At 40.2% G+C, this 43,488-nt stretch carries 44 protein-coding genes and 1 tRNA gene; 36 read left to right on the top strand and 9 right to left on the bottom strand.

From position 1 onward, the window contains the following. The first annotated feature begins 163 nt into the window (after nt 1-163). From H5079_RS15765 to H5079_RS15775, 3 genes are all read left to right on the top strand, one after another. On the top strand, nt 164-484 hold the full coding sequence (locus H5079_RS15765) for an HI1450 family dsDNA-mimic protein (protein ID WP_011327414.1): 321 nt from the start codon (nt 164-166) through the stop codon (nt 482-484). Nucleotides 485-563: 79 nt separating this feature from the next. Beyond that, nucleotides 564-1,346, top strand: a complete 783-nt coding sequence (locus H5079_RS15770; RefSeq protein WP_086995029.1) for a DUF481 domain-containing protein — start codon at nt 564-566, stop codon at nt 1,344-1,346. A gap of 45 nt (nt 1,347-1,391) precedes the next feature. Continuing rightward, nucleotides 1,392-1,868 (top strand): hypothetical protein, encoded by a 477-nt coding sequence (locus H5079_RS15775; protein WP_086995032.1) that lies wholly within the window; start codon nt 1,392-1,394, stop codon nt 1,866-1,868. A gap of 67 nt (nt 1,869-1,935) precedes the next feature. Here H5079_RS15775 and H5079_RS15780 read toward each other — a convergent pair whose 3' ends face one another. Next, complete coding sequence (locus H5079_RS15780) at nt 1,936-2,421, bottom strand: peptidylprolyl isomerase (protein ID WP_011327417.1); 486 nt, start codon at nt 2,419-2,421, stop codon at nt 1,936-1,938. Nucleotides 2,422-2,433: 12 nt separating this feature from the next. Then, nucleotides 2,434-3,345 carry a tRNA-modifying protein YgfZ gene (ygfZ, locus tag H5079_RS15785; RefSeq protein ID WP_182684463.1) on the bottom strand — a complete coding sequence of 304 codons (912 nt, stop codon included), beginning with the start codon at nt 3,343-3,345 and terminating at the stop codon, nt 2,434-2,436. Nucleotides 3,346-3,509: 164 nt separating this feature from the next. Here ygfZ and H5079_RS15790 point away from each other — a divergent pair, with 164 nt between their 5' ends. Next, entirely contained in the window at nt 3,510-3,761 is a 252-nt protein-coding gene (locus H5079_RS15790; protein WP_011327419.1) for a succinate dehydrogenase assembly factor 2, read from the top strand. Between the two features lie 40 nt (nt 3,762-3,801). Then, on the top strand, nt 3,802-4,170 hold the full coding sequence (locus tag H5079_RS15795) for a hypothetical protein (RefSeq protein WP_041454661.1): 369 nt from the start codon (nt 3,802-3,804) through the stop codon (nt 4,168-4,170). Here H5079_RS15795 and nadB read toward each other — a convergent pair. Next, nucleotides 4,148-5,755, bottom strand: a complete 1,608-nt coding sequence (gene nadB, locus H5079_RS15800; RefSeq protein ID WP_011327421.1) for an L-aspartate oxidase — start codon at nt 5,753-5,755, stop codon at nt 4,148-4,150. The two genes, H5079_RS15795 and nadB, sit on opposite strands and share 23 nt — an antisense overlap. Before the next feature lie 244 nt (nt 5,756-5,999). Between nadB and rpoE the strand changes: the two genes are divergently transcribed. From rpoE to pdxJ, 10 genes are all read left to right on the top strand, one after another. Beyond that, nucleotides 6,000-6,581 carry an RNA polymerase sigma factor RpoE gene (rpoE, locus tag H5079_RS15805; RefSeq protein WP_011327422.1) on the top strand — a complete coding sequence of 194 codons (582 nt, stop codon included), beginning with the start codon at nt 6,000-6,002 and terminating at the stop codon, nt 6,579-6,581. Nucleotide 6,582: 1 nt separating this feature from the next. Then, complete coding sequence (locus H5079_RS15810) at nt 6,583-7,200, top strand: sigma-E factor negative regulatory protein (protein ID WP_011327423.1); 618 nt, start codon at nt 6,583-6,585, stop codon at nt 7,198-7,200. A 4-nt stretch (nt 7,201-7,204) separates the two neighbouring features. After that, nucleotides 7,205-8,158, top strand: coding sequence for a MucB/RseB C-terminal domain-containing protein (locus H5079_RS15815; RefSeq protein WP_011327424.1), 954 nt, complete (start codon nt 7,205-7,207; stop codon nt 8,156-8,158). A 20-nt stretch (nt 8,159-8,178) separates the two neighbouring features. Beyond that, on the top strand, nt 8,179-8,628 hold the full coding sequence (locus H5079_RS15820; RefSeq protein WP_011327425.1) for a SoxR reducing system RseC family protein: 450 nt from the start codon (nt 8,179-8,181) through the stop codon (nt 8,626-8,628). 122 nt (nt 8,629-8,750) lie between these two features. Continuing rightward, complete coding sequence (gene lepA / locus H5079_RS15825) at nt 8,751-10,541, top strand: translation elongation factor 4 (protein WP_182684465.1); 1,791 nt, start codon at nt 8,751-8,753, stop codon at nt 10,539-10,541. A gap of 16 nt (nt 10,542-10,557) precedes the next feature. Further along, nucleotides 10,558-11,493, top strand: a complete 936-nt coding sequence (lepB, locus tag H5079_RS15830) for a signal peptidase I (RefSeq protein ID WP_058372740.1) — start codon at nt 10,558-10,560, stop codon at nt 11,491-11,493. Between the two features lie 2 nt (nt 11,494-11,495). Then, nucleotides 11,496-12,173 (top strand): ribonuclease III, encoded by a 678-nt coding sequence (gene rnc / locus H5079_RS15835; RefSeq protein WP_041454353.1) that lies wholly within the window; start codon nt 11,496-11,498, stop codon nt 12,171-12,173. Further along, on the top strand, nt 12,163-13,095 hold the full coding sequence (gene era, locus H5079_RS15840) for a GTPase Era (protein ID WP_182684467.1): 933 nt from the start codon (nt 12,163-12,165) through the stop codon (nt 13,093-13,095). The genes rnc and era overlap by 11 nt, the downstream gene beginning before the upstream one ends. A gap of 22 nt (nt 13,096-13,117) precedes the next feature. Further along, the gene (recO, locus tag H5079_RS15845) at nt 13,118-13,810 is read left to right on the top strand and encodes a DNA repair protein RecO (protein ID WP_011327430.1); all 693 of its coding nucleotides are present in this window, start codon (nt 13,118-13,120) and stop codon (nt 13,808-13,810) included. 22 nt (nt 13,811-13,832) lie between these two features. Beyond that, nucleotides 13,833-14,564 (top strand): pyridoxine 5'-phosphate synthase, encoded by a 732-nt coding sequence (pdxJ, locus tag H5079_RS15850; RefSeq protein WP_011327431.1) that lies wholly within the window; start codon nt 13,833-13,835, stop codon nt 14,562-14,564. A 135-nt stretch (nt 14,565-14,699) separates the two neighbouring features. On the opposite strand, the gene H5079_RS15855 is transcribed toward pdxJ, so the two are convergent. Together H5079_RS15855 and barA are read right to left on the bottom strand one after the other, a co-directional pair. Continuing rightward, nucleotides 14,700-15,068: a VOC family protein gene (locus H5079_RS15855; protein WP_182684469.1), complete on the bottom strand. Its 369-nt coding sequence runs from the start codon at nt 15,066-15,068 to the stop codon at nt 14,700-14,702. Between the two features lie 62 nt (nt 15,069-15,130). Then, a complete protein-coding gene (gene barA, locus H5079_RS15860; protein ID WP_182684470.1) occupies nt 15,131-17,887 on the bottom strand; it encodes a two-component sensor histidine kinase BarA in 2,757 nt (918 codons plus the stop codon). Nucleotides 17,888-17,989: 102 nt separating this feature from the next. Here barA and rlmD point away from each other — a divergent pair, with 102 nt between their 5' ends. The 5 genes from rlmD to eno all read left to right on the top strand — a co-directional run bounded on the left by rlmD (nt 17,990) and on the right by eno (nt 25,483). Further along, nucleotides 17,990-19,315 carry a 23S rRNA (uracil(1939)-C(5))-methyltransferase RlmD gene (rlmD, locus tag H5079_RS15865; protein ID WP_011327434.1) on the top strand — a complete coding sequence of 442 codons (1,326 nt, stop codon included), beginning with the start codon at nt 17,990-17,992 and terminating at the stop codon, nt 19,313-19,315. Nucleotides 19,316-19,323: 8 nt separating this feature from the next. Then, nucleotides 19,324-21,480: a GTP diphosphokinase gene (relA, locus tag H5079_RS15870; RefSeq protein ID WP_182684471.1), complete on the top strand. Its 2,157-nt coding sequence runs from the start codon at nt 19,324-19,326 to the stop codon at nt 21,478-21,480. A 2-nt stretch (nt 21,481-21,482) separates the two neighbouring features. Beyond that, on the top strand, nt 21,483-22,280 hold the full coding sequence (gene mazG, locus H5079_RS15875) for a nucleoside triphosphate pyrophosphohydrolase (protein WP_089367850.1): 798 nt from the start codon (nt 21,483-21,485) through the stop codon (nt 22,278-22,280). Nucleotides 22,281-22,440: 160 nt separating this feature from the next. Next, nucleotides 22,441-24,075 (top strand): CTP synthase, encoded by a 1,635-nt coding sequence (locus H5079_RS15880; protein ID WP_011327437.1) that lies wholly within the window; start codon nt 22,441-22,443, stop codon nt 24,073-24,075. Between the two features lie 109 nt (nt 24,076-24,184). Next, nucleotides 24,185-25,483, top strand: coding sequence for a phosphopyruvate hydratase (eno, locus tag H5079_RS15885; RefSeq protein WP_058372749.1), 1,299 nt, complete (start codon nt 24,185-24,187; stop codon nt 25,481-25,483). A gap of 410 nt (nt 25,484-25,893) precedes the next feature. Here eno and mutH read toward each other — a convergent pair whose 3' ends face one another. Next, complete coding sequence (gene mutH / locus H5079_RS15890) at nt 25,894-26,565, bottom strand: DNA mismatch repair endonuclease MutH (RefSeq protein ID WP_182684472.1); 672 nt, start codon at nt 26,563-26,565, stop codon at nt 25,894-25,896. Between the two features lie 426 nt (nt 26,566-26,991). On the opposite strand from mutH, the gene rppH reads away from it, so the two are divergent. From rppH to H5079_RS15960, 14 genes are all read left to right on the top strand, one after another. After that, the gene (gene rppH, locus H5079_RS15895; RefSeq protein WP_008111786.1) at nt 26,992-27,510 is read left to right on the top strand and encodes an RNA pyrophosphohydrolase; all 519 of its coding nucleotides are present in this window, start codon (nt 26,992-26,994) and stop codon (nt 27,508-27,510) included. 28 nt (nt 27,511-27,538) lie between these two features. Beyond that, nucleotides 27,539-29,803, top strand: a complete 2,265-nt coding sequence (gene ptsP / locus H5079_RS15900) for a phosphoenolpyruvate--protein phosphotransferase (RefSeq protein WP_058372750.1) — start codon at nt 27,539-27,541, stop codon at nt 29,801-29,803. A 67-nt stretch (nt 29,804-29,870) separates the two neighbouring features. Further along, complete coding sequence (locus H5079_RS15905; protein WP_089367853.1) at nt 29,871-30,680, top strand: sulfite exporter TauE/SafE family protein; 810 nt, start codon at nt 29,871-29,873, stop codon at nt 30,678-30,680. Between the two features lie 12 nt (nt 30,681-30,692). Then, nucleotides 30,693-31,496, top strand: coding sequence for a prolipoprotein diacylglyceryl transferase (lgt, locus tag H5079_RS15910; protein WP_089367854.1), 804 nt, complete (start codon nt 30,693-30,695; stop codon nt 31,494-31,496). 10 nt (nt 31,497-31,506) lie between these two features. Then, entirely contained in the window at nt 31,507-32,358 is an 852-nt protein-coding gene (locus H5079_RS15915; protein WP_011327444.1) for a thymidylate synthase, read from the top strand. A gap of 23 nt (nt 32,359-32,381) precedes the next feature. Further along, nucleotides 32,382-33,260: a UTP--glucose-1-phosphate uridylyltransferase GalU gene (gene galU, locus H5079_RS15920; RefSeq protein ID WP_182684473.1), complete on the top strand. Its 879-nt coding sequence runs from the start codon at nt 32,382-32,384 to the stop codon at nt 33,258-33,260. 319 nt (nt 33,261-33,579) lie between these two features. Further along, a complete protein-coding gene (locus H5079_RS15925; protein WP_089367856.1) occupies nt 33,580-34,257 on the top strand; it encodes an SPOR domain-containing protein in 678 nt (225 codons plus the stop codon). A 125-nt stretch (nt 34,258-34,382) separates the two neighbouring features. Then, nucleotides 34,383-34,571, top strand: coding sequence for a hypothetical protein (locus H5079_RS15930; RefSeq protein ID WP_182684474.1), 189 nt, complete (start codon nt 34,383-34,385; stop codon nt 34,569-34,571). 75 nt (nt 34,572-34,646) lie between these two features. After that, the gene (locus tag H5079_RS15935; protein WP_182684475.1) at nt 34,647-34,994 is read left to right on the top strand and encodes an SPOR domain-containing protein; all 348 of its coding nucleotides are present in this window, start codon (nt 34,647-34,649) and stop codon (nt 34,992-34,994) included. Nucleotides 34,995-35,173: 179 nt separating this feature from the next. Continuing rightward, nucleotides 35,174-35,827 (top strand): SPOR domain-containing protein, encoded by a 654-nt coding sequence (locus H5079_RS15940; protein WP_182684476.1) that lies wholly within the window; start codon nt 35,174-35,176, stop codon nt 35,825-35,827. A 51-nt stretch (nt 35,828-35,878) separates the two neighbouring features. Then, on the top strand, nt 35,879-36,472 hold the full coding sequence (gene lptE, locus H5079_RS15945) for an LPS assembly lipoprotein LptE (RefSeq protein ID WP_089367860.1): 594 nt from the start codon (nt 35,879-35,881) through the stop codon (nt 36,470-36,472). A gap of 13 nt (nt 36,473-36,485) precedes the next feature. After that, a complete protein-coding gene (locus H5079_RS15950) occupies nt 36,486-37,178 on the top strand; it encodes a FlgO family outer membrane protein (protein WP_011327450.1) in 693 nt (230 codons plus the stop codon). An 11-nt stretch (nt 37,179-37,189) separates the two neighbouring features. Beyond that, a complete protein-coding gene (locus H5079_RS15955) occupies nt 37,190-37,849 on the top strand; it encodes a FlgO family outer membrane protein (protein ID WP_182684477.1) in 660 nt (219 codons plus the stop codon). Between the two features lie 58 nt (nt 37,850-37,907). After that, nucleotides 37,908-37,982, top strand: a tRNA-Arg gene (locus H5079_RS15960). A gap of 441 nt (nt 37,983-38,423) precedes the next feature. On the opposite strand, the gene H5079_RS15965 is transcribed toward H5079_RS15960, so the two are convergent. Together H5079_RS15965 and H5079_RS15970 are read right to left on the bottom strand one after the other, a co-directional pair. Then, nucleotides 38,424-39,872 carry a dihydrolipoyl dehydrogenase gene (locus H5079_RS15965; protein WP_182684478.1) on the bottom strand — a complete coding sequence of 483 codons (1,449 nt, stop codon included), beginning with the start codon at nt 39,870-39,872 and terminating at the stop codon, nt 38,424-38,426. Nucleotides 39,873-39,942: 70 nt separating this feature from the next. Then, the gene (locus tag H5079_RS15970) at nt 39,943-40,671 is read right to left on the bottom strand and encodes a glutathione peroxidase (protein WP_179807089.1); all 729 of its coding nucleotides are present in this window, start codon (nt 40,669-40,671) and stop codon (nt 39,943-39,945) included. Between the two features lie 113 nt (nt 40,672-40,784). Here H5079_RS15970 and H5079_RS15975 point away from each other — a divergent pair, with 113 nt between their 5' ends. Further along, the gene (locus H5079_RS15975) at nt 40,785-41,687 is read left to right on the top strand and encodes a LysR substrate-binding domain-containing protein (protein WP_041454354.1); all 903 of its coding nucleotides are present in this window, start codon (nt 40,785-40,787) and stop codon (nt 41,685-41,687) included. On the opposite strand, the gene H5079_RS15980 is transcribed toward H5079_RS15975, so the two are convergent. Continuing rightward, entirely contained in the window at nt 41,684-42,877 is a 1,194-nt protein-coding gene (locus H5079_RS15980) for a flagellar assembly protein FlgT (RefSeq protein ID WP_182684479.1), read from the bottom strand. The genes H5079_RS15975 and H5079_RS15980 overlap by 4 nt on opposite strands. A gap of 155 nt (nt 42,878-43,032) precedes the next feature. Here H5079_RS15980 and H5079_RS15985 point away from each other — a divergent pair. Then, nucleotides 43,033-43,488 (top strand): LPP20 family lipoprotein (locus H5079_RS15985; protein ID WP_011327456.1); only part of this gene is annotated, 456 nt, incomplete at its 3' end.

Below are 43,488 nucleotides of genomic sequence, written 5' to 3' on the forward strand. Positions count from 1 at the left end.
AAATAAAATGAATTTATTACTCAGCGGCAGGTCTCAATTGATTGATTTTACTTATAACAATTAAGAGACTGAAGAAAGTCAGTTTTTTCAGCGTTTTTTTCTCAAAACAACGATAACTTTTGGTATTATGATCATACTTTAAAAGCTCAAAGGTTAACTACTCATGTCAGGCCCGCGTTTATACACAGAAGAAGAAGCAACTCATCAAGCGTACGATATTTTTTTAGAATTGGCACCAAGCAACCTGAATGAGCAAGACGTTGAGACTTTTAATCAATACAGAGAAGAACTTGGTTTTATTGAAGAGGGCGAGCCCGATGAGCAATGGCAGGATTTTGTTGCTCTAGAAGTTGAAGCTGATCATTTTTTGCAGGTGTTAGTAGGCTTAGAATTTGAAAATGACGATGTATTATTCGCTAAAATTTTAATTAGCCGTGATAAAGACGCGCCTTTTTGTCACATTTTATGGAAAGAGACTGAGTAACTCAGTTTTAGTTAAAGTTGTTTTATGATCACCTACAAGAGAGAGTGTTTTGCGTAAGTTTTTATTCTTAATTTTTTTAATGGTTTGCCGCCCAAGTTGGGCTGTCGATCCTTTTGAAGATTTTCATGAATACGGACAACTCTCGGATGAAGAAATTCATGATTTACATAAAGGCGAAATGCTTTACGGCGACACCGAATTTGGTTTTATATTAAGTAAAGGCAATACTAATTCGACCAGTTTTAAACTCAAAGGTAACCTTTATCAAGATTTTGAAAGCTGGCGTAATCAATTTAAAATAGATTCCTTATACAAACGCGATCATAACGATGACACCGGAAAGTCTGATGTGACCGCTAACCGGGTGTTTATATCAGCGCAAGGTAACTACAAAGTAGGCGTTAAGAATTCCTCATTTTTTATTTATGGCGATTACGAAGAAGATAAATTTAGCGGTCTAGCGTTTAAAAGTACAGTAGCAACAGGTTATGGTGCGCGCGTTTACCAAGGCGTTAAAAATAAAGTTGATATTGATATAGGACCTGGTTTGTATCGCTCTGTGGCTGAGGAGCAGTCTGATGTTAGCGAAGATGATAAAAACAAAGTAGGTTATTTAGTGCGCTTTGCTATGCAATGGGAGCGGTTGGTTTCTGAGCGAACGCGCTTTAACCAAGATGTAAGTATAGAGCAGTCTTTGTCGGGGCTTAATTCACGATTAAAATCAGAAACAGCCTTGATCAGCCAAGTAATTGGTGGGGTATCACTTAAGTTTGCTTATATGTATCGTTATAATTCCAAACCTGAAGAAAATAAGCTCAAGTTTGACTCAGAGCTCAGCGCAACATTAGTTTATAGCTTTTAAGTTGTTTTATTTTTAATCGTATCGTTATTTAATTTTGAGAGTGTTATGTATCAGCATAAGCAGTATGCGCTATTTATATTTTTTGTATTAGCCTGGATTGGTGGCTTTGTAGCCCTTGCCTGGAATTTAATTGGGGCTGATGGCCCACTTATGGTGTTTGCCGGTATTTTAGTGCTGGTGGGTTTTTTGTTTCATGGCTTAACCGTAAAAGTAAATGACACTCATATTAGTTGGGCATTTGGTCCAGGTGTTGCTGGGCAAAGTATTGCACTTGCAGATATTGCAGAAGCTAAAGCGGTGCAAAACTCGTATCGTCATGGGATTGGTATTCGTATTACCCACGATGGCTGGATATATACAGTGTCTGGTTTTAGTGCTATTCAACTTACCCTTAAAGATGGCACTTTATACAGAGTGGGTACTAATGATCAGCAAGGCTTACTCACAGCGCTTGAAGGTAAAATAGCACCTGCAGAAACACTTAAAGCAGCTACCGATGATGCTAAACCTGCTGCGGTTTAAATGTAATTAAATTGAGTTTAGTAACAAAAAAAGCGCCTTAGGCGCTTTTTTATTTGCTTAGGGCATTTTAGTGGTCGTGACCACAACCGCCTTCACCATGTACATGACCATGGCTTAGTTCTTCTTCGGTTGCATCGCGTACTTCTAAAATTTCTACATTAAAGTTAAGCGTAATACCAGCCAGTGGGTTATTACCATCTACAATAACTTCTTCGTCTTGAATGTCGATGATCATGACTGATTGATCGCCATCATCGGTTGATGCACGAAACTGCATACCCACTTCAATTTCCATGCCTTCAAACATTTCTTTAGGCACAGCTTGCATTAAGTTGTCACTACGTTCGCCGTAACCTTCATCAGGTTCAACTTTTACGCTTAACGTGTCGCCAGCTTGTTTGCCTTGCAGAGCATTTTCTAGGCCTGAAATTAGATAGCCGGTGCCAATAATAAAAATTAGTGGTTCGCCATCGAACGAGTTATCAATGGTATTGCCGTCATTATCTAATACCGAATAATGCATTTTTACCACTTTGTTTGCTGCAACGATCATAGTCAGTCCTATTTATTCATCTTCAAGAGAGTAGGGTAGAGGAAGAATGTTTAGCTCTACCGAAGGAGTGTGTTTTGCACGAAGTACCTGAGTAACATCAGTATCGTTTGGCAACACTACAAGGCCAGTAAGTGTTTTACTTTGTTCATTAAAGCTCTGGCTGATAAGTTTACCAGCGCGGCGCCAGTTTTCGCCTAGTTGTCTTTCTAGATCCAACTCAGTAAGTAACCCATCGCTTTGCCCTGAAACGATATACATAGCACGCTTATTTTTACCTAAGTATTTCATTCGCGCTACGGTTTCTTGCCCTGCGTAACAGCCTTTTTTAAAGCTAATGCCACCTATTGCTTGCAAGTTAACCATTTGCGGCACGTATTCACCAATCGCTTGCTCATTAAGCTGTGGCTCGCCGGCTAAAATAGCAGCTTGTTGCCATAGCATATCGTTATCAAGCGTTACTACGTTATCAGGCAAGTTAAATTGCTCATCTACCATTAGTAAAAGTCGATTGCCGGTAAGCTTAAGAGCTTTACCATGGCTAAAATCGCATGCAGTGTCTTGCGCCGCAAATTCGATATTAAGTTGTGTGAGTAACTCAGTAAAGTCGTCGCTAATTAAGCCAATTAATCGCTGTGGTGCTACGTTAATATCTACTTTAGCAAATACCGCATATTTTTTTAACTCGGCTAAAGAGCACTCTACTTCAGCCTTAGAGCCAATTAAATAGTAATGATCTTGATGAGAAAATAATTTAAACACGCCCCATAACTTACCTTTGGCGCTACAGTGCCCGGCCCAAAGATAATTGTTGTTGGTTAGCTTGTTGATATCCTGAGTGATTTGTCCGTGAAGATAAGATAATTTATCTGCGCCAGAGAAGCTAATAAGCTGATGAGATAAAGCACATGCATGAACAATCGACATAAACACCTTCTTTGACTATTTAATGAGGTAACATAATAACGTAGATACAACCTTGGGTACAGCAGCTAACTCTGTACGGGTTTTTATTATTTTAATAAGTGATTAAGAGCTGCTAAATTAATTGGTATTTGTTAAACTCAGGTCAATTAAATATGAGGTTTAAAATGACTGAAATTCATAGTAAAGCACGTATCCGTTGGGCTTGTCGCCGTGGCATGCTAGAGCTAGATGTATTGTTTATGCCCTTTGTAGAGGATGCTTTTGATTCACTTAGCGTTGAACAGCAAGCTATTTTTCAGCGTTTACTTACCGAAGAAGATCCTGACTTATTTGCTTGGTTTATGGGCCATAAAGAATGTAAAGATGAGCAGCTCAACAGCATGGTGCAACTTATTTTAGACCGAGTTCGTGTATAGGTTTACAGTTACAGCAAACAAAACAGACCATAAACCTATTGTGGTCTTTTTTTGTGTTTTAACATTATTGCTGTGCTTATTTTTAAGTTCACTTGAGGCAATCATTTTTTGCATAGTTGTTAACTTTGTAGCGGCCATACTTGTATGGCTAAAAATGCAGGCAGTACAGCCACTTGAAGGCGTTATTATTTTAGCCCCAAAGCAGTTTAGGTTTGAAAATAGCACACGGTTAATTCAAGGCGAAATAAGTGCTAAAAGCCGCTTAATTGGCAACAGTGTTTGGCTTTATATTAAGGGTTTTAATAACAACTATTGGCTGATTATTACAGCCAATAGTGTTGATGTACAAAGCTATGCGCGCCTAAAACGCGCCACACTTAATGCAATTAACGCTGTGGAGTTAAAATAGTAGGTGTTGGATTAGCGTTTTGCTCTGGGTAGTCAATAGTGTAGTGCAGGCCACGGCTTTCTTTACGCTCAAGTGCACTGCGAATAATTAGTTCGGCAACTTGTACCAAATTACGCAGCTCTAACAAGTTATTACTAACTCTAAAGTTAGCGTAATAGTCATGTATTTCCTGCTGTAACAACTCAACTCTATGTAGTGCACGCTCTAAGCGTTTAGTTGAGCGCACAATACCCACGTAGTCCCACATAAACAACCTTAGTTCATGCCAGTTGTGAGTAATCACTATTTCTTCATCTGAATTAGCTACGCGGCTTTCATCCCAGTGCGGCAGATTAATGGGCTCTGGTGCATGTTCAATTTTGCTTAAAATGTCTTTTGCAGCCGCATGGGCAAACACAATACACTCTAGTAATGAGTTACTCGCCATACGATTAGCACCATGTAAGCCGGTATAAGCAACTTCACCTACTGCATATAAGTTATCTAAATCGGTTTTACCATTAAAGTCAGTCATTACTCCACCACAGGTATAATGCGCTGCAGGTACAACAGGAATAGGATCTTTGGTAATATCGAGCCCGACACTTAGACACTTTGCATATATAGTGGGGAAGTGCTCAATAATAAAATCTTTATCTTTGTGACTAATGTCTAAAAATACGCAATTGGCACCCAAACGTTTCATTTCAAAGTCGATAGCGCGAGCAACAATATCGCGAGGAGCAAGCTCTTCACGCTCATCAAACTCGTGCATAAATCGGCTGCCGTCGGGGCGTCTTAAATAAGCGCCTTCACCACGCATTGCTTCGGTAATTAAAAAGTTTTGTAATTCAGGGTGGTACAAACTGGTTGGATGAAACTGGTTAAATTCCATGTTCGCCACTCTACAACCCGCACGCCATGCCATAGCAATACCATCACCACTGGAAACATCAGGGTTTGAAGTATACAAATACACTTTACTAGCACCACCTGTAGCTAAAGCAACAAATTTAGCCGCAATTGTTTCTACTTTTTTTGCGTTTTTATTCCATACATACATGCCATTTATATGCGAGCTGGCTTTATTGCCGCTTTTATCTGTAATTAAATCAATGGCGTTGTAATGCTCTAACAGGGTGATGTTTTTGTGGGCTTGAACTTGGCTGATTAATGTAGTTTGTACGGCTTTACCAGTAGCGTCGGCGGCGTGTAAAATACGTCGGTGGCTGTGGCCGCCTTCACGCGTTAAATGAAAACGCTCTTTACCATGGCTATCCAGCTCTATATCAAACGGTACGCCTTGATTAATTAACCATTGCAAACAATCGTGGGCATTACTAGCGGTATAGTGCACTGCTTCTTTGTCGCATAAGCCACCGCCCGCATCGAGCGTGTCTTGCACATGTGATTCTATACTGTCATGTTTCTTATCAAATACCGCGGCTATACCACCTTGGGCATAGAGTGTGGAGCCTTCAGTGAGTGCTCCCTTACTGATTACGGTAACGTTACAATAGTTAGCTAAAGATAAGGCAAGTGATAAGCCCGCTGCGCCGCTACCGATAATAGCGACATCTGCAATGTGATGTTTATTTTGGTTCATGTCAGAGGTACTTTGCGGTTACAATGCCCATATAGAGCAATGTTTGTTTTCAATAGTGGTAGTTGTATCATATTTGCCATCATACCAAGTAGTAATTTTGGCTCTAACTACGGTTATTTACGACTATTTAATAAAAAAACAATATAAAGCAGAACTTTTTATTCATGTAAGAGTCAGAGTATCTGTGAACAATGGCGACACTATGAATGATAAGCAAAAATTAGACACAGGAGTACCGGCTCGAATGAGCGAGCAGGATCAAGATTTAGCGCTAGTAAAAAGGGTTCAGCAAGGAGATAAAAACGCCTTCAACCTATTAGTAAAGAAGTATCAAAACAAAATTGCCGGTTTGATCTCACGTTATGTGTCAAATCAGGGTGATATTGCAGATGTAGCACAAGAAGCGTTTATAAAAGCTTATCGTGCGCTTCCTAACTTCAGGGGCGATAGTGCCTTTTATACTTGGTTGTACCGTATTGCAGTAAATTGTGCTAAAAATTATTTAGTAGCTCAGGGACGTAAACCGCCAGCAAGTGATATAGACGCACAAGATGCCGAATTTTATGACTGCGCGGACTCAATGCGTTCTAACGCATCTCCTGAAAATTTACTGCTGAGCGAAGAAGTACGCGCTGTTATTTTTAATACGATTGATAGTTTGCCTGAAGATCTTAAAACCGCAATCACCCTCAGAGAAATTGAAGGGATGAGCTATGAAGAAATAGCTGTGGTAATGGATTGCCCAGTCGGGACGGTACGTTCGCGTATATTTCGTGCCCGTGAAGCAATTGATAACAAATTAAACCCATTAATAGGCGAGTCTTAGTATGATAAAAGCACACGTTAACAGGTTAGATGACGAATCGTTATCTGCATTACTTGACGGCGAGCAACAACTAGCAGATGCAAAAATTGCAGAGCAAGACGTTGCTACCTTTGGCCGTTATGCGTTAATTGGTGATGCAATGCGAGCTCAAAAAGATCACAGCGATATTCATATTGATATTAGCAAGCGTGTTGCGTTAGCACTCGAAAGCGAACCAGTATATGCAGATTTCAGTCAGTCTAAAGCGCAATCTGCGCCGCAAAGTGATACTATAAACGACAATAAAGTTGTGGCATTTAATTGGCGCAAGCCAGTGGCACAACTTGCGATTGCAGCAAGTGTTGCTATGTTTGCTATTGTAGGCGTAAATATGTTGCCACAGGGCGATGGCGCGCAACAAAGCGAAATTCCATTGCTGCAAACAACACCTTTTACAGGTACTGCATCACCAGTGAGTTATTCATCGGAGCCCGCGCTTAAAAACGCAGAAAATGGTTTGCGTGAATTGCAGCAGCAACGTATTGGCGCACTTGTTTTAGAGCATCAACGCCAAGCTCGTGTTGCACATTCATTAGAGGCTGCGCAAACGGATGCAAAAAAACCAGAGGAAAACAACTAATTAAATGAAAGTAATTACTTTTATTCTGTCGCTGGCAATCAGCTTTAATACCTTTGCCAGCGACACCAATCCTGCCAAAGATTTACTGCTTAAAATGGCTAATGCCGTTCATACCCGTAACTTTGACGCCTCGTTTGTGGTTGTTAAAGGTAAAACCATGGAACCCTACCGTTGGTTACATGCAAAACAAGATGACATTGAGATAGAACACTTAAGTTTACTCAATGGCGCGGGCCTAGAAATGGTACGCGTTGACAACCAAGTTACTTATTTTGAGCCGCAATCAGAGCCTTATTCACTTACAACTGATTCAATTGCAGGGCCAATTCCTGAAGTACTGTTTAAAAACGTTGAGCGTTTAAGTGGCCATTATGACTTTGTACTTGGTGGAAAAGGGCGTATATCAGGACGAGCAGCTCAGTTAGTACGTATAGAATCTAAAGATGAAGACAAATATAACTACTGGATTTGGCTTGATATGGAATCCTCTTTATTACTAAAAGCGGCCTATGTTAATCATCAAGGCGAAGCTTTAGAGCAACTGCAACTTACCCACATAAGTGTTACAGAGCAGCCTGCTAGTATGTTGCTGGAAATACTTAATCGCAACTTTCCAACCCCGTTACCAAATAACTCACTCGAAACATTGGACAGTAATACGGCAAAAACGTGGAAAATAGACTGGTTGCCAGCAGGCTTTGAATTATTAAAATCAGACCGCCATAAATTAGATTTAAATAATGAATTAACCGACTACTATTTATTTTCAGATGGCTTTGTAGAAGTGTCGGTATTTATACAAAGACCTTTGCCGGGTAAGCGCTTAAGTGGCTCACTCACCTCTGGGGCAACCACAGTTTATGTGCACAACGGCGGTAATTTTGATGTTTCGGTGGTGGGTAATATTCCTAGTTTAACGGCCAAAAAAATTGCAGAGTCGGTGACCCGCGCATTATAAACGATTTATAAAGAGTTGTTATGATAGAACAAACCTTAAAAGTTGTGGCCCTTAGTGGCCACATTGCACATTTAGAGGCACAACAAAAACAAGCATGCGAAGGCTGTAATGGTCGTTGTGGATCGCAGGTGTTTAGTAAGTTATTTGGCAGTGCTAAAAAAACCTTTCCCTATAAATTTGACACGCCCGTAGTGGTGGGACAAAAAATCACCTTGTCGCTTGATGACAGCCACGTTGTTAAACACGCCTTTACTGTATATATGTTGCCGCTATTTTTAAGCCTAGGCTTTGCGCTAGTTGCCGCTGAATTACTGTTAGTTACCGAAGGATGGCAAATTTTAGCTGCTGCTTTGGGTGGCGGTATTGGCTTTTTAATGGCTAAAATGTGGGTTAAATCATTCAGGCATGATATCAAAGTGATAAAAATTCATCCAATTAGCCTTCCTTTAACTCAAATAGATGGTGATTGATGCCAATTAAATGTAAAATTGCCCGCTTACGCCACAGCAACTTGAAAATATAAAAACAAATATTTTCAAGTTGTTTAGGTATATCTACTTAGTCCATTAAAATAGAGTTTAGAATCCATTTTATGAAGCATATCCGTAATTTTTCGATCATCGCCCACATTGACCATGGTAAATCGACCCTTTCAGATCGTTTGATCCAAGTTTGTGGTGGTTTAACCGACCGTGAAATGCAAAAACAGGTTTTGGATTCAATGGATATTGAGCGCGAACGTGGTATTACCATTAAAGCGCAAAGTGTAACCTTGAATTATAAAGCCAACGACGGCGAAACCTACCAGCTTAACTTTATCGACACCCCAGGGCATGTTGATTTTACTTATGAAGTATCACGCTCATTAGCAGCATGTGAAGGTGCGTTACTCGTTGTAGATGCTGGTCAAGGTGTTGAAGCACAAACACTGGCAAATTGTTACACTGCCATTGAAATGAACTTAGAAGTAATACCTGTACTTAATAAAATAGATTTACCACAAGCCGATCCGCTTCGTGTGGCTGAAGAAATTGAAGATATTATTGGTATTGATGCCCTAGATGCAGTGCAATGTAGCGCTAAAACTGGCGTTGGTATTGCCGAAGTACTTGAAATGATAGTTAAAGATGTACCGCCACCGGTTGGCGATAAAGATGCTCCTCTTCAAGCACTTATAATTGACTCATGGTTTGACCCATACCAAGGTGTTGTATCATTAGTGCGCATTAAGCACGGTGAACTGCGCGCGGGCGACAAAATTAAAATCATGTCGAACGATCACGTACACACAGCCGATCAGGTAGGTGTATTTACACCAAAGCAAACTAACACAGGTATTTTAAGAACCGGTGAAGTAGGCTTTGTAATTGCTGGTATTAAAGAAATACATGGTGCACCTGTTGGCGATACTATTACTCATCAAAAAAATGCGGCACCATTGCGTTTACCTGGTTTTCAAAAAATAAAACCACAAGTGTATGCAGGTATGTTCCCAATTGCTTCTGATGAATATGAATCGTTTCGTGATGCGCTTAATAAATTAAGCTTAAACGATGCGTCGTTATTTTTCGAACCAGAGAACTCAACAGCACTTGGTTTTGGTTTTCGTTGTGGCTTTTTAGGCATGCTACACATGGAAATTATTCAAGAGCGTTTAGAACGTGAATACGATATTGATTTAATTACCACAGCACCAACCGTAATTTATGAAGTAGTGACTAAAAAAGACGGGACTTTCCAAATTGATAACCCATCTGATTTACCTGCGGTAAACGATATTTTAGAAATTCGTGAACCGATTGTAGAAGCCAATATTTTAGTGCCGCAAGAATACTTAGGTAGTGTTATTACCTTGTGTGTTGATAAGCGTGGCATGCAAACTAAAATGTCATATCATGGTAAGCAAGTTGCGGTAACTTACGAACTTCCTATGGCAGAAGTAGTTATGGACTTTTTTGATAAGTTAAAATCAACCAGTCGTGGCTTTGCATCGCTTGATTACAACTTTAAGCATTTCCAAACATCAGATATGGTACGTGTTGATATTTTGATCAACTCAGAGCGCGTCGACGCGCTGGCGATCATTGCTCACCGCGATAGTGCGCAATCACGTGGTCGCCAATTAGCCGATGCACTAAAAGAGCTAATTCCACGTCAAATGTTTGATATTGCGATTCAAGCAGCTATTGGCGGACATGTTATTGCCCGTACTACGATAAAACAGATGCGTAAAAACGTAATTGCTAAGTGTTACGGCGGTGACGTGAGTCGTAAGAAAAAGCTACTTAAAAAGCAAAAAGATGGTAAAAAACGCATGAAGCAAGTAGGTAACGTTGAAGTGCCTCAAGAAGCGTTTTTAGCTATTTTAAAAGTTGGTAAATAAAAACAAAGGATTATAAATGGCTGGCTATTTTTCAGTTTTATTGGTGCTATTAACCTTAGGCTCAGGTCTAATATGGTTAATAGACCACTTAATGTTTGCGCCGAAACGAAATGCGCATTTGGCTATGGCAGAGGCTTCTGCTGGTGGTAAATTAGATGAAGAAACTGCCGCATTAATCGCACCAGAGCCTATGCTTACTGAAACAGCAAAGTCGATTTTTCCGATGATTGCTGCTATCACTATATTTAGATCGTTTATGTTTGAACCGTTTCAAATACCTTCAGGTTCAATGATGCCTACTTTATTAGTAGGAGATTTTATTTTAGTGCAAAAGTATTCGTACGGGATTAAAGACCCAGTATGGCGCAGCCAATTAGTTGATGTAGGTGAGCCTGAGCGTGGTGATATTATTGTTTTTAAATACCCGCTAGACGAAAAGGTCGATTTTATTAAACGCACAATAGGCTTGCCTGGCGATAAAATTGTTTATCGTGATAAGCGTTTATATATTCAACCAAATTGTAAAGCTGGTGAAACCCAGCAGGGTGAGCTGCTTTGTAATGAATTTAATAAAATTGATTTTAAATTAATTAATGATGACGAATTTAAGCAAGGCTCAATGGCATTAGCGCGTTTAAATGAAAACTTAACTACGTTAAGCCATGATATTTTAATTAACCCTCAGGCGCCTGAACGTAAAGGGCGTTATTATCAGCAACCAGGTACACCTACCGATGAATGGGTTGTTCCTGCTGATCATTATTTTATGATGGGTGATAATCGCGATAACAGCCAAGATAGTCGCTTTTGGGGTTTTGTGCCAAAAGAAAACTTGGTGGGTAAAGCTGTCTTTATATGGATGAGTTTTGAATTTGATAATGGCCCAGATGACATTTTACCAGGATGGGTTCCAACTGGTGTTCGTTTTGAACGCCTAGGTAATATTCAATAGCAATGAAAAAAAATGTAACAGAACTATACAAAACAATAGACTACATATTTGCAGATCAAGGCTTGCTTGAGCAAGCAATGACGCATCGTAGTCATAAAGGTCAGCATAACGAGCGACTAGAATTTTTAGGCGATTCAATTTTAAGCTTTGTGATTGCAAATGCGCTGTATGCTAAATTTCCTAAAGCGCGTGAAGGCGATTTAAGCCGTATGCGCTCTACCTTAGTGCGTGGTCAAACATTGGCTGAATTTGGCTTAGAGTTTGGCTTAGGGGATTATTTACGCTTAGGTCCAGGCGAGCTAAAAAGTGGCGGCTTTCGTCGCGAGTCAACACTTGCCGATGCCGTAGAGGCGATTATTGGCGCTGTGTTTTTAGATTCGGATATTGAACGCTGTGGCGAATTAATTTTATCTTGGTATGAAGAGCGTTTAAATGCTATTTCACCAGGGCTTAATCAAAAAGATCCTAAGACCCTGCTGCAAGAGCATTTGCAAGCTCGTAAACTATCGTTACCGGGCTATACAGTTGTTGATACAAAAGGCCAGGCACACAATCAAACATTCACGGTTGAATGTATTGTTGATGGCATGGATAGCATTATTTCTGTTGGTAGCTCGCGTCGTAAAGCCGAACAAAAAGCTGCTGAAAAAGCATTGAAGATACTTAAAAATGAACCTTGATACCTTAATACAACCACACGATGGCGATATAGATACGTTTTGCGGCATGATCGCAATAGTAGGGCGCCCTAACGTAGGTAAATCTACTTTACTTAATAAAATTATTGAGCAAAAGGTTAGTATTACCTCACGTAAGCCACAAACCACACGCCACCGTATTATGGGTATTCATACCGAAGGTAAGCATCAAGCTGTTTACGTTGATACACCTGGCCTACACGTTGAAGAAAAACGTGCTATTAACCGCTTAATGAACCGTGCAGCATCAAGTTCAATTGGTGATGTAGAGCTTATTATATTTGTAGTTGAAGGCACCCACTGGAATGCCGATGACGACATGGTACTTAATAAAGTATCGCAAAGTGGTAAGCCGGTATTATTGGTGCTCAATAAAATAGATTTAGTAAAAGATCGCGACCTAGTGCTGCCTCATATGAAGTGGTTAGGCGACAAGTTTGACTTTATTGGTATTATGCCAGTGTCGGCTGAGCAAGGTAAAAATATCGACTTGATCAAAGCTGAAGTAACTAAACGCCTTCAGCCAAGTGAATTTTATTTTCCAGAAGACTACGTAACCGACCGTTCAATGCGCTTTATGGCAGCAGAAACCATTCGTGAAAAGCTAATGCGTTTTATGGGCGAGGAGCTACCGTATTCTGTTACTGTTGAAATAGAGCAGTTTAAATGGCAAGAAAACGGTATTTGGCATATCAATGGTTTAATACTCGTTGAGCGCGAAACACAAAAGCGTATGGTGATTGGTAATAAAGGCGAAAAGCTAAAAACCATTGGTCGCGAAGCACGTAAAGATCTTGAAGAAATGCTCGATAATAAAGTGTTTTTAGAGCTTTGGGTTAAAGTTAAATCGGGTTGGGCTGATGACGAGCGCGCATTAAGAAGCCTAGGTTATGGTGAAGACTAATAATCTGCTAGCAGTTTAAATTATGGATAGCGACTTCTACAGAGCGTATTTATTACATCGGCGTCCTTATAGTGACTCCCAAGTAATGCTTGATATGCTAGTAGAAGGCGTTGGCCAACTTAGAATGCTAGCCCGTATTAGTGGCCGCCAGGCCACTAAACATAAAGCGCAATTACAACCTTTCCAAGCCTTGTTGGTACATTACAACGGCAAGTACGATTTAAAATACATCAACAAATTTGAACTGCACGGAACGCCACTTTTTTTAAAAGGTGATGAGCTTTATTGCGGCTTTTATTTAAATGAATTAACTAATCGAATTGTGCCAATTAATGAACCGATTGATCAGGTTTTTCAGCTTTATAATACGCACTTAAAAAACCTTAATAGCGGTGCTAATTTACAAGCAGTACTGCGTTCTTACGAATTTCAACTATTAGAATTATTAGGTTATGGCGTCGATTTTAGTTTTGACGCCAGCGGTGAACCCATAGATGAAAAGCGAACGTATAGCTATTTTGCAGAAGTTGGCTTTTTAGTACAAGACGATCCGCGCTCTGGATTTAGCGGTTTGCAACTTAATGCCATAGCTAATCATGACTTTAGCCAAGCAGATGTGTTATATATGGCAAAGCAATTAAGCCGCTACTTATTAAAGCCACTACTTGGTAATAAACCATTAAAAAGTCGTGAGTTATTTGCGGCCTCTCAATAAACGTAATTTTACAGGTAAAATAATGAAAGATATTCTTTTGGGTGTAAACGTTGATCATATTGCAACACTTCGCCAAGCACGTGGCACTAGCTACCCTGATCCAGCACATGCAGCAAGTGTAGCTGAGCATGCAGGAGCCGACGGTATCACTATTCATTTACGTGAAGATCGCCGTCATATTCAAGACCGTGACGTGTATGTAATGGCTAAAACCATTCAAACACGCATGAACCTTGAAACAGCCGTAACCGATGAAATGATCAATATTGCACTTGAGGTAAAACCTGAGTACGTATGCCTAGTGCCAGAAAAACGCGAAGAGCTAACCACCGAAGGCGGACTTGATGTGGCGGGTAATCTTGAAAAAATTACCGCAGCAACAAAAACCTTGAGCGACGCAGGTATTAAAGTTTCGTTATTTATTGATGCTGATAAAGCGCAGCTAGATGCAGCTAAAGCAACAGGCGCTCCGTATGTTGAAATTCATACCGGTGCTTATGCAGATGCTACAACCGATGAGGCAATAAGCAAAGAGCTTGAACATATTCGCCAAGGCGTTAAATACGCAGCCAGTATTGGCTTAATTGTCAATGCGGGCCATGGTTTGCATTACCATAATGTAAAACCAATTGCCGCAATGGAAGAAATTTATGAGCTTAATATTGGTCACGCCATTATTGCTCGTGCCGCCATTGATGGGCTAGATAAAGCCGTACGCGATATGAAACGCTTAATGCTTGAAGCGCGTGCCTAAAGCCTCGCTTTAAATAAGCTACTTGAAGCTTCTTGCTACTTAGTTATATTAGGTGCATGGAGCTTCTAATTTTGAGCCCGGCTGTTATGCAAGTTAGCAACTAGCTTGGGTGAGTACAATTAAAGCCACTAAAAGTTAAGAATACACTGCTAAAATAGCGCCACTTGGATCGCGAATAATAAAATAGCTTTCGCCACCATATTCAGTCGGCCCTTTAATAATTTCGCCTCCTAACTCCAGCGTTTTTTGTGCGCTAAGCTGAGCATTTTCTACGCGAACATACATTAACCACTGTGCTGGTAAATTGGCGTTATCGCCCTTAGCATGGCAAATGCCTGCAATTGTCCCTTGTGCGTTATTCATATTAAAATCATTGTAACTGCCCATATCTACAGGCTCTTTTTGCCAACCAACAACGTGTGCATAAAAGTCGCTGATTTGCTGTGCATCAGCCACAGTAAGATCGCGCCATTCAATACTACCAATTACTTTGTTATTGCTCATAAAGTATCTTCCTGTTTATTGTACTGATGGCGCAATAGCTATCGTATTATAGTTTCGAGCCTTTAATTTTTAGCATCAAGTAGTAAGTTCTCTAGCTCGTCTTGTAGTTCAAATAACTCAGGTTCAATGCTGGCTAATACGCAGTTACTTTTTAACGCGGTTTCGATTGTTTCGGCCAGCGACTTTAATTTAGGTACGCCAGTGTAGCAACACGCACCATGTAACTTATGAATAATGCTCAGTACTTGTTTGCAGTCTTCATCGGCAATAGCTTGTGCTAATAGGCTAAGTGTTTCGGGCACGCTGAGTAATAACATATTGAGCATTTCTAATGCCAGCTCACTTTTACCGCCAGCATGTTGCAGTGCTATGCCCCAATCAAGGCGCACACTCTTAAAAGGGGGCGGGCTTTGTGGCATGTTTTTTAGTTTATCGCGGCTAACTGGTAGTTGTGGGCTGTGATCGCAAATAATTTGATTGAGCATGTCCTCATCAATCGGTTTAGTTAAATACCCTTCAAAACCGTCTTTTAATAACTGCTCTTTTTCGCTATGCAGTGCATGTGCGGTCACTGCAATGATGGGAGTATCTTCGTTTAATGATGATTCTTTAATTAACTTACAGGCAGTAATACCATCCATAATTGGCATTTGTATGTCCATAAATATTACGTCGTACTTGTGGCTTTTACTCAAACTGTAAGCTTGCGAGCCATTGTGCGCTGTGTCTATTAGCTCAACCTGCTCATTAAGTAAGGTATAAATTAATTTTAAGTTAGCGTCATTATCGTCAACTACTAATACTTTTAACGGCAAGAGTGTTTGCTCATTTTGCTCAATGTTGTGCACCGGATGATCTAATCGATACGGCGCGGCAAGTAGTTCACACAATTTACGATGGTTAAGTGGTTTACTTAAGCAGGCATCAGCGCCGCTGCCAATAAAGGCTTCACGCATACTATGCGATACCGTGTTGAGCATTAAATATAAATAGTCGGTTGATTCACGCACCGCTTTTACATGAGCCTTTAAACGCTGCATATCGTTAACCGAGGCCATATCACCAATGATACAAATATCATATTGCTGCTCTTTATTGTCGATTGCTGCTAAAAATTCTGCATCGCTAAAGCAGCCGGTCACACTTATTTGCCATTCGTTAAGCAAAGATAAAACAGCATGATGGGTGTGCTCGTGTGGCTCTAAATATAAAACATGCTTACCGAGCAAAGATTTAGTTGGTAAGTCACTGGCAAACACATGATTAGGCAGTCTAAATACGCCATTAAAGGTAAAACAGGTGCCATTACCAGGGGCTGAGTTAAGTGTAATTTTACCACTCATGGCCTCTACAATATGCTTGGTGATAATTAGCCCCAAGCCAGTGCCACCAAATTTACGGGTAATACTTGAATCGGCTTGGCCAAAGGCGGTAAATAATGCATCTTGCTTATCAACAGGAATACCTACGCCTGTATCGGCCACTGAAACTAAAATTGAGGTGCGCTCATCATCGAGTAGTCTATGGCTAATGTCGACTTTTATAGCGCCTTTTTCGGTAAACTTAATTGCGTTACTTAATAAATTAATTAAAACTTGTTTTAATCGCGTAGGATCACCGGTTAGGTGATCGGGCACTTGCGGGCTAATATAAATAGACAGCTCAAGCTGCTTATCATGGGCGCTTGGGGCTAACAGCGTCATTACTTCGTTAACGGTATCGCGCAACTGAAACTGAATAGACTCAAGTTCCATAGCGCCCGCTTCTAATTTTGAAAAGTCTAATATATCGCTAATAATGGTCATTAAACTATTAGCCGACAGTTCAATGGTATCTAAGTAATCTTTTTGGTTTTTATTTAATGGCGTTTTATGCAGCTGACGCGTAAAACCAATCACGCCATTTAAAGGGGTGCGTAGCTCATGACTCATTTTTGCCAAAAAGTCAGATTTAACTCGGTTGGCATCTTGAGCTTCTTTTTTTGCCATAGTGAGCTGAATATTTTGCGTTTCGTACTGCTCTAATGTTTCGCGGTAATCACTGGTGGCTTGATCAATGTTTTTTTGCATTTCATCTTTTTGCATCACCATAGAGTAAGAAATAGTATTTAACCCTTCGCGGAGTAACTCAAACTCACCAATCATGGACTCGTTTAAACCAGTTTCTCTTTTACCTTCTACGAGCCTATCGGTTGCCAGTACTAATTTATTAAGAGGGGTCATAAACATATGGCTAAGTTTAAGTGCTAAAATAGCAGCCAGTACTAGGGCTAGTATAATAACAATACCACTGACCAGTAAGGCTCTTTGCTGGCCAATAACCGCTTGATCTCTATTTAACTGTAATACCACAGTTCCTAGTGAGGTTTGAAATATCGATTTATCCCATTTTGTATCAGGACTTGTGTGATTAATAATGGGTGTAAAAAAGGTAATTAAATCATCTGTTTTATGGACTTGAGTGGCATTAAGATTATTTAGTTGCTCGTTGTTGAGCAAGTCATCAAACGAGCGATGATAGTTACTGGTTATTATTAGCTTATTATTGTCGTCAAATAATGCAATCGCCTTTACTACCGGGGAGTGCTTATTGTGTGTATAGCTAATGACACGATTTAGTAATTGTTTGTTTTTTTCAAGTAATGGCTGCTCAAGCGCAATAGCAAGGGGCTCTGAAATAGTCGTCCCTTGTTGATATAAAATTTCATCAAGCTCAATGTAACGATTTATTGTAAAATAACCACCGAGTAACAATCCAATGATCACCGTGGGGATCAGAGTGAGTGTTAAAACAGAATCGCGTAAGCCTAATTTAGTCATATTGGGAGCGTTATTATTGTTATTAGCATGCTCAGAGTATATACGGATAATGAGGTATTCTGCAATTGGAGTCGATTCATCAAATGTTTAAGGTAATGCCTAATGGCGCAAATATTTAAAGCAACAAAAAAACCGCTAAAACAACAGTCTTTAGTGCTCGATATCACCGCCATGGATCACCATGGTCGCGGCATAGCTAAACATAATAATAAAGTGTGCTTTGTAAGTAATGCTTTGCCAAACGAGCAAGTAAAAGCCACCATTATCGCCGACAAAGCGCGTTATAGCGAAGCGCAAACGCATAAAGTATTACAGGCGAGTGAATATCGCGTAGCGCCGTTTTGTGAGCATTATAATCAATGTGGTGGTTGTCAGTTGCAGCATTTAGATAGCAGCCAACAGGTAGTCGAAAAGCAAATAGCAGTGAGCAAATTATTTGAAAAGTTTGCCAAGCTTGATGAATTAAACTGGCAAGCACCCTTATTAAGTAAAGCCACTCATTACCGACGAAGTGCTCGTTTAGCGGTAATGTTTGATAAAAAAGCAAAAAAAATGCATGTAGGCTATAGAGCAAGTGGCTCTAAAAGTATTATTAGTATTAATGAGTGCCCAGTACTAAGTGAAGTATTTGCAAATGTATTTACTGTATTTGATAACTTAATTAATCAACACAAGGCATTGCACAGTGTATCTCACTTGCAATTGTGCCAAGGCGATGAGCAAAACTTTGTTATTATTCGCCACACAAAACCTATTTCAGAGGATATAAAAGCACTGGTAGCACAAAGTGCCGCTGAGCAACAATGGCAATTAGTGTGGCAAAGCGAAAGTGAAGTGATTGAACACTCACATTTAGCCATGCCATTTTATGCACTTGAAGAGTTAGGGTTAAAGTTTGAATTTGGCTTAAATAACTTTATCCAAGTTAATGCTAGCGTTAATCAAGCAATGCTTAAACAAGCACAAAATTGGCTGGCACTAAAAGGCGACGAAAACGTATTGGATTTATTTTGTGGTATTGGTAACTTTTCACTAGTGCTGGCAAAACAAGCAAAAACAGTAATTGGTGTAGAAGGGGTTGCTTCAGCGGTTGCAATGGCAACGCAAAATGCGCACACTAACTCAATCACTAATGCTCAATTTAATTGCTTTGATTTAACAAATAAAATTGAAACGGCTTCGTGGTTTAATAAAAATTTAGATGTACTGGTGTTAGACCCCTCACGTACTGGGGCAATAACGGTATTAGAACAACTTCCTTTAAAGCAGTTTAAAACTATTTTATACGTCTCATGCGACCCTGTTACTTTAGCCCGTGACAGCGCTATTATTTCGCAAGCAGGCTTTGAACTGCATAAAATTGGGCTAATGAATATGTTTCCGCACACCGGACATATTGAAACTATGGCGTTATTTCAACGGAGGTAAAGCGCATTATGGTAGCTACACGTCAATCACATCAACAGGATGAAACCGGGGACTTTGCTAGTCGCTTAAAGTTGCTTGCTCTGTCGGCAGAAAAAGTAGAGCTGCTTAATAAAGCACAGGCACTTTGTTTAGCGTGCGACAATACCACCCGACAAAGCACGGCCATTGAAATGGTCGAAATTTTAGCTGAGCTTAATCTTGATGCAGACTCATTAGCTACTGCTTATTTAACGCCGTATTTTATAAATAACTTAGTCACCCTTGAAACTGTTGAAGAGCAGCTAGGTAGCAGTATTGCGGTATTGCTAAACGGGGTCGCACAAATGGCGACTATTAGCACTTTGGCGCATCAAGGAAAAGGCACGGTACAGGTTGATAATATTCGCCGTATGTTACTTGCTATGGTAGAGGATGTGCGCGCGGTTGTTATTAAGTTAGCAGAGCAAGTATGTCATTTACGCAATGTAAAAAATGCCGCAGAAGAAGAGCGCGTTATTGCCGCCAAAGAAACCGCCGACATTTTTGCACCACTGGCAAACCGCTTAGGTATAGGGCAATTAAAGTGGGAGCTTGAAGACTTATCGTTTAGGTATTTACACCCCAATATTTATAAAAACATTGCCAAACAGCTTGATGACAAACGCTTAGCGCGTGAAGCCTACATGGAAGACATGGTAGCGCAAGTTAAAAACCGCTTAAGTGAGGCGGGCATAGAAGCTGAGGTTTACGGGCGACCAAAGCATATTTACAGCATTTATAAAAAAATGGCGCAAAAAAACTACGAGTTTGATCAACTGTTTGATATTCGTGCAATGCGTATTGTGGTGCAGCGCCTGCAAGATTGTTACGGCGCACTGGGCATAGTGCACACTAACTGGCGTCATTTGCATAAAGAGTTTGACGACTACGTAGCCACGCCAAAGCAAAATGGCTATCAGTCTATTCATACCGTGGTATTTGGCCCCGAAGGCAAAACGGTAGAGATTCAAATTCGCACCAGCGATATGCACCAAGATGCCGAGTTGGGTGTTGCTGCGCATTGGATGTATAAAGAAGGCGCATTGCCAGGGCGAGGCTCAGGTTATGAGCAAAAAATTAGCTGGTTGCGTAAACTATTACAATGGCAAGAAGAAGTGGTTGATGGCAGCGACCTAGCGCAAGAGCTTAAAAACCAAGTGGTAGAAGACCGTGTATACGTATTTACCCCGCGCGGCGATATTTTTGATTTACCACTGGGAGCAACACCATTAGATTTTGCTTATTATATTCACTCTAATGTGGGGCATCGTTGTATTGGCGCTAAAGTATTTGGCAAAATAGTGCCATTTACCCATCAATTAAGTACCGGCGATCAGGTAGAGATTCTTACCCAAAAACAGCCAAACCCCAGCCGCGATTGGTTAAACCCGTCATTAGGCTATATAAAATCATCGCGTGCTAGAGCAAAAATACACCATTGGTTTAAACAGCTCGATCGCGACAAAAATCTTAGTGCCGGTAAAGAAATACTCGATAACGAACTGCAAAAGCTCGATTTAAATTATAGAGACTTAGCACCCGCTATTAAGCGTTTTAACTTTAAAGAGCTCGACGATTTAATGGTCGCCATTGGCGCAGGCGATATTCGCCTTAATCAAATGCTTAACTTTGTTACCGATCGCGCCGAAGAAGAGCCGGTAATACGCTTTAAAACCCCAACAAAAGTAACCGGCGATAATAACGGTATTGTGGTTGACGGCGTAGGCAGTTTAATGAGTCATGTTGCTAAATGTTGTCGTCCGGTTCCGGGGGATGAAATTATTGGCTATATAACGCAAGGGCGCGGTATTGGTGTACATCGTGATGATTGCGACTCGTTTGATAATTTAAAAACTCAGCACCCAGAGCGGGTTATTTCTGTAAGCTGGTCAGACGATATTCATAACTCCTATGCGCTAAGTATTAGAATAGAAGCCAGCGATCGCTCAGGTTTAATTCGCGACATAAGTGTAGTGTTAGCCAACGAAAAAGTGAATGTGCTAAATATGAATGTAAATACCGTTGATGATAATCAAATTGCTATATTTACTATGCAAATAGAGGTACACGATCTGTCGGGTACTAATAGAGTGCTTTCTAAGTTACACCAAATTGAAGGTGTACACAGTGCAAAGCGAGGGCAATAAATATGGCAGATAACGCCGCGCTTGCGCAACTACTAAATATAATGAAAACGCTAAGAGATCCTGAGCTTGGTTGCCCCTGGGATCGTAAGCAAACTTTTAGCTCAATAGTGCCGCACACTATTGAGGAAGCGTTTGAAGTGGCCGATTGCATTGAATCGGGCAATTTAGGTGAGCTTAAAAATGAACTTGGCGATTTACTCTTTCAAATTGTGTTTTATGCTCAACTTGCAAATGAGCAAAAACTATTTGATTTTAACGATATAGTGACACAATTAAACGCTAAACTTACGCGCCGCCATCCTCATGTGTTCGACAAGCAAACAGCGCTAAGCGATGATGAGCTTGCAGCGCAGTGGCAAGCAATTAAGGCACAAGAGCGCAGCGCTAAAACTGCAAGCGCTACATCTTCGCTGTGGCAAGATATTCCCGTTAATATGCCAAGCTTAAGCAAAGCTAAAAAAATTCAGCAGCGGGTAGCAGCTCTTGGTTTTGATTGGCCAAGTTACCATGGTGCATTGGATAAAGTGAGCGAAGAAGTAGACGAAGTAAAAGAAGCACTCGCTCACAATCCGTATTCAGATCATAGTGCAGAAGAGCTGGGCGATTTACTGTTTGCTACAGTAAACGTTGCGCGCCATATAAAGCGCGACCCAGAGCAATTACTGCGCAGCGCCAGCGACAAGTTTTCAACTCGCTTTGAAAAAGTCCAAGCTTATTTAAATGCCCAAGGTAAATGTTTAGAGTCTGCCACGCTTGATGAGATGGATGCAGCATGGGATGAGATCAAAAAAGTCAAATAGTTTGTAGTAAAATTATGGCTGTTTTTTGTGCTTACAATTTCTAATTTTAGCTGGATTGATTGGCTATGCTTTGGTACAATTTCTCCCCGTCCTGTTTATATTCCAAAATCACTTGTTTGGGTATTATATTCCTTTTAATTCCTGATATTCTAGGGTTCGCATGAGTACAAAATTTATCTTCGTTACCGGCGGGGTTGTTTCTTCGTTGGGTAAAGGTATTGCAGCAGCATCATTGGCAGCTATTTTAGAGGCCCGTGGCTTAAATGTTACTATCTTAAAGCTGGATCCTTACATCAACGTTGATCCAGGCACAATGAGCCCAATTCAACATGGTGAAGTATACGTTACAGAAGACGGCGCAGAGACCGATCTAGACTTAGGTCACTATGAGCGCTTTATTCGCACCAAAATGACAAGTCGCAATAATTTTACACAAGGTCGTGTATACAAAGATGTATTACATCGTGAGCGACGTGGCGAGTACCTTGGAGCAACAATTCAGGTAATTCCACATATTACCAACGATATTAAGCAACGTGTTTATTCTGGCGCTGAAGGTTATGATATAGCACTTGTTGAAATTGGCGGTACAGTGGGTGACATAGAGTCACAACCATTTTTAGAAGCAATTCGTCAAATGGGTACAGAAATAGGCCGTGAGCGTGCGTTATTTATTCACTTAACGCTAGTACCATTTTTAGGCCCTGCAGGCGAAGTGAAAACTAAGCCAACGCAGCACTCGGTTAAAGAACTACGTTCAATTGGTATTCAACCAGATATTCTTATTTGTCGCTCAGATCGTAAGCTGCCAAGTAACGAACGTGCAAAAATTGCATTGTTTACCAACGTAGAAGAAAAAGCGGTTATATCACTACCAGATGTAGACAGTATTTATAAAATTCCTGCGCTATTAAAGTCGCAAGATTTAGATTACTTTGTATGTCGTCGTTTTCATTTAGATGTCCCTGAAGCTGACCTTGTTGAATGGGAACAAGTACTTTATCAAGAGTCTAACCCTACAGGTGAAGTAACTATTGGTATGGTAGGTAAATACATTGAATTACCAGATGCGTATAAATCTGTAAACGAAGCATTGAAACATGCCGGTCTGAAAAATCGTTTAACGGTAAATATTCAATACATTGACTCACAAGACTTAGAAACCAAAGGCGTTGATTCGTTAGCTCATCTAGATGCTATTTTAGTGCCTGGTGGTTTTGGTGGTCGTGGCGTTGAAGGTAAAATATTAGCGGCTAAATACGCGCGTGAAAACAAAGTGCCTTACTTAGGTATTTGTTTAGGTATGCAAGTGGCGTTAATTGAATACGCTCGTAACGTAGCCGGCCTTGTTGATGCAAACTCAACTGAATTTAACGCACAATCTGCAAGCCCTGTAGTTGGCTTAATTACCGAATGGCTAGATGCTGAAGGTAAAGTAGAGCAGCGTGATGAAAAATCAGACTTAGGTGGCACTATGCGTTTAGGCGCACAAAAATGTCATTTAACACCGGGTTCTAAAGTGCATGCAGTATACGGTAGCGATGAAATAGTAGAACGTCATCGTCATCGCTACGAAGTTAATAATAACTTTGTAGAGCAGCTAGAAAAAGCAGGTTTAAGCTTTACTGGTTTATCAGAAGATAAAAAACTAGTAGAAATTATTGAAAACAAAGATCACCCTTGGTTTATTGCAGCGCAATTCCACCCGGAATTCACTTCAACACCACGCGATGGTCACCCGCTATTTGAAGGGTTTGTAGCTGCGGCTCACATCCACCAAAAAGCGTCTTCGTAATATTAATAGGCCGTGCATATTGCACGGCTTATTTGTTTTAAATGCCAACCAAATTAGTTTAAATTAAGTTGGCAGTAATTCACCATTTTGGGAATATAGAGGAATCAAGATGTCAGTAATCGTAAAAGTAATTGGTCGCGAAATTATGGATTCGCGTGGTAACCCAACTGTTGAAGCTGATGTACATTTAGCTGATGGTTCATGGGGCCGTGCTGCGGCGCCGTCTGGCGCATCTACAGGGACTCGCGAAGCATTAGAATTACGCGATGGTGATAAATCTCGTTATTTAGGTAAAGGCGTATTAAAAGCCGTTGGTTTTATTAATAATGAAATCGCAACCGCTTTAGCAGGCCAAAATGCACTTGAGCAAAGCACTGTTGATCAAGTAATGCTAGATTTAGATGGTACCGAAAACAAAGAAAAACTAGGTGCTAACGCAATCTTAGCAGTATCGCTAGCAACGGCTAAAGCTGCTGCACAATCTAAAAAAGTTGAGCTTTATGAACATATCGCTGACTTAAACGGTACTCCGGGTGTTTACTCTATGCCATTGCCAATGATGAACATTATCAACGGTGGCGAACATGCAGATAACTCTGTAGATATTCAAGAGTTTATGATCCAACCAATTGGCGCTAAAAACTTCCGTGAAGCTCTACGCATGGGCGCAGAAATATTTCACAGCCTAGCTAAAGTACTAAAAGCAGACGGTCACTCAACAGCGGTAGGTGACGAAGGTGGTTTTGCACCAAACCTTGCATCTAACGAAGCGGCACTAGCTGCAATTAAAGTAGCTGTTGCAAATGCAGGCTACGAGCTAGGTAAAGACATTACATTAGCGCTTGATTGTGCTGCCTCTGAGTTTTACGACAAAGAAGCAAATATTTACAATCTTAAAGGTGAAGGCAAAAAGTTCACTTCTGAAGAGTTTAACTTCTTCTTACAAGATTTAACTCAGCAGTACCCAATCGTGTCTATCGAAGATGGCCTTGATGAGTCTGACTGGGATGGCTTTGCACACCAAACTAAACTAATGGGTGATAAAATCCAATTAGTGGGTGACGATTTGTTTGTAACCAATACTAAGATTTTAAAACGTGGTATCGACAACGGTATTGCTAACTCAATCTTAATTAAGTTTAACCAAATTGGTTCTTTAACTGAGACATTAGCTGCAATCAAAATGGCTAAAGATGCTGGTTTTACAGTTGTTATTTCTCATCGCTCAGGCGAAACAGAAGATTCAACCATTGCAGATTTAGCAGTAGGTACAGCCGCAGGTCAAATTAAAACTGGTTCATTAAGCCGCTCTGATCGTGTTGCTAAGTACAACCAATTGCTTCGTATTGAAGAGCAATTAGGCGCTAAAGCACCGTACAACGGTTTAAAAGAAGTTAAAGGTCAGTAATTCTTTAATTAGAATATGATGTTTAAGCTTATAAATCCTCACTTTGGTGGGGATTTTTTTTGCCTAGGTAAAAAAGTAAAACAGTAACCAGAAAATCAGAAGTGAGATAACTGTCAGTAACAGTTTAAATACGATTTTTAGGTGGGGTTTTCTATCTCTCTTTTTAGTTTAAATATGTTAAAAGTAGTGTGAAAAGACTTTAAGTGAATATATGCACAAAGAGGTTATGAGGCGCTACGCTTTAGAGAAGCTAAAAAGACTAAATAATGTGTCTAGTCACTGCTCATTTACTCTCATTTTTTCTCTTTGTGCAAAAATTTTAAATGATTTACTCACAACGGAGTTTTTCAAGTTAGTTGTCGCCTCAAGTTAAATTTTATGCCGCCCTAATTTACTTCTATTTGTACAAATTAAAGTTGAAACTGCTGTTTTAAAATTTCGCCGGTAAAGCTGGTTTTTAAATAAAAGCCACGGGGCAGGGTTTTAATAATTTTACCATTAGGGCCAATAGCATCGGTTACTATTTTACTGTGCGCGGCTTTAGGGCGAATTTGAATTGCGTCACCTAAATGCCCCGATATTTCATCAATACGCCCTAGCGCAATAAGCTCCATTTGTTCTTCCCAATCGCGTTGCAGTAAAGCGTCTTGCTCAGGTGTGGGTTGCCATAAAAAGCCGCTGCCGATGATCCTATCAAACGGGGCTATGTCGCGCTCGCTGAGTATAGGCAACCAAAGTACATGGTTTAGTTTTTTACGCACGCTGCTTGCGTGCCAGGTCATGCCAGTAACGTTAATGAGTGGGGTTACCGACACAAAGGTGGTTTCTAGCGGCTTGCCTTTATAAGAAATTGGCAATGTTTTTAGCTCTATGCCTAAATCTTCAAAATCGGGCAGTGGTTTTGAGCCAGCAGTTGCGCCTAATACATATTCAATTAATTGCCCCGTCCAGCCTTTTTCACGGAGTAAATCGTCAGGCGTTTTAAAGCTATACTCATTGGCTAATTGGCCAAGGGTAAGCCCAGCAATATTATTAACACGCTGCATTAAGTCATTAATTGAATGTGGTTTTATAGGTCGCATACTGTTTATTTAAGTTGAATAAATACCATCGCCATGATAGCAAATCAGTCCAGCCGTGGATATCTTTGCCTTTGAGTGTTTTTTGTGCACCTTGGGTTTGGTGCAATTTCGCACACTTTAATAAACAGTTAAATAAATATAAGTCCATGAATTATAATGAAATTTAAAAATAAACTGTTCAGTTTTCATTAAGTGACACTAAGGTTGTTTGAATGAGTACACATATATAAACATGTTTATCCACAGAATCTGTGGAGAAATCCAGTTTTGCGATCTTATATTGTGGATTTGTTTGCTAAATGAGCGTGTTTTACAAAAGTTATGCACAAGCTGTGAGTAACCACAGTAAATATTCCAATATTGTTTGCCGTAAAGCAGGTAATGTGGAACAATCATTAAAAATCGACTTACAAATGAGGCACTAAGGTGATTGATGCCGAAGGTTTTCGTGCCAATGTCGGAATTGTAATTTGCAATAACCAAGGACAAGTGTTTTGGGCTAGACGTTATGGTCAACATTCTTGGCAATTTCCCCAAGGCGGTGTTGACGATGGTGAAACGCCAGAACAAACCATGTACCGCGAATTACACGAAGAAGTAGGCTTGCGACCAGAAGATGTAGAGATAGTCGCAAGTTCTAAACATTGGTTACGCTATAAGTTACCCAAACGATTAATACGCCGTGACTCAAGTCCGGTATGTATTGGGCAAAAACAAAAATGGTTTTTACTAAAACTACGCTGTAAAGATGAGGACGTAAATTTACTTAAAACCCATCATCCTGAATTTGATGATTGGCGCTGGGTAAGTTATTGGTATCCGGTAAGGCAGGTGGTGTCGTTTAAACGCGATGTTTATCGGCGTGTAATGAAAGAGTTTGCTCCTTTTGCTATGCCTTTTAATAAACGCGAACAGCAAAAAGATCATTGGCGAAATAAAAGGTAGTTAGTTTAGTAAATTAAAGGAGCAGGACATGCTGGCAACACTTAGGTCTATTGCAGAGTCGGTTTCGCAACAAGCGAATTTAGACAGTGCTTTAGCGTGCTTTGTGACAATGGTTAAAGAAGCCATGCAAACCCAGTGCTGCTCTATTTATTTTGCTGACTACAGCCAAGATAACTTTGTACTTATGGCCACCGAAGGGTTAAACCCCGATGCGGTGGGTAAGTTTAGAATTGGCTTTACCGAAGGCCTAGTAGGGCTGGTGGCACAGCGCGAGGAGGCAATTAATATTGCCTTTGCCAAATCTCATCCCCGCTTTAAGCTCTCCCCAGAAGTTAACGAAGAAGGCTATAACGCATTTTTGTCTGTGCCTGTGGTGCATCAAAAAAAAGTACTGGGTGTTATTGTAGTACAACAAAAAATGGCACGTGTATTTAGCCAAGATGAAGAATCGTTTTTAATTACTTTGTCGGCGCAACTTGCCTCACAATTAGCGCATGCTGAAATAAAAGAAGTATTGCGTCAAGATGAGTCTTCTCATCAAACCTCGGTATTAAAAGGGGTGTCGAGTGCTCCGGGTATTAGTATTGGCCATGCATTTGTAGTTATTCCTAAAGTTAACTTTAAATCAATTGAGCTTGAAAAAGAAAGCGATGTAAATGAGCAACGACGCTTATTTACCCAAGCCGTAGCGGCAACCCGAAAAGAATTTAATACACTATCAATGACACTAAGTGATTCTATTCCGCATGAGGCTTTGGCTGTTTTTGATGTTTATCAGCAATTACTCGATGCTAAAAGCTTAGGTCATAACGTTGAGATGGAGTTGCAACAAGGTTGGTGTGCAAAAAGCGCCTTAAAAATAGTAATTGAGCGTTTAATCGCTCAGTTTAATGCCATGCAAGACCCATACATAAAAGAGCGCGCGGTTGATGTTAAAGACATTGGCCTGCGAGTGTTGCACCACCTTGTTAATACCGAATTCGCAATAAAAGATTATCCACCCAATACCATACTTATAGCGCATACACTTACTCCAGCCATGCTGGCTGAGGTGCCTAACGATCGCTTAGTGGGGGTGGTGAGCATAAATGGCTCGGCAAACAGTCATGCGTCAATATTAACCCGTGCTATGGGCGTGCCTGCTATTTGGGGCATCGAAGATATTCCATTACTGCAATTAAATAGTAAACCAATGATTTTGGATGCGTTTTCGGGGCGGTTATATATTTCCCCATCGCAAATGCTAATTGATGAATACACAGAATTACAACACCAAGACAACTTACTTAATAATCGTTTTTTAGCCGAGCAAAACTTTACAGCGGTCACCCTTGATGGTGAACACATAAGTTTACTACTCAATGCGGGGCTGGAGTTAAACACGCAGCAAAACAGTGCCCATATTTGTGACGGCGTTGGCTTGTACCGCACCGAAGCCTGGTTTATGCAAAAAGGGCAGTTTCCATCGCAATCAGAGCAAGAAACCTGGTACCGAGAAGTACTTAATAGTTATTACCCTAATCCGGTAGTAATGCGAACGTTAGATATTGGTGGCGATAAAGTTCTCGATTATTTTAATATTACCGAAGAAAATCCCTTTTTAGGTTGGCGTGGTATTCGCATTAGTTTAGATCACCCTGAGCTATTTTTAGATCAGCTCAAAGCCATGCTTAAAGCAAATATAGGCTTAGGTAATTTAAAAATAATGCTGCCGATGATAAGTGGTACAGAAGAAGTAGACGAATCATTAGCTCTTTTTGAGCAAGCGTATTTTGAGCTTAACGAGCAATACCCAGAGCAAACAATTGAACGACCCGATATAGGTATTATGCTTGAAGTACCGTCGAGTGTATTTATGCTGGCAGACTGGTCTAAAAAAGTCGATTTTTGCTCAGTGGGCAGTAACGATTTAACGCAATACCTGCTCGCTGTAGACAGATCAAACGCGCGGGTTGCAGAGCTGTTTAACCCGTATCACCCTGCAGTGCTCAGAGTATTAAATAAAGTGGCTCGTGAGTGCCAGCAATACGAGCTACCGTTTAGTTTATGCGGCGAGCTTGGCGGCGATCCTGAAGGCGCAATATTACTTATTGCCATGGGATATCGTCGTTTAAGTATGAACTTATCATCATTAAATAAAGTTAAATGGGTGCTTAGGCGCTTACATGTCAGCGAAATGGAAGCATTACTTAAAGAGTGCTTAGCGCAATCGTCGGCTAAGCAAGTATTGCGTTTAACTCGCAGCTTTATGATAGAGCATGAGTTAGGCAACTTATTTTACACCCCAAAATAAATTCTCATGTTAACTGTAATCAGAATCCATTAAGATACGCGCATAATAAAAGGTATATGGGATAACTATGTATGATCTAGGATTATTGGTTGCAAGTTGCGCGCTACTAGGCTGTGTTGTCGGATTTTTAGCCGGATTACTCGGAATTGGTGGTGGCTTAATTATTGTTCCCGTATTAAGTGCCTTATTACTCGCTTTTAATGTAACGGCTGTTGAAAACGTATTAGTTATTGCCATTGCAACATCGCTTGCTTCTATTTTGTTTACCTCTACATCTTCAGCGCTGGCTCATCATAAAAATGATAACGTGCCTTGGGTTATTGCACCTTGGGTTATGTCGGGCGTAGCTGTTGGCGCGCTAATTAGTGGCTTTGCTGCAAGCTTAATACCCGAGCAAATATTACGCACAGTATTTGCTGTAAGCGTGGTATTTATTGCTTTAAGAATGGTGTTATCAGCTCGCAATAAACCTTTGTCAGAAAAACCTTTACCGTCGGGTCCTATTCTAGGCAGCTTATGCGCCATTATGGGGGCACTATCTGGATTAATAGGTATAGGTGGTGGCGCACTAATAGTGCCTTTACTGCATTATTTTTCGGTTGATATTAAAAAGGCCATAGGCTGCGCTGCAGCATGCGGAATTGTTATCGCCTTTTTTGGCTCTATTGGTTATATCAGTGCCGGATGGCAGGTTACCGATTTAGAACACGGTTTTGCAGGGTTTGTATACTTACCCGCATTATTTGGGATTGTAATTACCTCGTGGTTTATAGCGCCTATTGGCGCTAAAGCAACCCACTATTTACCGGTTAATACAATAAAGAAAGTTTTCGCGGTGTTACTTGTTATCATCGCAATTAAAATGGTTTTTAGCTAAAGGTTTATTTTTATGGCACTGGAATTTCCTGTAATCGATCCGATCATATTTTCTGTCGGGCCACTGAGTGTACGTTGGTACGGATTAATGTATTTAATAGGTTTTGCATTTGCAATGTGGTTTGCAAATCGCCAAGCGGCAAAACCAAATTCAGGTTGGACTAAAGACCAAGTAGGCGACTTCCTATTTTACGGCATGCTAGGGGTAATTCTTGGTGGGCGTATTGGTTATGTATTATTTTATCAATTTAGCTATTTTATAGAAAACCCACTATATTTGTTCAGGATAGATCAAGGTGGAATGTCGTTTCATGGTGGCACCTTAGGAGTGATAACCGCGGTTGTTATTTTTGCTTGGACACGTAAAAAGTCAATACTGCAAGTAGGCGACTTTGTTGCACCGCTTGTACCGGTAGGCTTATTAGCTGGACGTATAGGTAACTTTATAAATGGTGAACTTTGGGGTCGAGTAAGCGATGTACCATGGGCTATGGTATTTCCAACCGGCGGGCCGTTAGCACGCCATCCATCGCAGCTATACGAAGCATTTTTTGAAGGCTTAGTATTATTTTTAATTTTACAGTGGTTTATTAAAAAGCCTCGCCCTGCTGGTAGTGTAGCGGGTGTATTTTTACTAGGTTACGGCACATTTAGATTTTGTATTGAGTACTTTCGCCAACCAGATGCACAGCTAGGTTTATTTGCCGACTTTATCTCGATGGGGCAAATACTCTCGCTGCCTATGATAGTAGGCGGGTTAGGCTTATTAATTTGGGCTTATAAGCAAGCACCACAAAAAACAGCGGTAAAGGGTTAGAATAAATACCATGAAACAATATTTACAATTATGTCAGCGTATTGTTGATGAAGGCCAGTGGGTAGAAAACAAACGTACGGGCACACGCTGTTTAACCGTGATCAACGCCGATTTAGAGTACGATGTGGCGAATAATCAGTTTCCTATGATCACCACACGTAAAAGCTATTACAAAGCAGCTATTGCCGAATTACTCGGTTACTTGCGTGGCTACGATAGCGCGGCACAGTTTCGCGAAATAGGCTGTAAAACCTGGGATGCAAACGCAAACGAAAATAGCGCTTGGCTTAATAATCCGCACCGTAAAGGTGAGGACGACATGGGCCGTGTTTACGGCGTACAAGGGCGTGCTTGGCAGCGCCCAGATGGCTCAACGCTAGACCAACTAGCAAAAGTAATTAATAACTTAAAAAATGGTATAGACGATCGCGGTGAAATAATTAGTTTTTACAACCCAGGCGAATTTGAACTTGGTTGTTTACGCCCGTGTATGCACACCCACACGTTTTCATTATTAGGTGACACACTTTATTTAACGTCAATTCAGCGTAGCTGCGACGTACCGCTAGGGCTTAATTTTAATCAAATTCAGTGTTTTGTATTACTGGCATTAGTGGCGCAAATTACTGGGCATAAAGCGGGTAAGGCGTATCATAAAATTACCAACGCGCATATTTATGAAAACCAGCTTGAGCTAATGCGCGATGTGCAGTTAAAACGCGAGCCATTTGCATCGCCGCAGTTAAAAATTAATCCAAACATTAAATCACTAAACGATATAGAAACCTGGGTAACACGCGATGACTTTGAAGTGACAGGTTATGAGTGTCACGAAGCTATTCAATACCCATTTTCGGTATAACAAAACAGATTAAGGAAAACACCATGAAAGCAGTGATCCCCGTAGCGGGCCTCGGAACACGCATGTTACCAGCAACCAAAGCAATTCCAAAAGAAATGCTGCCGGTTGTTGACCGTCCACTAATTCAGTACGTAGTTAACGAAGCCGTTGCCGCAGGTATTAAAGAAATAGTACTGGTAACGCATTCAAGTAAAAACTCAATCGAAAACCACTTCGACACCAGTTTTGAGCTTGAAGCCACACTAGAAAAACGAGTAAAACGACAGCTACTTGCCGAAATACAGTCTATTTGTCCTAAAGATGTAACCATTATTCAAGTACGCCAAGGCGAGGCCAAAGGCCTAGGGCATGCAATTAACTGTGCAGCGCCAATTATAGGTAACGAACCATTTGTGGTTATTTTACCCGATGTAATAATTGATGATATGGAAAGCGATCTTAGTAAAGATAACTTGGCCGAAATGATCAGCCGCTTTGAGCAAACTCAACATAGCCAAATAATGGTAGAGCCAGTTCCAATGGCTGAAGTTGATCAATTTGGTGTTGTTGACTTAGGCAGTGTTGAGCTAAAACAAGGCGAAAGTTCGCCAATTCATAACATGGTAGAAAAGCCACCAGTTAATGAAGCACCATCAAACCTTGCAGTAGTAGGGCGCTATGTATTAAGTAGAAATATTTGGCCATTACTCGCTAAAACCCCGCAAGGAGCTGGTAACGAAATTCAGCTTACTGACGCTATTGCCATGCTAATGCAGCACGAAACTGTTGATGCATACGCAATTAAAGGGCGCAGCCACGATTGTGGTAGTAAAATTGGTTATCTTAAAGCAACTATTGAGTTTGCACTGCGTCGTGAAGAATTTGCTGACGAGTTAAAAACGTTTATTAAAACATTAATTTAACATACCTACTTTTTATAAAAGTAACTAAAAGACGCCTATATGGCGTCTTTTTTGTTTTAAAGTCGTTAATATCGTAGTATTTGGCGATAAAAACATTATAACTGCAGACACGCTGCAAAATATAATGTAACATTTGTGTTAATTATTGTTTGATTTGTTGACTGCCAAGCTGAAAAGTACATTAATTGCTTCAGTAATCATTGATATAAAATAAACTCAGTTATATATCCAAGCACAATTAATAAAGTTAAACGCTTACTTATAAGAATGTTTAACTGAAATGTAAGTGTACTTACACTACTTTCAGGGCAGCGAATGCATGTTTAAATATAAAAAAAATAATACTTTAATATTGAGTTTGCTTATACTCTTGTTTAGCACTGCTTGTGCAACTGCGCCCAACAAAACGCTATTAGCAGAGCCAATAAACGACTCGCCTGAATATGTGTCTATTACTGCATTAGAGCTGGCGCAATTAAAAGATGCTGCAATGCAATGGCAGCAAGCCCGCTCTGGGATTGAACGACTTTTAAAGCTAGAAAAAGATATTACCTATTTGGTAAACCATATAGATATTATAAATAGCAAAGCAATTGCGCAGTCTAATCAAAAAAATCACAACCAATATAATCGCCCCACGCGCAAACAACGCTACTCAAGTAAAGCTCAGCAAGCAATTAAACCAGCTTATAATACAAAGCCAACGGTAAAATTAAACACCCCAAAGCACGTTTTTGCATTGCAAGTTGCGTCGCTCGATTCCGAAAAAGACTTAGTTAAAGCATGGCAAGAACTCAATGAGCAAGCTGCGCCGTTATTTAGAGATAAAATTCGCACCAATGTTGAAACAGCAAATGTTAATAATAAAACCTACTATCGATTAAAGTTAGGCGTGTATCAAAACTTTAAAAATGCCCAAGCCGATTGCAACGTGTTTAAACTTTATAAACTCGACTGCATAGTAAGTAACTACACAGATAAACCGGTAAAGCTGTAGTTATACCAACTAGCTTTAAATATAAAGTTGCTTATGCTTTATTTATCAATAGAATATGCAGCTTACCTAAGCTGCTTTTTATAAATTAATTATAAAAAAATAAACAAAAAAGGTTAATAATCCTAATGCTTTTAAAATGGAACTTTAAGCGCATTACACTAATACTAGGATTGTCATTAGTTATAAGTGCATGCAATACAACTAAGCAAAATGAAAGCGCAGAACCGCTTGTAAAACAAGGCGCAGTAAATGCGCCGCAAAGTATACTTATTAAAAAAGCAGATTTAGTTTTACTACAAGACTCTGCAAAATAGTGGAAAAATGCTCAAACTAATGTTGACAAAATAAGCCAGCTAGAACACAAATTAACGCAGCTAACAGCCACTCTTATGCAACAAATAGAGCAGTCAGAACCCCCCTTAAGCGAACCTAAAGAAACAATATTTAATTTAAATACTCGGTTAGATAAACCCCCAGCATTATTTTCTATACAAGTCGGTGCTTTTAAAAATGAGCCCGCACTTCATAGCGCATTAGCGCAATTAAAGTTAAAAGCCCCAAACATAATACATACTAAAACAGTCGTTAATATCGAGCCTGTAGTAGCTAACAAAGTTACTTTGTATCGATTAAAGCTAGGCTCTTATAAAAATAAAGCTGCAGCACAAAGCGATTGTAAAACCTTAATACAGCAGCAAGTAGCTTGTTTTGTGGGCAATTACACCCAAAAAATTTAGCGAAGTATGTTTTAGGTATTTAAAGCTGATTAGTTATAACGTTGAAACTCAATTTACCTGTGTGCTAACACATACCTATAAGTCGAGCTAAAATTAATACAGCAGTTAAAACCCAGCAATGCAGTTTGTAAGTTCAATGCTAATTTAATAGCCAAGTAAAAATTTAAAAGGCAAATAATATGATAAAACAACAGCTAATGAGATTGTTAAGTATTAGCCTAATTGTACTTTGTGGATGCAGTAGTAAAGTTAAAGAGGCTCAACACAATGTTACTACCACAAATAAGGTTAGTAATGAGGTTACTATTTCGGCAGAAGAATTAGCGCAATTAAGAGCATCATCTCAACAATGGCAACAAGCCAAAGCAGGCGTTAGACGTTTGCTTGTTATTGAACACGATTTAAAGTTACTTATTAGCCAATTAAATGAAGTAGCGCAACGAGAATCGACAACACAAAGTAATCTAAAGCAAGAGGGGAGCAACCTAAATCAAGACACTACAGCGTCAGAAGAGGCTGTTAATGTGCAAGCCAAAGCAACCGTACAACCTAAAGTAATACAGCCATTGTTTGCCCTGCAGGTCGCATCGGTTACCGATTGGATACGATTAACCCAAAGTTATAATGAAGTGAAATCTAAGGCTACAAAACTATTAGCAAGCCCATTTATTGCCAACGTAGAAACCGCAAAGGTTAAAGGGGTTACTTTTTATCGCTTAAAAATTGGCGCTTATAAACTTCAAAAAAATGCAACGGCAGATTGCGATATACTAAAGCAGCATCAAGTGGGTTGTATTGTTAGTAATTACACAGAACAACCATTAAAATTATAAATAGGCATAGTAATTGCTTTGTTATTGTCATGTTTTTTGAGGATGGCAACTATGCGCCTTTTATTACCGTTATTATTAGTAAACTTAGCAGCATGTAGCTTAACACCACAGCCTGAGCCAAGTGTGAGCACGCCTGCGCGTATAGCAACCATGGCACCTTATACGGTTAACGACTACGTAAATAACTTAACTTATCAGCTTAGTCACTTTAAAGGGCCTTTAAGCGGTAACTCTCGCATTGGGGTAAGCAGCTTTTATTACGCAAACGCGCTAGATTCAAAGCTTCCCAGCGGCCAAGCTGAGGGTTTAAGCCAGCAAATTCAAGAAAGCCTGCTAACACAATTCACTCAATTGGGATATAACACCGTTGAGTACCGTTTAAGTAATAATATAAATTTAGCATCTAACGCCGACAGCGCGCTTAGCAGAGATATAACTAAACTGCGCGAACGTCAGAATATTGACTTAATTATTACCGGCACAGTTACGCGCCAGCAACATGCTTACATTGTTAATGCCCGATTGGTTAATATTAATAATAAACACGTTTTATCAGCTGGCAGTACCGAAATCCCGATTAATGTAATGTGGGGCAGTGAAAAAGTTCAGCAACGCGATAATAATTTATATCGCAGCGAATACTAATTAGGAGCACAAAATGAAAAAGCTATTACTTACATTATGTTTGCCATTGGGCTTTGGGTGCTCACAAATGCTAACAGGCATGAACTCAGACACCACACAAAAAAATCAAAACAACTCAGTACAATTGGCTAATGGCGAGCGTGCAGTGGCAGCCCCAATGACCGACAATCAGGTATATCAGTCGGGGTTAGGGCAACATACTAATTATTCAAAATCGAGCACGCCATCACGTAAAAACATTAATCATTATGTGCGTGGCATAATGCAAAGCATGGTAGAAAACCTACAATATGTGAACGAAAAAACTCCACTGGCCGTTTCAAGTTTTGTGTTTTTAGATGATGATTACAACGACGCAAGTTTGTTAGGAAATCAAATTGCCGAAAGTTTCATGCATGAACTACACAGCTTTGGCATACCTGTTATCGACTTTAAAACTACCGATTATATGCGCGTAACCCCAAGCGGCGACTTTGTATTTAGCCGCGACTACCTTGAACTAAACCAAGATCAAAACTTTAACTATGTTTTAGCCGGTACTTTAGTAAGCCATCAAGGTGGTGTGCTTGTAAATGCACGTATTATTGGCTTAGCTAGTAAAGCCGTAGTAGGAACAGCGCAAGGCTTTATTCCTCAGTCAGTGGTTGATGCACTTAATAGTAGCTACAGAACCGATGGCATTATGCTTAAACAAGCCAGTAAATGAGCGAGGCAATAATGGGTTACAAATTAAATAGCGTTACCGCATTATTTATCCTGCTAGGATTAGCAGGGTGCTCTACTGCGGGTAATAATAAGCAGGTTAAAACTAATAATGCAGACACTCATTTTGATGTGAATGCTCGTTATGTGCATGCACAAGGGCTACAAACGCAGAGCGAATACGACTCGTCGCGACAATTTATGCCGTTAAAACATCATAAAACCTTGGTTAATTATGTAGAGCAAATGGCGCTTGATTTAGTCGACACCTTAGAGTCTGGTAGTGAGCTTGATGAGAGCATAAATATAGCGGTGACAAGCATAGTCGATTTAGATGCCACCCTAAATAACAGCAACCAGCTGGGTAACCAAATATCAGAAACACTCATTCATCAACTACAAAAGTTTGGTTATGGGGTGGTTGATTTTAAAACGAGTGATGCAATAAACGTAAATCGCCGTGGCGACTTTGTTTTTTCACGAGACATAAAAAACCTTAGCAAAAAGCATATGGCAAGCCATGTACTCGGTGGTACGTTAATATACCGCGCTAATGGCGTTACAGTGAATACCCGAGTTATAAACGTAAATAATAAACAAGTCGTTGCCAGTAGCCGAAAATTTATACCAATATACGTTTTAAACAAAGAAGATATCTACTTATCAAGTAATTAAACACAGTTTGCACTTGATCCAAAAAAGACAATGCCGTTATAATTTTAGCCTCAGTTTAGGCCTCTTAGTTAAATGGATATAACGGCCCCCTCCTAAGGGGCAGTTGCAAGTTCGATTCTTGCAGGGGCTACCAGTAAAATCAATGAGTTATGGGGTTGGTGCTTTGAAGTTCAAACTTTATCTAGCACATATGTAGCTGTGCTAACTCAGGCATTCATTTTCAAAAAAAGATTATTAATACTTCTGTATTTTAAACATCTAATTCAATTTATCACTTCAGTCGAATAAATATTACAGCACTAAGTTAAAGCTAGGCCGTGATATAAAAAACTTTATTCAGGTTTTGTCGCGCTGGCGAGTCGTGTTAAACGTAACATGGGTGGTTAATTTTTACGTAGGTTGGGTTGATCAAAGCGAAACCCAACGAAAAAGTATGTTATCAATTAATATCGCTGTTTTGCATTATCGATTGGCTGTCACTCGCTTTAAGTTGAGCATAAAAAAGCGAGTAAATAAATTTACTCGCTGATTATTTTTATTTGACCTTGTAAGCCCTAAGCCCTAAGCCCTAAGCCTATGCCCCTGGGCCACATTCCATACATGAATTTACAATATCTGGGCCAAATTTAAGTTTGGCGTTTAAGTCGCGCAGCGCTGTGCGTAGCCCTTCTTCGATCACTGGGTGGTAATAAGGCATTTCTAACATTTGTGGTACGGTCATTTTGTTTTGTACCGCCCATGCTAGTAGGTGAGCTAAATGCTCGGCTTGTGGGCCGATAAACTCTGCCCCTAAAAATAACCCTGTGCCTTGCTCTGCGTAAACACGCATGTGCCCTTTGTTTTTAAGCATGACGCGGCTGCGGCCTTGGTTTTCAAAGCTTACTTCGCCTATTTCAAAACAGTCGCAGCTGCCTAAGCGAGTGGTGATCTCTTTATAACTTTCGCCAACCATGGCTATTTGCGGGTCGCTAAATACGGCGGCAATTTTTGCTCTGCGTAATCCTGGTTGTACATCGGGGAAGCGTCCAGCATTTTGGCCAGCTATTAGGCCTTGATCGGATGCTTCGTGTAATAGTGGCAGCATATTACTGGCGTCGCCTGCGATAAATATATTTGAATCGCCACATTGCATTGTTTTAGCATTAGCAACAGGTACGCCGCGCTCATCAAGTTCAATACCGGTGTTTTCTAAGCCGAGTTTATCTGTGTTTGGTACGCGCCCCGTTGCGGCAAGTACGTAGTCAAATTGCTCGGTGTGTTTAGCACCTTGTTTGTCGGTGTAAGTAAGCTGCGCTTTGTTGTTTACTTGCATCATGTCGGATACGTTTGAGTCGGTATCAACAAAAAATTCTTCGGCAAATACGGTGTTTGCGTAGTCTTTTACTACTGGGTCGGTAAGGGGGCCAATTGCACCACCAACACCAAATAATTTTACTTTAACGCCTAAACGGTGCAGTGCTTGGCCAATTTCAAGGCCTATAACACCTGGGCCAAATACGGCTACCGATTCTGGAAGGTCGTCCCAGTCAAATACGTCGTCGTTTATAATTAATTTGTCGCCAAAATTATTAAATACGCCAGGGTATGAAGGGCGTGAGCCGGTTGCTATAACAAAGCGTTTAGCAGTAATTATGGTGTGATCATCTATTTGTATGCGGTTTGCGTCTAAAAATTTAGCATAGCCACGAATTTTGTCATCGCTTGGAAGCTCATCTACAGCTTCTACTACAAATCCGGCAAAGCGGTCGCGTTCGCTTTTAACGCGTGCCATCACTTCTTTACCATTAATACGTGGTGCAGAGCTATGTACACCAAATGCAGGTGCCATTGTGATTGAGTGCGCAGCTTCAGCAGCTGCAATTAATAATTTACTCGGCATGCAACCAACTCGTGCGCAGGTAGTGCCGTAAGGGCCTGATTCGATCATAAGTACGTTATTTGTAAATTGTTTAGCATTACGATAAGCACTTAAACCCGCAGTACCCGCACCAATAACAACAACGTCGGTTTGCAATTTTTTCATTATTTTTTCCTTATAAAATAGGGGCAACCAGTGCCCCTATTTATATTTACTAATTGAGCAAAATTATTAATTAAGCAAAGTATTTTTCTAAATCGTCTGAGCCACCAATGTGCTTACCGCCAATAAATACTTGTGGAACGGTTTCACGGCCAGATACTGCTTTAAGGCTTGTTAGTGATGCGCCTGAGCCCATAACAATTTCTTCAAATGCAAAGCCTTTTTCTGTAAGAAGCGCTTTAGCTTTTGAACAGAACGGACAACCAGGTTTAGTAAATACAGTTACTGGCTCTGGTTTAGCTTGCTTAGGGTTGATGTAATCAAGCATTGTATCTGCGTCAGATACTTCAAACGGGTCGCCTGGTAAATCTGGTTCGATGAACATTTTGTCGATCACGCCATCTTTTACAAGCATAGAGTATCTCCAGCTGCGCTTACCAAAACCTAGGTCGTTTTTGTCTACCAACATGCCCATGCCGTCAGTAAATTCGCCGTTACCGTCTGGTAGTAAAGTAATGTTTTGCGCTTCTTGATGCTCAGCCCATGCGTTCATTACAAAGGTGTCGTTTACCGATAAACATACAATTTCGTCAACGCCGTTTTGCTTAAGTACGCCAGCCAGTTCGTTGTAACGTGGTAAATGAGTAGACGAACACGTTGGTGTAAATGCACCCGGTAGTGAAAATACAACAACCGTTTTACCTTTAAAAATGTCGTCTGTTGTTACTGATTTCCATTCATCGTTTTGACGAGTTGCAAATGTAACGCTTGGGATTTTTTTGCCTTCAATATTGTTTAACATAATTTTTGTTCCTCTTGATTTGTTGATAGCCATTATGGCGGTGATTTAAATATAGTTCCAATCGTTTGTTTGTATTAAAGTGATAGGTATAAGCTATCAGCCTGGTAATGAATATGAACTTAAAAGATTTAGAGTATGTAAAAGCCATAGCGCACTTTAAGCACTTTCGTAAAGCGGCCGATGCGTGCTTTGTAAGCCAGCCTACCTTAAGTGGCCAAGTAAAAAAACTTGAACAGGAGCTAGGTGTTACTTTATTTGATCGCTCTACTAAGCAGGTAACATTAACCGCTAAAGGCGAGCGTTTATTAACACAAATTAATGTTATTTTAGAACAAACACAAATACTTAAAGAGCTTGCTGCTACGTCAAACGAGCCGCTACAGGGTAAGTTAACTATTGGTATTATTCCAACCATTGCGCCTTATTTACTGCCGGTATTACTCACTTCAATGAAAGAGGCGTTTATTAATAGTCGCTTTTCGTTTATTGAAATGCAAACCGCTACAATTTTAGAAGCGCTAGATAACGGTGAGCTCGACTTTGCAATTTTGGCTGATGTACCCGAGCTCAAAAAGTACCATAGCGTTAATTTATACAAAGAAGATTTTTTAGTGGCTGTATCACACGATAATTCATTAGCTCAGCAAAAAAAAGTAGCGCTGCGCGAATTACAAGGATGCAGCCTATTAATGTTAAGTGATGGCCATTGCTTTAAAGATCAAGCCCAACAGTTTTGTTTTTCGGCAGGAGTTAATGTGTCGAGCCAGTATCAGGGTAATAGTTTAGAAACATTACTGGCGCTGGTGGCTATGGATGACGGGGTTACATTTGTGCCTAAATTGGCTTGTACTGAGCGCGTAGGGGTTAATTATTTAGCTATTTATCCTAATCAGCAGCGCAATATAGTATTTGCATGTAGAAAGCATTACCCGCATTTATCGGGGGTTGAGCAATTGGGTGAATGGTTGTCGGCTCACCCTAATTTAAAGGCTAAATTAACTAAATCGTTGAATTAAAGGTTTTGGCTAACTATTTCGACTATATCGTTAATTTGCACGCCCGGAAGTGGTGCATTATTAATGCTTACCGCAATGGCACTTTGTTGATATAACTGCTCAACACGAATGCTATTAAGGGTAATTACTTTATGCGGCATAGTATTGCCTAAAGCGTCTGTTAGGTAATTGTGGTGTGCTATGCTAAGTAGTTGACCTTTTTTAAGGCCATGTGCTTTACCTAAGTTAATCACTATGTTGCCCTGATCAAGGTGCATAATTTTTCCTTGAGTAGGCAAGCAGGCCATAGCTGATTGTAAATCGTAACTTAGCGTTTGGTTTATATCGTTTATGCTTTGCCCATAGGATGATTGCCAAAACATACTACTGTTAACATCAACAATAGCGGTTTTTTCAAATGGCCAAATAGCTTGGTTTTTATAGCTATTTTGCCAAAGCTGTTCATAAGTAGTGCCATCAAAAAGGGTAAACTCTATTTGGTAACTACGTTGATAGCTTTCGTCTTGCCAAAAGGCATAGTCGCTATTGAGCTTATCGCTAGTTGATAGGTTGGTTATTTGGCTTAATAAAACGTACTGCGCGTTACTACGCGAGGAAATATCTTCTAGTTGCGCATTAGAGTAGTCGTGTTGCTGTGAAAAATACTTATCGACCTTTATAGCGTTATTGTAATAAGCGATTGGTACAGCGCTCATTTTTGACTTTTGCAATGCGGTATAAATATTTTTGCTAACCGCTTTATCTATGTCAAATATTTGACCCATGCGGGCTTGTTCACGATGATTAAGCTGGCTTTGGGTAACGGCCACAAACTTTTTAAAACTACTTTGTGGGCATTGCTCTGTTTGCGCAAAAATATCTAAGCGTAGTGTAATAGCTAGCTGATTATTATGACGCTCTTCGCTCACAAGTTCTATTTTTTGAATTTCGCCATGGCTGCTTATTTTAAGCTGATCTTGCATTAGCACGCCGTCTACTAAGGTTTGTACCGAGCTTACCCGCGCACCAGAGAACACTAACGCTTGTGTAATGGCATCTTTAATTGCTGCAGATTTAGCTGCGCCTACATCGCTACTTTTAACTTGTGCATGGCCGGTCGATTCATACCACTGCGCTGCAGTAAAAGGCGAAAACGTTAATAAAGCAGTTGCGCTTAATCCTGCAAATACCGATGATAAAAACGAATTCATACATTTACTCCAGTTAAATTTTAGCTATTAGCATAAGTTATACAGCAAGGAGCGTACCAATATTATTTGTGAGTAAATACCACTTAAGTGTCAATGGCATTAAACCTGCATAAGTATCGTATAATTATTTAATTTGTTTTTTAGGGCTAGGTACTATGCGAGTAATGCCATTACTTATCACGTTAGGATGCATAACCTTAAGCGGTTGTAGCAATATGTTTGATAAGCACGTTGAATACAAATATGTAGAGCCAAACAACTACCCAGTATTAAAAGCCGTGGGTTATGCACCTATTAGCCTGCAATCGGGTGTTAATAAGTCGCAAAAGCAGTTAATGGCTATTAAAGCTTCTAAGCTAGAAGCGTATCGAGAGCTTGCAGAGCAAGTGTATGGGCAACAAATTACCGCAGGTACTACAGTTGCAGGTTCAATAGCACAAGACGATTACCTACAAAGCAAAGTGCAGGGCATTATTAAAGGCGCACAAGTTATAAAAGCCTACGCGGTAGACGACACCTATATAACTGAGCTTGAACTAAATATGAAGCGCGTGCACGACCTGTACATAGGCGAAATTAAACCCCGAGAAGTTAAAAAAGTAACTTATTAC

It is taken from the genome of Pseudoalteromonas sp. SG44-5 (genome assembly GCF_014164175.1).
GTDB classification, from domain to species: Bacteria; Pseudomonadota; Gammaproteobacteria; order Enterobacterales; family Alteromonadaceae; genus Pseudoalteromonas; species Pseudoalteromonas nigrifaciens.

What these genes read in the sequence shown, in the direction of transcription:
- lepB (WP_058372740.1), top strand. Translation starts at nt 10,558, where the DNA reads ATGGCTGGCTATTTTTCAGTTTTATTGGTGCTATTAACCTTAGGCTCA.
- lgt (WP_089367854.1), top strand. Translation starts at nt 30,693, where the DNA reads ATGGCACTGGAATTTCCTGTAATCGATCCGATCATATTTTCTGTCGGG.
- lepA (WP_182684465.1), top strand. Translation starts at nt 8,751, where the DNA reads ATGAAGCATATCCGTAATTTTTCGATCATCGCCCACATTGACCATGGT.
- pdxJ (WP_011327431.1), top strand. Translation starts at nt 13,833, where the DNA reads ATGAAAGATATTCTTTTGGGTGTAAACGTTGATCATATTGCAACACTT.
- lptE (WP_089367860.1), top strand. Translation starts at nt 35,879, where the DNA reads ATGCGCCTTTTATTACCGTTATTATTAGTAAACTTAGCAGCATGTAGC.
- H5079_RS15935 (WP_182684475.1), top strand. Translation starts at nt 34,647, where the DNA reads ATGCAACAAATAGAGCAGTCAGAACCCCCCTTAAGCGAACCTAAAGAA.
- rnc (WP_041454353.1), top strand. Translation starts at nt 11,496, where the DNA reads ATGAAAAAAAATGTAACAGAACTATACAAAACAATAGACTACATATTT.
- galU (WP_182684473.1), top strand. Translation starts at nt 32,382, where the DNA reads ATGAAAGCAGTGATCCCCGTAGCGGGCCTCGGAACACGCATGTTACCA.
- H5079_RS15950 (WP_011327450.1), top strand. Translation starts at nt 36,486, where the DNA reads ATGAAAAAGCTATTACTTACATTATGTTTGCCATTGGGCTTTGGGTGC.
- rlmD (WP_011327434.1), top strand. Translation starts at nt 17,990, where the DNA reads ATGGCGCAAATATTTAAAGCAACAAAAAAACCGCTAAAACAACAGTCT.
- mazG (WP_089367850.1), top strand. Translation starts at nt 21,483, where the DNA reads ATGGCAGATAACGCCGCGCTTGCGCAACTACTAAATATAATGAAAACG.
- H5079_RS15880 (WP_011327437.1), top strand. Translation starts at nt 22,441, where the DNA reads ATGAGTACAAAATTTATCTTCGTTACCGGCGGGGTTGTTTCTTCGTTG.
- H5079_RS15770 (WP_086995029.1), top strand. Translation starts at nt 564, where the DNA reads ATGGTTTGCCGCCCAAGTTGGGCTGTCGATCCTTTTGAAGATTTTCAT.
- H5079_RS15965 (WP_182684478.1), bottom strand. Translation starts at nt 39,872, where the DNA reads ATGAAAAAATTGCAAACCGACGTTGTTGTTATTGGTGCGGGTACTGCG.
- mutH (WP_182684472.1), bottom strand. Translation starts at nt 26,565, where the DNA reads ATGCGACCTATAAAACCACATTCAATTAATGACTTAATGCAGCGTGTT.
- H5079_RS15820 (WP_011327425.1), top strand. Translation starts at nt 8,179, where the DNA reads ATGATAGAACAAACCTTAAAAGTTGTGGCCCTTAGTGGCCACATTGCA.
- H5079_RS15810 (WP_011327423.1), top strand. Translation starts at nt 6,583, where the DNA reads ATGATAAAAGCACACGTTAACAGGTTAGATGACGAATCGTTATCTGCA.
- H5079_RS15955 (WP_182684477.1), top strand. Translation starts at nt 37,190, where the DNA reads ATGGGTTACAAATTAAATAGCGTTACCGCATTATTTATCCTGCTAGGA.
- H5079_RS15940 (WP_182684476.1), top strand. Translation starts at nt 35,174, where the DNA reads ATGATAAAACAACAGCTAATGAGATTGTTAAGTATTAGCCTAATTGTA.
- H5079_RS15780 (WP_011327417.1), bottom strand. Translation starts at nt 2,421, where the DNA reads ATGATCGTTGCAGCAAACAAAGTGGTAAAAATGCATTATTCGGTATTA.
- ygfZ (WP_182684463.1), bottom strand. Translation starts at nt 3,345, where the DNA reads ATGTCGATTGTTCATGCATGTGCTTTATCTCATCAGCTTATTAGCTTC.
- H5079_RS15915 (WP_011327444.1), top strand. Translation starts at nt 31,507, where the DNA reads ATGAAACAATATTTACAATTATGTCAGCGTATTGTTGATGAAGGCCAG.
- recO (WP_011327430.1), top strand. Translation starts at nt 13,118, where the DNA reads ATGGATAGCGACTTCTACAGAGCGTATTTATTACATCGGCGTCCTTAT.
- ptsP (WP_058372750.1), top strand. Translation starts at nt 27,539, where the DNA reads ATGCTGGCAACACTTAGGTCTATTGCAGAGTCGGTTTCGCAACAAGCG.
- H5079_RS15790 (WP_011327419.1), top strand. Translation starts at nt 3,510, where the DNA reads ATGACTGAAATTCATAGTAAAGCACGTATCCGTTGGGCTTGTCGCCGT.
- H5079_RS15765 (WP_011327414.1), top strand. Translation starts at nt 164, where the DNA reads ATGTCAGGCCCGCGTTTATACACAGAAGAAGAAGCAACTCATCAAGCG.
- H5079_RS15815 (WP_011327424.1), top strand. Translation starts at nt 7,205, where the DNA reads ATGAAAGTAATTACTTTTATTCTGTCGCTGGCAATCAGCTTTAATACC.
- relA (WP_182684471.1), top strand. Translation starts at nt 19,324, where the DNA reads ATGGTAGCTACACGTCAATCACATCAACAGGATGAAACCGGGGACTTT.
- H5079_RS15970 (WP_179807089.1), bottom strand. Translation starts at nt 40,671, where the DNA reads ATGTTAAACAATATTGAAGGCAAAAAAATCCCAAGCGTTACATTTGCA.
- era (WP_182684467.1), top strand. Translation starts at nt 12,163, where the DNA reads ATGAACCTTGATACCTTAATACAACCACACGATGGCGATATAGATACG.
- H5079_RS15775 (WP_086995032.1), top strand. Translation starts at nt 1,392, where the DNA reads ATGTATCAGCATAAGCAGTATGCGCTATTTATATTTTTTGTATTAGCC.
- H5079_RS15980 (WP_182684479.1), bottom strand. Translation starts at nt 42,877, where the DNA reads ATGAATTCGTTTTTATCATCGGTATTTGCAGGATTAAGCGCAACTGCT.
- H5079_RS15930 (WP_182684474.1), top strand. Translation starts at nt 34,383, where the DNA reads ATGCTTTTAAAATGGAACTTTAAGCGCATTACACTAATACTAGGATTG.
- nadB (WP_011327421.1), bottom strand. Translation starts at nt 5,755, where the DNA reads ATGAACCAAAATAAACATCACATTGCAGATGTCGCTATTATCGGTAGC.
- H5079_RS15975 (WP_041454354.1), top strand. Translation starts at nt 40,785, where the DNA reads ATGAACTTAAAAGATTTAGAGTATGTAAAAGCCATAGCGCACTTTAAG.
- rpoE (WP_011327422.1), top strand. Translation starts at nt 6,000, where the DNA reads ATGAGCGAGCAGGATCAAGATTTAGCGCTAGTAAAAAGGGTTCAGCAA.
- H5079_RS15905 (WP_089367853.1), top strand. Translation starts at nt 29,871, where the DNA reads ATGTATGATCTAGGATTATTGGTTGCAAGTTGCGCGCTACTAGGCTGT.
- H5079_RS15925 (WP_089367856.1), top strand. Translation starts at nt 33,580, where the DNA reads ATGTTTAAATATAAAAAAAATAATACTTTAATATTGAGTTTGCTTATA.
- H5079_RS15855 (WP_182684469.1), bottom strand. Translation starts at nt 15,068, where the DNA reads ATGAGCAATAACAAAGTAATTGGTAGTATTGAATGGCGCGATCTTACT.
- eno (WP_058372749.1), top strand. Translation starts at nt 24,185, where the DNA reads ATGTCAGTAATCGTAAAAGTAATTGGTCGCGAAATTATGGATTCGCGT.
- barA (WP_182684470.1), bottom strand. Translation starts at nt 17,887, where the DNA reads ATGACTAAATTAGGCTTACGCGATTCTGTTTTAACACTCACTCTGATC.